This window comes from Alteromonas alvinellae (assembly GCF_902705805.1).
On record NZ_CACSIH010000110.1, the window covers coordinates 57,672 to 115,342 of the forward strand.

The following is a 57,671-nucleotide window of genomic DNA, read 5'->3' on the forward strand; positions in this document are numbered from 1 at the left end:
AGAGCATGTGCATAGATTGCACGTCAAATCTGGGTAACAGTAGCGTCTCAAAAGGCCAAGCGGCCCAGTATGGTACAACTACAACCCAATCATCATTTTGACACACGACTCGCTCTTGCTTCGCTACTTCTTGTTCGGCATAGTCCAACAGCATAGGCGTGCCGTTATCACCAAAGTATTGCTGTAGCTGCACGACTTTTTTCGCTGGGTCGGTAGGCACATGCTGCTGCGCCCATACTTGACCATGAGGGTGAGGATTTGAACACCCCATCATTGAGCCTTTGTTTTCAAAAACTTGTACCCAGCGATAGATTTCACCAAGTTCAGCGGTTTGTGCTTTCCACGTGTTGACTACGTCTACGCGTTCTTCATCGGAAAGCTCAGGTAACGTTTTGCTGTGATCAGGGGAAAAACAAATAACACGACTGCAGCCTTGCTCAGTTTCGAACTGAAACAGCCCCTTTTTCTCACTGGCTTGTTCTGTATCTTGCTTAAGGGCGGCAAAATCGTTTTGAAAAACAAACGTACCTTTGTAATCAGGGTTAACTTCACCATTCACGCGGGTGTTTGTTGGACATAAATAACACGTAGAGTCGTAAGATGGCTTTTGTTCGTTGTTTGGCTCTTCTGAGGCTCCCTGCCAAGGGCGCTTCGCTCTGTGAGGCGACACTAACACCCACTCACCCAACAAAGGGTTGTAACGGCGATGTGGATCGTTGGTAGGGTCGAAAGGGGTTCCCATAATCACTCTCTCTGAATTAGCCTGCTACGCTCTAATGCGCAACATCAAATAGGGTTAAACGTTTACCCTGACAATGATATAGCAAGCTTCTACGTTTATCAATTGCGTAACAAAGAAAATTAATTGTTAAATTGATAACAAATAATTTTCTTTTGTCACTACATAACGATTTCTATGCGCTGAACTTGTATCGCATACTTGCTTTGAAGGTTTCCCCGGGTTTTACGAAACAGTTTGGAAACTCGGGCTTATTGGGTGCATCCGGGAAATGCTGTGGTTCTAAGCACAAGGCACCAAGCTGATCGTCGGTTTTCAACCCGCCAGTATAAAACTGCAAACCCGGCAAGTTAGTAAATAACGACATAGCAATACCAGTATCAAGTGCCTTTACGGTTGCTTGTGGGGTATGCTCAGGCGTATCACGGAGTACATAGTTGTGGTCGTAGCCTCCCACCCTATCAAATAATGGATGGGAATTAGATTGCTCTGCCCTTTCTTTTATTGCTGTAGGTTTCGTGAAATCAAAGGGAGTATTCGCAACTTCGACCAGTTTTCCAGTTGGCAGCAAGGTGCTATCTGCGTCCGTGACTTTGTCAGCATCTATATGTAGCAATGTATTACCCACTTGCGGGTCGTTGCTCAACGTGAAGTAAGCATGCTGCGTGAAACTAAGCGGGGTTTCTTTGTCTGTGTTTGCGGTGATCACAAGAGATAACTCGTTGTTTTGATTAAGGGAATAGCATGCCTCTACATTAACAGTACCGGGAAAGCCACCTTCCCCATCGGGACTAGTTAAGGTAAATGTTACAGCCACAATATCTGTCGTCTCTTGGACGCTTGCCGCCCAAACCTTCTTATGAAACCCAGCTAGGCCGCCGTGTAGATTATGTTCACCGCCATTTTTATCTAAGGTGTACTCTGTTCCATTTAACGCAAATGAGCCATGTCCAATTCGGTTTGCGTAGCGTCCTACGATCGCACCGCGATAGCTCGGGTCATCTATATAGTCTTGTAGAGTCTCGAAAGTTTGGACACAACTTACCGATTCACCTTCTGCATTTGGGAAGTGAATTTCTTTAATAATTCCGCCGTAGTTAAGCAAGGTAACTGACATGCCGTTGTCGTTAGTTAACGTAAAGGCGTTTACGACTTCGCCTTCAACTTCACCAAATGCAGATACATTTATTTTCATAACAAAATTTTTACCTTAAGACGTGCTTAGTAAACTGACGCGTTCCAACCTACCACACGTTTTTTATACATTAATGAATAATGCAATCTTTCAGAATGTCTAGGAGGTTATACGTTTTCCATTCTTTTTTACAGCGGTTTGATTAACAATCATAGAAGGTAAAACCACTTAGGTAATCTAACGCTCTTCATCTCTCTAATGCATCTCAGCCCCGTGAAAGACACCACAAGCTAAGCGTTAGAATTTTATCTTTTTTTGTAAATATAATGTACGCTATGGCAATCAGGTCAATCGACACTCCACGCAATAAAACGAAGTTTGAAAGAAAATGGCAACAATAAAAGATATCGCCCAAGCCGCTGGCGTTTCATTAGCGACCGTATCAAGAGTTATTAATAATGGTCCTAAAGTGGGCAATGATACTCGCAAGCGTGTCAAAAAAATCATGGAAGAAATGGGTTATCGTCCCAACGCTAATGCGCGGGCACTTGTAACCAAACGTAGCGCATCTTTAGGCGTTGTCATTGCTGAGCTCCACGACCCATTTTTCGCTATGTTAGCCCACGGTGTGGAGTCCATTACCCGCAAAAATAACGTTCAAATTTTATTAAGTGCCGGCTCTATTGAAAAAGAGACTGAACTTCGCGCTATTGAAACATTGCTAGAGCATCGAGTAGAAGCCATGGTAGTGCACAGCAAAGCACTTGATGACGAGACCCTGATCGGTTTTGCAAACCAAGTTCCAGGCTTTGTATTAATTAACCGCTATATACCAGAAATAGCAAATCGTTGTGTGTGGCTTGATAACGTAACCGGTGGTCGCCTTATGGCGGAATATGCCATCAACCAAGGCCATGAACATGTCGCGGTGATAAGCAGTCAGTATCGCATAGACGATCCTAATCATCGCCTAGAAGGGATTAGAAACGCGGTTAACAATGCGAATTTAAGCTTGCCTGAAAGCATGATTGAATATGCTACGCCCGATCAGGAAGGTGGTGAACTGGCAATGCAAAACTTGCTTGCTACTGGTGCAAAATTCACTGCTGTTTTGGCTTATAACGATGCTATGGCATCTGGTGCTATGACCATGCTGCAGGATCATGGTATTTCAGTTCCAGAACAAGTTTCTGTGATGGGATACGATGATGTGCTGTTAGCAAAGTACTGTCGGCCCAAATTAACCACGCTGCGTTATCCCGTTGAAATGATGGCCGCGAAAGCGGCTGAGCTGGCGTTAAAGTATGCATCTGGGAGTAAACCAGAAGAAGGGTTAACCTTCAAATATACACCTACGGTAGTTAAACGAGATTCTGTAGTAAGGGTTTAACCTTCGCTTAATTTGCGATAGCTTTCATAGGACGCAAAATGAACCCCCGCCATTGGCGGGTATTTTATTTAGTCATTACTAAGCCAGTTTGGTGAGTGATTAATCGTAATTCGGTGTATTCTTGAGCGACCGTATTCTAAAAATTTCATGACACGAAACTATTGACAAAAATACACGCTTGATCATTTTGCTTAAGATTTTTATCCCCAATACAGAAAATTGCCTGATCCTGCACAGCTTTACGATCAAAAAAGATTAAGATCGAGCACAGTTGCTCTACAGCGCTTGATTTAACTGACATTTCGTGATCCGACCAGAAAGTCATGAAAAGATCGTGATCTGTTGTTCTATATGGCTATTAACAGACTTACCAACAAGGTTTTCCACTACTTATCCACAACGAGTAAGGTTTCTATTACTGAGTGAATCTTGCTAAAAATTGCTTGTACTGCTCAATAGCATAGTCGCTTTTAAGCGTAGCGTTATGGGTAGCACCAGGAATAACTGAAATGTATTTCTCGCTACTTGATGCATCTTCTAATAGCTGCTGACTAATCGGGTAAGGGGTTATTTTGTCTTCCTCACCCACCACCAGCCATAGTGGTCCTTCATAGTGACGCAAGATTGGGGCTATTTGCATACTATGAACTTCATCGTGAAGCTTCATGTTTGTGAATGAGTTAGAGAAGCCTGGCACCATGTTGGCAATTAAATCAGAGATGTTATTGAAAGCGCCGTCTAATACTAAAGCGTCTATCTTTCTATTTGCAGCCACATAGCTTGCGAAATAGCTGCCTATACCTCGGCCGTGAACGATAGTGGGAATTGAGGCGTCAAACGCACTTTCTACATAATCAAACTGGGTTAACGCGTCTTGTTTAATAGCGTTAATACTTAAGTCCTTCGCTTTATCACTGGCTCCTACTCCTTGATAATCGAGCCACAATATATTAGCGGGCAACTTACCCAGTCTATGAATAACGCTGTTGTTTTCGCTTACCGGCATACGGTTGTCTGCAAAGAAAACAATGTTAACAATAGGGTCAGGGTAAGAAACAGCAACGCCTCTCAAAGTTAACCCAGCTTCATTTTTAACTTCAACACGGGTTATGCCCGCTGAGGTTTTGTCTTTTTGAATTGCCGCGTGTAGCTTCGTAGTATCAAGGGGCTTTTGCTGAGTGTCTTGATAAAAAAAAGCCGAAGGGGACACGTTAATTGCACACCCAATAAGTGACACACTTGCAGCTACACTGATTACCGCGTTTTTTAAGCTCATCATTAAAGAACTGTCCGTGTTGAATGGTTATGGCGAAATTTTATTCAGATTATATAGGTGTAATGGTTGTGACGCTGAGCAAAAACTCGCTCAGCAAAATCAACAGTCCCACACCTATGCTAAACAAGCTGTAACAGTTTGCAACAGTTGTTCTGTTTCTTAGCGATACAAACTTTCTTATACTAAAGACAATATTACTTGCACAATTTATCTGCATAAAACAAAAATAATTTAATGAAAAGTAGAGCATTTTCCATGTCTTACGCTACATCACCAGCTCGACTTATTGTTGCCTGCTGTGCCCTACCCTTGCTTATTGCCTGCGAGTCTACGCCACCCGAGCTTGACTCATCATTAATTCCTGCATCGCAGAGAAAAGACTATCAGCTAACCATGTCTAAAGCGAAAGCTTGTCCTATAAACTTAGCTGAACTGAGCGATATACGTTCGAGCAAAGACCTATTAGTTGGGAACAGTAATGTAACGGAAGATACGCTCTATACGCTGTTACAACAAAGCTTAGAGGATATGAACGTTAGTCCAGATATTGAAGCAGCTAACAGCGTAAAAGTGATATTAAACCGAGCGTTTATAAAAAGCTTGGGAAGTAATATGGTTGCCACCGTTGTGCTTAAGGTAAGGTATAAGCCAGACTATGCGGATGAGTACTCACCTGCTACAACCTTTAGAGGGCAAAGCATGAATGTGAATGCCAATATCAGCGAAGAACAGAGCAATCAAATTGCCATTGATGCAATGAAAACGGCCATAGATGATGCCACCAAACGCATTAAGTCTTCACTACTGCATAATTGCAGCGATGCTCTCGGAGAAATAGAGGCGGTATAAGCCAAAGAAATTATAGAGTGAGCGCGATTGATTTAGCGTTAGCGCTAAGCTCGAAGGCTTACTCAGCGTAAGATTTAGTAGATAAGCCGCCCATTATCGACCATAAAGCACGCCATGCCGCCGTCAACCGCCGCTTTTCGGCCCATGTCGGTGTCTTCAAACACCACACAATGCTGTGGTGCTACACCCATTAATTCTGCCGCACGCACAAAGGTTTCAGGGTGAGGTTTACCTCGAGTTACGTCATCGGCTGTAACTAGCGCAGATAATTGGGCTAGCAAGCCGTGTTCATTTAACACCATTTGCGCGTGCTGCCTATCTGAGCCCGTACCTACTGCAATGGGCATAATTCCCTTATAGTGATTAAACACGTTAAGGGTATCTTGAATAAGCCTTGGCACATGATCTAGCCCTTCGAAAGCCTGTTTTTTATATGAAGCAACCTCTGCTGGATCGTGGTTTTTGCCATACTTGGCATTCATAAGATGTACGGTTTCAAAGGTAGGAACACCACCTAAACTGTATTGATAGTCTCGGTCAAAAGGGTAGCCAAACGCATCGCACGTAAGCTGCCACGCATCAATATGCGCGCCCATTGAATCGACCAAGGTGCCATCCATATCAAAAATAATGGCTTTGTAGCTGCTTAGGTCAATCATGGTCTTCGCTTCCTTTTCAAAAATAGTGTGATGCTAACCTTTCATGGTTGCAATGAGATAAGCAACTATGCAGACAATACGTCTCGCGCTTTTACCGCATCAAAATCACGATCAACTTTCAGGTATACCGCGTTATTTTGACTGTTTAATGTCACTTCCAACACACCAGGCACTAACAGCAGCTCGGCTTCAATGCTAGAAACATTTGAACTATCAAACTCTGCGTTCATCATCACGCGCTTTACCCGACTCACTTCTTTAACACCAAGAATAATAAAAAGCCAAAGCAGAGTGCTAGCAGCGCCGATGCCATAAGCTAGTTCTTGCGACCAAATATCGGTAACTAAGCCTGAAATTACACCACCCAAAAACGCGCCAAAGAACTGAAAGCTAGCGTAAAGACCCATGGCCGTTCCTTTTTGTCCCGCAGGCGCAATGCTCGACACCAATGCAGGGAAATTCGCTTCCAAATAATTAAAGCCGGTAAAGAAAAGCACCACGGCAGCGGTAACCCACCACCAGCTATGGTCCTCTAAACTCAGCGCCAAAAACGCGCCGCCCATTAATACAACGCCGGTTACAAGGAGCGATTTAGGCGTACGGCCTCTTGCTGCCCCCATCATAATAATTAGACCTACAATTGACGCGCCTAAAACGGGTAAGTAAACCGTCCAGTGACTATCTAGCGTCATATCAAAATTCAGTAGCGTTACGGGCAGTTGAACAAACAACAGCGTTATCATCATATGTAGAATCATCACGCTGATATTTAAACGCCATAACTGAGAAGAAAAGATTAAGCGCTTTAGCTGGTCTTTTTGTGGCAGTGTATCGCCACTGCTCAGCTGCACACCGTTTGGCACTACCCATTTAACCAGCGGCATGCAAAGAATGGCCAGAATACCAGTAATACCAAACACACCTGCAAGCCCGTAGCTGTTCGCAATAAGAGGTCCTAAAATAACGGCTAAATAGAATGAAAAGCCAATGGCTATGCCTATGATAGCTAACACTTTGGCTCGCTGACTTTCCCGGCTTACATCCGTAGCCAGCGCCATTATCGCTCCTGCAATTGCCCCAGCGCCTTGAAGAATACGCCCAACAATCATCATGGCCATACTGTCGGCGTTTGCTGCGACAAAGCTTCCTAATGCAAATACAGCAAGCCCTAGCAAAATAACGGGTTTACGCCCCCATTTGTCAGACATCATACCCATAGGAATTTGCAACGTAGCTTGGGTTAGGCCATATCCACCCACGGCAAGCCCTACCAACAGCGGCGAGTAATCTGGGTAGTCCATTGCGGCTACAGCCAACACGGGCATAACCATGAACAGCCCCATCATGCGTAATACGTAAACGGAGGCGAGTGCAAGCGCGGCGCGTAATTCCAAAGCGTTCAAAGCGTCTTTTTCCCTCAATAAATAAAATCAAAAAAACGTAAAAGCGCGCAGAGAACACTTGTTTCTGCAGCATCAAGAATAAGGTCGCGAAGTGTAGCATAAATTGCTCTTGCGCCCACTTACCTTAAATTCGATTAATACAATTGGCGTTTTCTCCCGCTCAATGGGTCGATTTAGCCTTTTTGCCTTAATAGGGGTTTAAAAGTGGGGATAAAATCACCACTTTGCAATGTCGATAAGCGAGATCTAATCGTAAGCTTATGTCCGTGAGGTGATCTGCTTACTCCGCTTACAGTATAACTTGAATGTCATATCACTTTACTTGACACCTATGGCATACTGATTCTTTTTCTCTCATTTAGGCTTCAATGGATAAAATCGAAATTCGCGGTGCTCGCACCCACAACTTGAAAAACATCGATTTAACACTGCCACGAGACAAACTGGTGGTGATAACCGGCCTTTCTGGCTCGGGTAAATCGTCTCTTGCATTCGACACGCTTTATGCAGAAGGCCAGCGTCGTTACGTTGAGTCTTTGTCTGCCTATGCTCGTCAGTTTCTATCTATGATGGAAAAACCAGATGTTGATCATATTGAGGGTTTATCACCAGCAATATCCATTGAGCAGAAATCAACATCGCATAACCCCCGTTCAACGGTGGGTACCATCACTGAAATATACGACTATCTGCGTTTAATGTTCGCGCGAGTGGGTACACCACGCTGTCCTGACCACGATGTGCCGCTAGATGCACAAACGGTCAGCCAAATGGTCGATAAAGTATTAGCGATGCCCGAGGGCAGCAAGCTAATGCTGCTAGCACCTATTGTTAAAGAGCGTAAAGGCGAGCACGTTAAGACACTGCAAAACCTATCTGCTCAAGGCTTTATTCGCGCGCGTATCGACGGCGAAGTGTGTGATCTATCCGATCCGCCGCCTCTCGATTTGCACAAGAAGCACACCATCGAAGTTGTGGTCGACCGCTTTAAAGTGCGCGATGACATGGCGCTGCGTTTAGCGGAATCGTTCGAGACGGCGCTGAGCCTTGCTGGCGGTAACGCGGTTGTGGCTGATATGGACGATAAAGACGCAGAAGAAATTGTGTTTTCTGCTAATTTCGCCTGCCCACACTGTGGTTACAGCATCAGTGAATTAGAGCCGCGCCTGTTTTCATTTAACAACCCAGCGGGCGCCTGCCCTACCTGTGACGGCTTAGGCACAAGACAGTTCTTTGACCCCGCACGCGTAGTCGGCAATACCGAATTGAGTCTGTCTGGCGGCGCTATTCGCGGATGGGACAAGCGCAGCTATTACTATTTTCAAATGCTACAGGCAGTAGCAGACCATTATAAATTTAGCCTTACCGCGCCATTTGAAGAGCTCGATAAAAAGCACCAAGACATTGTGCTTTACGGGTCTAAAGGCAAGTCGCTCTCGTTTAAGTACATAAACGAGCGTGGCGACGTGATGGAGCGTAAGCATCCATTTGAGGGCATTATCCCTAATATGGAGCGTCGATATCGCGAGACCGAGTCAAACTCGGTGCGAGAAGAGCTAGCAAAATATTTAAGCCAGCAGCACTGCAGTAGCTGTAACGGCACCCGTCTGCGTGTTGAAGCACGTAATGTATTTATACAAGACACCAACCTGCCAGCCATTGCTGACATGTCGATTGCTGACGCGTACGGCTTTTTCGAGACACTCAACCTTGAAGGCCAACGTGCTCAGATAGCTGAAAAGATTTTGAAAGAAATCATGGACCGCTTGCGCTTCTTGGTAAACGTAGGTCTTAACTATCTTTCTATGTCGCGCAGCGCCGATACCCTATCGGGCGGTGAAGCTCAGCGCATTCGACTGGCAAGTCAAATTGGCGCAGGCTTAGTGGGCGTTATGTACGTGCTGGATGAGCCCTCTATCGGTCTTCATCAACGGGATAACGAACGCTTACTTGGTACGCTTACGCATTTGCGCGACCTGGGTAACACAGTTTTAGTTGTAGAGCACGACGAAGATGCCATTCGCGAAGCCGATTACATTGTAGATATCGGCCCGGGGGCGGGTGTGCATGGTGGTGAGATTATCGCCGAAGGTTCGCTTGAAGATATCAAAAACAGTGAACACTCACTTACTGGAAAATACTTATCCGGTAGAGAGAAGATAGATATCCCCGCAACACGCACGCCGGTAAAAGACGACAAGTGGCTAGAGCTTTTAGGCGCTACCGGCAACAACTTGAAGTCTGTTGATTTGCGTATACCTACCGGTGTAATGACCTGTGTGACGGGTGTATCGGGCTCGGGCAAATCAACGCTGATTAATGACACCTTCTACAAAATTGCGCAGCGCGAGCTGAACAAGGCGACCACGTCTGAACCGGCACCGCATAAGTCGATGACCGGATTAGATCAGCTCGACAAAGTGGTCGATATAGATCAAAGCCCTATCGGCAGAACACCGCGCTCTAACCCAGCGACTTACGCTGGCATTTTCACTCCAATTCGTGAAATGTTCGCCGGTACACAAGAGTCGCGTTCACGGGGTTACAAGCCTGGCCGCTTTAGCTTTAACGTGAAAGGCGGTCGATGTGAGGCGTGTCAGGGTGACGGCGTAATTAAAGTGGAAATGCACTTTTTGCCAGACGTGTATGTGCCTTGTGACGTGTGTCAGGGCAAACGCTATAACCGTGAAACCCTTGAGATAAAGTACAAAGATAAGAACATTCACGAAGTGTTGGAAATGACGGTGGAAGATGCCCGTCAGTTCTTCGATGCTATTCCGGCTATTTCACGTAAATTGCAGACCCTCATGGACGTAGGCTTGTCATACATTCGACTAGGCCAAGCAGCCACTACGTTATCAGGTGGTGAAGCGCAGCGCGTGAAATTGGCGAAAGAGTTGTCAAAAAGAGACACTGGGCAAACACTCTATATCTTGGATGAGCCAACCACCGGGTTGCACTTCCACGATATTAAACAGTTATTAGCTGTCCTTCACAGACTGCGCGATCACGGTAATACCGTTGTGGTTATTGAGCATAACCTAGATGTGATTAAAACCGCAGACTGGATTGTTGACCTTGGACCCGAAGGTGGATCCGGAGGTGGCCAGATTATTGCAGAGGGAACACCTGAGCATGTGGCACAACAAGAAGTTTCACATACAGGTCGATTCCTGAAACCCATGCTCACACAAGCTTGAGCCGGTAACGAAGTAAATCCGTTAGCGTAAAGCGCACCCGTTTTTTATTTTGCTGCTGTGTAATTTACACAGCAGCTTGTAAGAAGTGCGCGTTGACGTTTATTTACACGTTTATCCATGCTGGTCAGAGCTTGTATTGGCAAATCATACGTTACGATGATTTTTGTGTATTTTTGCAGTAAGAATTGCTGGAGCGACAACTAATGAACCAAACGCCGCCATTAGCCTTAGTGAAAACATGGTATCACCTACTGTCATCATCAGAAGACAATGATGTGAAAGCACGCGCACAAGAAATGCTGTTAAAAGCCTTCGAGTCGCCTGAGGCCATCGCGATTTATCTAAAAGAACACAATATCCTTAAGCACTGATCAAAAGAGCCTTAGCGTAATATGGGTTACTACGCTAAGGCTTAGCATTTCTTATCTAAACAAAGTGCGCGATTTTACGCGTGTTTCGCCGCTTGAATAGCTAATCCTTCGCACACCGAGTTGAAAGCGTCATTCTCTAATCGAGGTAAACCGGTAAGTAGGTTTTCATATAGCGCATCAACCACGATTGGCGATAAACTCATACCACCTGTGATCATCACTACTTCTGGCTTTTCACTACTGTTTTCCAAGCATTCCACCACTAGCGCTTTCACTTTATCAAGCCAAGGTTTTAACGCCTTTTTGAGCGAGTCTTGCGAAATCTCCACGTCAAAATCATCTTCGATATAGTGCAGCGGCAAGGTGATGTTCTGCTTGCTCGACAGTAGCTCCTTGGCTAATCGAGCCGAGTTCACCACACGGGCAGACAACTTGTTCTCCTGAACAATAAGCAAGCGTTCTAGTTGGGCTGGCTCTTTAATCACAGACATGGTTTGAGAAATATCTAACCCGTAATCGTCAGAGAAAAAGCGAGTAAGAGCAGGAATGTTATCAACCGCACACATGTCAGAGAAGTACGTGGGAGGAACAGGAAGCCCGTTAATCATCTTAAGGCCCATTCCCATTTCTGGGGCAATAGCCTTAAGCACCAAGCTTTTATCGCAATCCATACCGCCTAAACGTCTGCCTGTTACCGACAGAACATCCTCTTTGCGATCAAGCTGATTGGAACGCTCAGGAGAAAGCTTAATACAGCAAATATCCGTGGTCCCCCCACCAATATCGACAATCAGCGTAGTGGTATCCCTTGGTAGGGTTTGCTCAATTTTATACGCCGCTGCGATAGGTTCATCTAAGAAGTTAACCCCTGAGAACCCAGCTTTCGTCGCCGCTTCAGTCATTATTTGAATGGCCTGCGCGTTCCCTTCTTCACCGCGGGTGCCGTGAAACTTAACAGGACGGCCAATAACTGCATTATTAACAGCCTTGCCTAGCTGTTGCTCTGCACACTGTTTAAAGTACGCCAACTGCTTAGCAATAATACCGATGAACGCTTGTTTTTGGTCGCCGTCTAGCGATGCGCCTAAAAAGTTCTTAGGTGAATAAATAAGACGGCCTTTGTCCGGCATTTTAAGAAAGCGCCTAAACCCTTCTTCACCAAACGCAAACTTGCCGTGCTCTACTAAGCGCAGCAAAGGTATTTCGTCTAGCGACATAGCATGCATCAATTGTGCAATAGCTTTGCGCTGCAAAGCAGGCTTGTTGTGCAAATCGCCGCGCAGCGAGTCGATACGGTCGCTGTACATCGCCTGTTCTTTTGGATCTTTCGCCGAGTAATAGCCGTCCTTCGCCTTATCTATTTGCTCACTGATAACGCGCTGTAACTGCGCCACTTTCGCCTCAACCATGGCATCAGGAGGCGGCGGCAGTTCATCTTCAAAATAGATGAACACCGACGAACGGATTTTATTGCCCTTCTTATCTAACGGGTCAAGTTTGATGTGCTGATGGGCCGTTCCATCAAAATACACAACCTCAGAATTTGATGTACCGTAGTCAATCCCAATCGCAGTCATAGTATGTTCGCTCAAAAAGTTAGAAGCGGATTGTAATGCAAAAGCTTTTTGAGGTCACACCCCCTGTAAGCTAATCAAAACACAACGATTTACCCTAAACACAATCGCTTTTATAAGGGCTACTGCAAACTCCCGCCTATAATGCTAAAGTGGAAATCAAACTTATAACAAAGCCTACAATAATTTATGAGTAATACAGCACCACTTATCACTTCTTTTGACGTGCGTTTTTGCGAAACCGATGCCTTACAACATGTTAGCAATACGGCGTTAGTTACGTGGTTTGAAGCCGCTAGAGAGCCTATTTTCAGAATGTTTACCCCTGAGCTAGACTTACAAAATTGGCCGCTAATTTTAGCCAGCTACAAAGTCGATTTTTTAGCTCAAATTTTTTATGGCAAACCTGTGACGGTTAAAACCTACATTAGCCGGCTAGGCAATAGTGCATTCGACGTGTTTCAAGAGTTATGGCAAGACGATAAGCTGTGCTCAACAGGCATTACCACCATGGTACATTTTGACTATAAAACACAGCGTTCTGCGCCTATTCCAGAGGATGTGAAGTCAGAACTACAGTCACACTTTAAAGAACTACCCACTAAGTAACAAAGCGCAGTACGAGGTCTCCATGAGCGATTTAATTGAAGTTATTGATGATGTGTTACCACCAGAGCTGTGCAAGCAACTCATGGAACGCTTTGAAAGCAGCCCTAATTTGTCTCAAGGCCGAACTGGCGGCGGCGTCGACTTAGACAAAAAGCGCAGCATGGATGTGTCGATAAGCCGCAACCCGGAATTTAAAGACTTATTTCAGCAAGTGATGCAGCACACTGGACAGCAGCTGGTCTCCTACATTGAAAAGTACTATTTTGCGCTTGTTGGGCCCATTGGCTTAACCGTACGCCACCCTAAAACCGGTGAGCCGGTAAAAGTAACCGGAGAGAATTTTGACGAAGTAGGCAAACCCAATTTGGCAAATTTGGTGAATTACCTGTTCCGCGTTGGCGATGTTAATGCACAGCGCTACACCGCGGGCAATGGTGGCTACCCGTACTGGCATTCAGAAGTCTACCCACAGCTTCAACATAACGATGCGCTACATCGCGTACTGCTGTTTATGTACTACTTAAACGATGTGGACGAAGGCGGCGAAACAGAATTTTATTATCAAAACCGTGCGGTTAAGCCCAAAGCTGGCAGAATGGTGATTGCGCCCGCTTATTTTACTCACACGCATCGCGGCCAAATTCCAAAAAGTAACGACAAGTACATTCTAACGTCGTGGCTTCTGTTTAACCGCGCTGAACAGATTTATACGCAGGGCTAGCTTAACGATAACTTCGTGATGATGTGCTCTAGCTCGCTGTACTCATTTTTGTCGATAGGTAAGAAGGGTGCAGGTAAGCTAGGCGTTTCACAATAGCCCAAAATTTCTGCCGCAGCTGCAACCACACGCAAGCCGCCGCCATTGCGCGCAAACATGCTCCATATTCCGCTTAACGCTTGTGACTGAGCCTGTGCATCCACAGCATTACCAGACTGAGCGGCGTCGATAATACGCATTACGGTTCGCGGGAATATTCCCCCTATAACAGAAAGCCAAAGGTCACAACCATCAACCATTCCTGCTGCGCCAAAACTATCACCACTCACGCCTATAGCAATCTGTGCAGGCATTATCTCTCGTAATGATGCTAATCTACGAGCGCCTTCGCTACTGCTTGCTTCAGAGGGTGGGATATCCTTGCTGGAACTATTATCCATTGCGCTTTTGGCAAACGGAGTACCGGGTATTTTAATCGCCCCGATATTCGGTAATTTTCCTATGCGGCGGTATAAATCATCGCTGAAGGTAAAATTAGTCACACGAGGATTTTCGTAAACGCAGATAGGCACAGATGCCTCGTGACTCACTGCCTCATAGAGGCCATACACTTCTTCTTCATTAAGCACTTGATAGGATACCGGTGCCAACAACACAGCATTAACACCTGCTTGCTGCACAGCTTCAACGTTTTTCAGCACGTCATAGGTTCTCAGCGCCCCAACGCCTGCCATAACAGGAATACCATTTGCGTGGTCGACGGCGAGCTTGGCTACATCGTACTTTTCCTCTCGCGTTAGATAAGGGTACAGCCCAGTAGAGCCTATCGCGCAAATTGAATCTACGTTCGCCGAAGCTAAATTATCAACAAGCCCATGAAACGCTTTGTAGTCGATAGTCTCTTGTTTAAATGGGGTAATGGGAAACGCTGATAGCCCTGTAAACACCTGATGTCCTTATTTTAAAACGTTTAATGCTTTCTAACGTTAACGCATTACCTATGCGTTGTCTCTATCCAGCTCGCCGTGACACTTGAGATAGTAGAGGTAACCTTCTTTAGCGTGGTTGTACATTAAAGGCTACCGCTAGAACCCCTCAACCGCCTCACCTTTTAAGCGGTAACCTACTGATGCGATATCGCCTTTCCAACCGTCAGTCGATAATTCGCCGGTTACCCAAATCGCGTCGTAAATATTATCTATGCGCACACCTTCTTCAAATTTTACGTACACTATTTGATTAGACGGCGGCGGTGGTACGTGAATACAGGCTCCGAAATATGGAACAAGTAAAAACTCGGTGGTTAGCTCTGCCGTACCTTCTAGCGGCACGACAAAACCCGGGATTTTCACCCGTTTACCATCAAAGGTATCGACAATCGGCGCGTCAGGCTGAAGCTGACTCATCTCACCATTGTGCTGAACAGCAGGCGGCGCGAGTTCGTTAAAGCCTTCAGGCACTAGGTCTTCCCAGTATACTTCAATGGGAGTCTTATCTGCCAAAGAGTTGAAGGACACAACCATCATTAGTACAGCAAATAATGAGGTTACGGTTTGTTTCAGGTTGTACATACGGGTCTCTTTCAGGTATCTGTTTAGCTTTCTGTTGTGATGCCTAATTTTAGTTATCAATATTCACTTTTAGACCACATACAAAAAGGGCTGGTATTACACCAGCCCTTTGTATCATCAATTTGAAGCAGCGTGAATTATTCTGCTTCGAAACGCGCGATGCTTGCGGTAATTTCTTCTTTTGCAGCTGCAGCGTCTGCCCAACCGTCAATCTTCACCCATTTGCCTTCTTCTAGATCTTTATAGTGCTCGAAGAAGTGCTCGATTTGCTTAAGAAGAAGCGGAGGTACGTCTGCAATTTCTTTAACGTCACGGTAAATAGTAGAAAGCTTGTCTACTGGTACCGCTAGTACTTTTGCATCTTTACCAGACTCGTCTGTCATGTTTAGTACGCCAACTGGACGACACTTGATTACAGAACCCGCAAGTAGTGGGAACGGAGTCATTACTAAAACGTCAACTGGGTCGCCATCTTCTGACAATGTGTTGTTCACGTAACCGTAGTTAGTTGGGTAGTGCATGCAAGTTGCCATAAAACGGTCAACAAATAGCGCGCCAGTGTCTTTGTCTACTTCGTACTTCACCGGGTCAGCGTGTGCTGGAATTTCGATGATTACGTTCACTTCATCTGGTACGTTTTTACCAGCAGAAATAGCACTCAAGCTCATTCTTAGGTCCTTTCAGTAATGGATTAAAAATTTTGGTCGTAAGTATACGGTGACAGCAGCAAAATAAAAACGCTTTACGACCCATGTCGTACTAATCTCTTTATTTTTCGTTAAATTTTGCTGCTTTTTAATAAACAAATGACCCTAAAGGGCCATTTTTTCATTACTTCGCGTTATCGTTGTAGCTTAAACACATTTCAACTTCGTCTTTAGAGCCGATAATACACGGTACGCGCTGATGAATTTCTTCAGGCATAACTTCTAGAATTCGGCCAGTACCGGTTTCTGCTTTACCACCAGCTTGCTCCATCAAAAATGCCATTGGGTTGGCTTCATAAAGCAAACGCAATTTGCCAGGCTTAGACGGGTCTCTGTTATCGAATGGATACATAAAGATACCGCCACGGCAAAGCAAACGATGAATATCACCCACCATTGCCGCTACCCAGCGCATATTAAAGTCTTTACCACGTGGACCTTCTTTACCTGCTAAAAGATCGGCAACATATGCCTGCATTGCCGGTTCCCAATGACGCTGGTTCGACGCATTGATAGAGAATTCTGAGGTTTGCTCGGGCACCTGAATATTCGGGTGAGTAAGCAGGAAACCACCGTGGGTTTTATCAAGCGTATAAATATGCGTACCGCGACCGGTAGTCAGCGCTAGCATTGTAGACGGGCCGTAAAGCACATAGCCTGCAGCTACCATCTGCGTTCCGGGCTGTAAGAAAGCAGATGGGTCGTCTGGTTTCATCCACTGCGGTGCATGGGTGATAGAGAAAATAGTACCGATTAGGCTATTAATTTCAGTGTTTGACGACCCATCAAGCGGGTCGAAGCTTACTAAGTAGTTACCATCTGGGTTACACGGCACAACGTCATCTTCTTCTTCAGACGAAATGGCTTTAACGTAGCCAGATTCCCTTAGCGTGTCTTTCAAAATGTGGTTAGAGATAACGTCGAGCTTTTTCTGTGTTTCGCCCTGTACGTTTTCTGAAAGGGTTGAACCGAGCACGCCAGCAAGTGCGCCTTGACTCACGCGGAAAGAAATTTCTTTACAGCCCGCTAGCAGTGTACGAATGAGCAGAATTAACTCAAGTGGTGCACCGTCTTGTTGCAATTGGGAATTTAAACGTTTCATTGAATGTAAGCCTTTTTTTGTGTGTAGGGTGTTGTGCTACCAGTCGCTCAGCTTTCCTTACCGGCGTTTGTCTGAAGCACACACAGGTTTTAAACCTGTGGTTAGATTGTAACCGTGTTCTTGGGTAAGTGGAACACGCCAGTAAAATGTCATACACACACCATACCAGTTTGCACATCATAGATTCTTAGGTGTTTAGCGTATTACAACGGCTTAAGGCATTTATTGAATGATTAAAATTGAATTATCTATAGGCCACGGGGTTCTGATACAGTACCCCAATAACATGATAATTCATTGAGAATGCGCTATGCATGTACATATTTTAGGCATTTGTGGAAGTTTTATGGGCGGCATTGCCGCTATTGCTAAATCACTCGGCCACAAAGTAACAGGGTCTGATAAAAACGTTTATCCCCCCATGAGCACCCAGCTTGAAGCATTAGGCATCGAGTTGACCGAAGGTTATTGCGAAAGCCAGTTTGATCCAGCGCCAGATATGGTAGTGGTTGGAAACGCGATGTCGCGCGGTAACCCCGCCGTGGAATACGTGTTAAACCGTAATTTGCCCTACACCAGCGGCCCACAGTGGCTGCTTGATAACTTACTAAAAGATCGTTGGGTCATTGGGTTATCAGGTACCCACGGTAAAACGACTACTAGCAGTATGGTCGCATGGATTTTAGAACACGCGGGTCTTAATCCCGGTTATTTGATTGGCGGCGTACCAGAGAATTTTGGCGTATCGGCTCGCGTGGGTGAAAGCCCCTTTTTTGTCATTGAAGCTGACGAATACGACAGCGCATTTTTCGATAAGCGTTCTAAGTTCGTACACTATCGTCCAAAAACCTTGGTAATTAACAACCTTGAGTTTGACCATGCAGATATTTTTGCTGACCTTGGGGCTATTCAAACTCAGTTTCACCACTTGGTGCGCATGGTACCTGAAAACGGGCTTATTCTTACGCCAAACAGTACGCCCGCAATTGAGGATATGCTCAAGAAAGGTTGCTGGTCTTCTCGCCAATCGTTGGGCAAAGAGTGGCATGCAGAACTGTTAAAGAAAGACGGCAGTGAATTCAATGTATTACATAACGGCGTTATCGTCGGAACCGTAGCATGGTCGCTCTTAGGCCAGCACAATGTAGACAATGCATTAATGGCCATAGCTGCCGCCCACCATGCAGGTGTTACCTTACCTGATGCCATAGAAGCGTTATCATTTTTTAAGAATGTTAAGCGGCGTATGGAAGTGAAAGGTGAAGTAAACAACATCACCCTTTATGACGACTTTGCACACCACCCTACTGCAATTGCGACTACACTTGATGGACTGCGCAAGAAAGTGGGTAATGCCCGTATTCTGGCTGTGCTAGAGCCGCGGTCAAACACGATGAAAATGGGCGTGCACAAAGACACGCTGGCAAACTCTTGGCAAAAAGCCGATGAAGTATACCTTTACGAACCTGAAGGCATGGACTGGTCGTTAGTTGAATCGGTAGCGCACAGTAACGCACCTGCCCACTGCTTCAAAGATGTAGAGAAGATCGTTCAAGGCGTTTGCAACGTAGCACAACCAGGCGATCATATTCTTGTAATGAGTAACGGCGGCTTTGAAGGTATTCATGGCCGTATACTCGATGCACTGAAAATGAAGTCCAAACTATAAGAAAGACAGCTTAAAACGAAGTAATACCCGATAAACAAGCTTTGCTATGCTTGTTATCTACAGAGGCTAAACCATGAAACACGACAAGCAAGTCACGCTTGCTATCACAGGTGCATCAGGTGCACCTTACGCGCTAACACTTTTGAAATCGCTGGTTAATGCAGATTTCCAAGTGTACGTACTTATCTCTTCAGCAGCAAAAGTAGTATTTGCCACTGAAGAGAATGTGAAAATCCCCGGGCGTCCCGAAGATGCAGCTGCGTTCTTTACCGAGCATTGCAATGCAAAACCTGACCAAATCAAGGTATTTGGAAAAGAAGAGTGGTTTTCACCGGTAGCGTCTGGCTCGGCTGCTCCGGCTAAAATGGTCGTATGCCCGTGTTCTACAGGTACACTTTCGGCCATTAGTATTGGCGCAAGCGACAACCTGATTGAGCGTGCAGCAGATGTCGTTTTAAAAGAGCGGGGCCAGCTGATTCTAGTTCCCCGTGAAATGCCACTTTCTTCTATTCATTTAGAAAATATGCTCAAGCTTTCGCAAATGGGTGCTACTATTATGCCTGCAGCGCCAGGTTTTTATCACAACCCCAAGACTATCGATGACTTGGTAGATTTTGTTGTGGCGCGCATATTAGATCACCTAGGTATTGAGCAGTCTCTTGTCGCAAGATGGGGCTATCAGTCTTCCAAACATTCTGAGGATTAACCATGTTCGCGTTTGCAAACAGGATTTGCGCAGTTGCGCTGAGCACACTATTTACATTGTGCATTTCATCACCTGCTTTCGGCTGGGGTCAGACCGGCCACCGAGTAACTGGCGCTATTGCCGAGCAATATCTTAGCCCACTTTCTCAGGCCGCAATTATGGATTTGCTGCCACATGGCTCTTTGGCTGAAGCCGCTACCCATGCTGATGAAATGCGCTCTAACCCCAGCGAATTTTGGCAGAAAACGGCCAGTCCTTGGCATTATGTCTCTGTACCTGAGGGCAAGACCTATAAAGACGTTGGCGCACCAAAACAAGGTGATGCGGTTACCGCGTTAAAGCAATTTACTGAAACCTTAAAAAGCGACACAGCCAGCATCGAGGAAAAACGACTAGCCCTTCAGTTTATCGTGCATATCATAGGTGATCTCCATCAACCACTTCACGCTGGAAACGGCACCGATCGTGGCGGAAACGATGTAAAAGTACGCTTCTTTTGGCAAGACTCTAACCTACATCGCGTGTGGGATTCGCAAATGTTAGACCAGCGCGACTTGTCATATTCTGAATGGACTGAATGGCTTACAAAGACCATAAACTCTAAAGATATTCGCAGCTGGGCAACCACCGACCCTATGGTATGGATTGAAGAAAGTACCGCAATTCGCGACACTATTTATCCAGATGACGCCAACAACATGAGCTACGATTATTTATACAATCACCTACCTACTGCCAAAAAGCGTTTGCAGATGGCGGGAATTCGTATCGCTATGTATTTGAACAAGGTGTTTGACGAGGCCAATAAATAGTTTTCGTCAACTCCGAGTTGCTCCAAGGCCGATTAATTCGCCTCACCTAGGTCTCTCTCAGAAATCGCGAAAGTATTGAAAACAAAAACGGAGGCATACGCCTCCGTTTTTTAATTCTTAAAGCAGATAGCTTCTGCTTGCTGTTCAACTTTAATCTAAGTCTAGTGGCTCGGGGGAAAGAATAACGCCCGTGCTATCAGCATATAGGTGGTCTTCGGGTAGAAACGTTACGCCACCAAAGTTAACGGGGACGTCTACCTCACCTATGCTTTCACACTCAGCATTCACAGGGATTGCTGCAACAGCCAACACGCCAATGTCCAATTCGGCAAGGCTATCGACTTCCCGAACACTGCCGTAAATCACAACGCCTTCCCAATCGTTATCAATAGCAATTTGAGCAGATGATGCATCAAATAAAGCACGACGGCTTGAACCACCACCATCTATCAGCAGCACTTTACCCGCACCAGGTTGAGCAAGTACACGGTCAACAAGACCTCTATCTTCAAAGCATTTAATAGTGGTAATTTCACCACCGAAAGAATAACGGCCACCAAAGCTTGCGAAAATTGGATCTACTACGTCTACGCTATCAGCAAACAAGTCGCATAATTCAGATGTGTTGTATTCCATTCTTTTTGCCTTACTAAAATTGAGAAGCGTTGAAGCTCTAAGCTCGTAAAACTTAGCATAGCATTAATTCTTATGATGCAAACGTTTGATTTACCGCGTTTCGTCAAATTTTTCGCATTTGTTTAAAATGCAAGACTTTCCTCTAACTATAGCCAACATGAGCACGTATTTTGCTTTATTCATTTAGCTGAATACTTTTACTAAAAAATTTGTTTAATAACCACTTTCCCCGTTTGAGCAAAGGGTGCATGACTAAAAAGAAACCACGTGAGTTGTCAAAAAAGTTTCTTTTTTCCGTCACCCACTGTTCACAGACACACTTTAGCCTGTGCAGTAATTAATCGATAGGGGACAAGGCAATGTTAATGAAATCCTTGACCAAGTACGACACTGACTTATTTTATCGCCTCTACAAACTGACGCAAAAAAGAGACTGCCGAAGTATTGTGTGGCTATCGAAAACAGGTGACGGCTATTTATACCTCGTCATTGGCATGTTGCTTTGGGCGTTTGAGCCTGAACACGGTGAGCTTTTCCTCTATACAGCGCTGATGGCATATGCGCTGGAATTACCCATTTATGTGCTGCTTAAGAAAATGTTCAAGCGCCCGCGCCCTTGCGATTTTCTAATGAATTTAACAGCACATGTCACGCCGTCGGATAAGTTTTCACTTCCCTCAGGCCATACTGCGGCCGCAACATTAATGGCTTGTATCGTCGCGCACTATTACCCGCCATTTACCTTACTTGCTTACAGTTGGGCAGCACTTATCGGGCTATCACGCGTATTATTAGGTGTACATTACCCTTCTGATGTGGTCGCAGGATCACTGCTAGGCGTAACAATCGCGACACTAAGTATTTCAATTCTGGGGTAGTATGAAATTATTGTATGGTGTGCAAGGCACCGGAAATGGGCATATTGCCCGAGCACGAATTATGGCCGCCGCACTAATGCAGCGAGATGACATTAGCGTTGACTTTATTTTCACCGGCCGCGCCCCTGAAAAATATTTTGATATGGAAGTGTTCGGAGAATACCGAACATACAAAGGACTTAGTTTCATTACGAAAAGTGGACGAGTAGACAAATGGTCTACGGTGAAAGAAGCCAACATTCGTCAGTTAAATAAAGATATAAAAGCATTCGATACTCGCGATTACGACTTGCTGGTTAACGACTTTGAACCGGTAACGGCGTGGGCAGCTAAAAAGCAAGGCTTACCGTCTATTTCTATCAGCCACCAAGCGGCGTTTGCTTATAACGTGCCGAAAAGCGGGAATACCATATTTGATACCTTGCTCATGAAAATGTTTGCGCCTACGGATCTACAGCTAGGCGTGCATTGGTATCATTTCAATCAGCCTATCATCCCGCCTTTCGTTGCTGAAAAGCCAATAACATCTTCAGGTAATGGCCATGTTTTGGTGTACCTACCGTTTGAAGAAATCGAAGATATTCAGCAAATGCTTGAGCCGCTAAGTGATCAAGTATTTGAGTGTTTTCATCCTAATATTGATGAAGCAAAGGAAACGGGCCACATTCATTGGCACCCTACGTCCAAAAAGCAGTTTCAAAAAGCACTTCAGCACGCCAGTGGAGTAATTGCTAATGGCGGCTTTGAGCTCTCGAGCGAAGCACTTCAGTTAGGCAAAAAACTACTCATTAAGCCCTTACATGGCCAGTTCGAGCAACTGTCCAACGTACTAACCCTGAATAAACTGGATTTATGCCAGACCCTTTTTCAACTCGACACCGATATTGTAGAAGAATGGCTTGAGGCGCCCGAGAACGAAGCGATAGCCTTTCCAGACAATCCAAACATACTCATCGACTGGCTCAAAAATAAAGACTTTTCTGACACCAAGAGCCTATGCGATACACTTTGGAAAAACGTTCAATACGGCGATAAAACACAAGAACGATTATTGGCTCTTGCAATTTAACACCGCAATGCGATGATAGCGGCATTTGTCGTATTCTTTGCGGGATCTTTCGTGCTTAAAAAGTCTGTTGTTTTCTTGCTAACACTCTCAGCATTGTGTGGCTGTGGGTACAAAGGGGCGCTCTACATTCCTGACGCGCCTGCACAAAACACATCTGCTGAACCAGCGTCTTCTAATGATGTAGAAGCTGAGGCTTCATCAAGCGCCAACACCCCATCCCCCGCAACTACTTCTGGAGAGCTGAACTAGTGGATTTTTTCGCCTACAGCCAAGGTCAGCTGCATGCTGAACAAGTAGCTGTTTCTGATATTGCTGCCCAGCACGGAACGCCGGTTTATATTTATTCACGCGCAACATTAGAGCGTCATTGGCATGCCTTTAACGACGCTATCGGTGAACACCCTCACCTTGTATGTTACGCGGTAAAAGCGAATTCGAACATCGGTGTATTAAGCGTTCTAGCCAAATTAGGTTCAGGCTTTGATATCGTTTCAGCAGGTGAACTGGCTCGCGTCATCGAAGCCGGTGGCGATGCAAGTAAGGTGGTATTCTCAGGCGTTGGCAAAAAGCACGATGAAATTCGTTATGCGCTAGAACAAGGCATCATGTGTTTCAACGTAGAATCAGAGCCAGAGCTTCATCGAATTAACCAGGTTGCGGGCGAAATGGGCGTGAAAGCCCCTATTTCACTGCGAATAAACCCTGATGTAGATGCCAAAACCCACCCTTATATTTCGACAGGGTTGAAGGCGAATAAATTCGGTATTGCCCGCGAACGAGCGCTTGTTACCTATGAATTAGCCGCTTCCCTGCCTAACCTAAATGTGGTTGGTATGGACTGCCATATTGGCTCACAGCTCACTGAAATCGGTCCGTTTGTAGATGCGCTAGAGCGTCTACTTCTGCTTATTGACGAACTAGCAGAGCGCAACATCATTATTGAGCACTTAGATGTAGGTGGTGGTCTTGGCGTGACTTATAACGACGAGCAACCGCCTCACCCTAAAGCCTATGCACAAGCCATGGCTGAGAAAATGGTAGGCCGTGAAAACCTTAAGTTAATCCTTGAACCTGGTCGAGCTATTGCAGCTAACGCAGGTATTTTGGTCACTGAAGTTGAATTTATAAAAGAAGGTGAAGAAAAGAGCTTTGCCATTGTCGATGCTGCAATGAACGATTTATTGCGCCCTGCGCTTTACTCAGCATGGCAAAAGATTATTCCCGTAAAGGAAGGAAGCACGGCAACGCCTCGCACCTATGACGTTGTGGGCCCTGTGTGTGAAACCGGTGACTTTATAGGAAAAGACCGCGAATTAGCCATTGAACCTACCGATTTACTTGCAGTTCGCAGTGCCGGTGCCTATGGTTTCGTTATGGCGTCAAACTACAATAGCCGCTGCCGTCCAGCCGAGATTATGGTAGACGGTGACAAAGCAATTGTGGTTCGCGAAAGAGAAAAACAAAAAGATCTCTGGCAAGGTGAGTACAAACTTCCGTAAACTAGAAACAAACTAACAAGATAGATGCGCGTTTAATGCAGGTTCAATTTTCTAAAATGCACGGGTTGGGTAACGATTTCATGGTTATTGATAACGTTACTCAAAACGTCTTTTTCTCTAAAGAAAAAATTCAGCAATTAGCTAACCGAAATTTCGGTATTGGCTTCGACCAGCTGTTGATGGTAGAACCACCGTACGACCCTGAACAAGACTTTCACTATCGCATCTTCAATGCTGACGGCTCAGAAGTGGAGCAATGCGGCAACGGCGCACGTTGCTTTGCACGATTTGTTAAGCAAAAAGGCCTTATTAATCGCAACAAAATAGTGGTAAGCACCAAAGCAGGTAAGATGGTGCTGTATTTAGAGAAAGACGGCCAAGTGACCGTTAATATGGGCAAACCAGAGTTTGAGCCTGCGAATATTCCACTTACAGCCAACAAGCAAGAGAACACCTATATTTTGCGTGTGGGCGAACGCACCTTGTTTATTGGATCAGCGTCAATGGGTAACCCCCATTGCGTAATGGAAGTTGACGACGTTGATACGGCCGATGTAGCCGAAATTGGCCCGCTTGTTGAAAAACACGAACGCTTTCCCGAGGGCGTAAACGTAGGCTTTATGCAAATTATCAACGAGTCACATATCAAACTTCGCGTATTTGAACGTGGTTCAGGTGAAACTTTAGCCTGCGGCAGCGGAGCATGTGCAGCAGTTGCAATTGGGCAAATACAGGGTAAATTAGGTAAAGACGTACGGGTAGACTTGCCCGGGGGCAGTTTACGTATACGCTGGCCAGGCCCAGATAACGTGTTAAAAATGACAGGGCCTGCCGAACACGTATATGACGGACATATAAATTTATGAGCGAAGTATCAGGGCAATCTAACGCCACGCAATTAATTGAGCCATTTAACGACAAAACGGAATTGTCGAGTGCTGATGTGCGCGCGTTCTTACTACAAAACCCTGAATTCTTTTCCGAGCATGCCGATCTTCTCGAAAAAATTAAGCTACCTCATGAACACAAAGGCAGTGTGTCGCTCGTTGAAATTCAAAGTGACCAGTTAAGACAAAAAGTTAGACAGCTTAACTTTAAGCTTAATCAGCTGGTTACCATCGCTAAGCAAAACGAAAAAATATATCGCGTTTATACCGACTTAAACGTGCAGTTACTACGTTGCGAAAGTGTTGCTGAAGTACAGTTTACGTTAGAAGATATATTACAAGAGCGTTTACAGTTGTCCTCTGCGGTGATCAAAAGCTTTAAAGGCCCCCATGCTATTCCTGAACTGCAACAACGTTTGTTCACGGAAAAGCGCTTTAAAAATACCAACTTTTTCTTTGGCCGTTTGTCACAGCACGAACGCCAGCTGCTTTTCGGAGAAAGCCCTGCGGAGTCTGTAGCGCTAATGCTGCTTGGTGACAACCGTGAACTCGGTATTTTAGGCATTAGCAGCAGTGATGCCAGCCACTTTACTCCAGACATGGATACTCTGTTGCTTCAGCAACTTCAGCAAGTGCTTAATATCATCTTGCCTGAAATGATGGGATATTAGGTGAAGTGTCTACGGACGCCTTAATCAGCGAACCCTGCCAGCAATGGCTAGATAAGTTTCTGCTTCATTTGCAGGTAGAGCGTGGTTTATCTCTACACACCATCAAAAATTATCAGCGCCAGCTAACCGAAGTGGCTAAGCTACTTGGGCTTTACGAGTGGTCCGGACTTACACCAAGTGATATAAAGCGAGTTATGGCTGATGCAAAAATGTCTGGCCACAGTCCACGCAGCATTGCGCTGAGACTTTCAGCATTACGAACCTTCTGTCAATACCTTATCGACCACCAGCAGCTATTTAGCAACCCTGTAGAGGGCATTCAAGCTCCTAAACAGGGAAAGCCGTTACCCAAGCAGCTTAGCGTAGATGAGATGCAGCAGCTGCTTAATGCTTCACCTCGAAGCAGTGACGACGATGAAGGCATGCAGTTAAGAGATGTAGCCATGTTTGAGCTACTTTATGGGTGCGGTCTACGTTTGAGTGAACTTACCGGGCTTAATTTATCCGACTGTTTAAAAGACGGTACGGTAAAGGTCATGGGTAAAGGGAGTAAACAGCGAATACTGCCACTAGGTCGACATGCGCAAAAAGCCCTTAATGCTTGGTTAAAAGTTCGGCCAGCTTACGCTTCCCCGTATGAAAGTGCGGTTTTTGTAAGTAAACGCAAAACCCGAATATCGAACAGGCAAGTCGCCAATCGCTTAGATAAAATGGCGCAAGAGCAGTCCCTATCGCAAAAAGTAAGCCCTCATAAACTGCGCCATTCTTTCGCTACTCACGTATTAGAATCAAGTGGTGATTTGCGTGCGGTTCAAGAACTGTTAGGTCACGCTAACTTGTCGACAACACAGGTTTATACCCATCTCGACTTCCAGCACCTCGCCAACGTATACGATGCGGCTCATCCGCGCGCGCGAAAAAAATAACGCTCACTTAAGGTTTTACCATGCAGTTTTTCCGGTCTATTAACAACGTCGAGGCGATGACCTTCGACCTTGACGACACCCTTTATAATAATGAACCTATTATTCGACGCGCAGAGCAAGCCCTTCAAGCGCATATTGCTAGGCATCATAAGGACGCTGCGGCACTGTCGTCACAAGATTGGCAGGCATTAAAGCGAGCAGCCATTAAAAAGGACTCGCGCTTAGCCTCTGACATGGGGCAGCTTCGCCGTGTAGTGCTTACCGCAGCACTTTCTAACACCACACCTGAAAAATTAACAACAGAGTTAAACAACGACCGTGAACTTAGTGATGCAGTAGAGGCGTGCTTTAACTGCTTTTACGACGCAAGAAGCGACTTTGAATTGGCTGACAATGTACACGCAGCCCTCAAGGCTGTAAGTAGTCAATTACCGCTTATCGGCATTACTAACGGTAATGTAAACGCAGAGAAAATAGGTATTGATGGGTACTTTGAAACCATTCTTCACGCCAGTACAACACGACCGATGAAACCAGCCCGCGATATGTTCGATGAAGCGGCTGCACGTTTACAAATTGCGCCGAAGCATATTCTTCACGTGGGCGATAACATTATAAAAGATGTCCAAGGTGCAATTAACGCTGGCTATCAAGCAGCATGGTTTGCCTGTAACAGACCAATGATACTAGCCAATGAGCCCGTCAGCGTACTTCCCCACGTCGCACTAGACAACCTCAACGAGTTAACCCACTTCCTATGAATAATGGGGTCAGAGTCGGGACTCTGACCCAAAGCTTTAGTTGTCTTCTAGTACGTTTTGGCGCATGGATTCACATGGGCTTTGACAAACCGGTCTCCCCACTACCTTGGCTGGTACACCCACCACGGTAACGTGGGCTGGTACGCTATTCAGTACAACGCTACCTGCGCCTACTTTTGAGCCCTCGCCGATTTCGATATTTCCTAGAATCTTGGCACCTGCGCCAATTAACACACCCTGGCGAATTTTAGGGTGGCGGTCGCCCGACTCATTACCGGTACCACCCAATGTAACGCTCTGCAAAATAGATACGTTGTCTTCAACTACTGCAGTTTCGCCCACTACAATGCCAGTTGCGTGGTCAAACATGACGCCTTTACCTATACGCGCAGCAGGGTGGATATCGACACCAAAGCTTGCCGAGTTGCGGCTTTGTAAGAATAAAGCAAGCTGATGACGACCGTGCACCCAGAGGTAATGCGCCATTCTATGCACCTGCACAGCATGGAAACCTTTGAAGTGCAGTAAAGGAGTAAGGTAGTCGTTCACTGCGGCATCCCGCGCCTTAATCGCCATTATGTCAGCAATAGCCGCTTCGCTGATGCCTGGCTCTAGCAAATAAGCTTCGTCGAACACCTCACGTATAGCAATCGCAGGCATAACGTCATCTGCCATTTTGTTTGACAGAATGAAGCTTAGCGACGATTCAAAATTATGATGAGCAAGAACACTGGCGTGCACATAGCTAGATAGCAATGGTTCGTTGTCAGCAACAATTTGCGCTTCTTGTTTGAGCGTCGACCAGAAATCGATGGGCGTAGAAAGTGCGGTCATAAGCATGTCCCGTTAGTGTGCTGTTTTTATGCCAATGTACGTCGTAAAAAAGTTGGGGCCGTGTGCTTTTTTCAGTTTGCCTAAAATGGCTTAACTCTTTTGCTAACACTCGCCTTGTTTGAAAGTGCGGAGGTAGCAACAGTAAAAGAACAGAAAGTTTACCTGAGTTTGGCGTGATGCAATACCGATGTAATACCTGCCAAGCGTATAATTCGATCAATTTATCGTATTAATTCGTTATAGCTAATAACTGTATCTTTCATACGTGCACTTATGAGCTTTTCTTTAACCACTCTAGGCTCCTTCACTATTCAATTTAGAGCAGTTAAATCGCTCTTATTTTACAAAAAAGGGCTAAAAACTGGACTGTATAAATTAACAGGCAGGTGGCATAATAGCGCGCTGCTGAATGTATAACACTATCAACTAACAGGTACCACACTATGGATGTATCTCGACTGCTAGACGAGCTAAACGACAAACAGCGTGAAGCAGTAGCAGCCCCACTATCTAACGCCCTAGTTTTGGCTGGCGCGGGCAGTGGTAAAACCCGCGTATTAGTGCATCGCATTGCGTGGTTAATGGAAGTCGAAAACATCGCCCCTTTTTCTATTTTGGCAGTAACCTTTACCAATAAAGCAGCCAAAGAAATGCGCGGCCGAATAGAGTCGTTGATGGGTCGCAGCCTGCACAATATGTGGATTGGTACCTTCCACGGGCTTGCGCATCGCTTGCTACGCGCGCACCATGCAGAAGCCAACTTGCCTGAGAATTTTCAGATAATTGATTCGGACGATCAGTATCGACTTATTCGCCGCATTCTGAAGGCCATGAACCTGGACGAAAAGCATTGGGCGCCTCGTCAAATTCAGTGGTACATAAATGGCAACAAAGACGAAGGCTTGCGCCCTCAGCACATTGAAACCCACGGCGATCATATTCAAAAGACCATGCGCGAAGTCTATGCGGCATATCAAGACGCTTGTGACCGTTCAGGCTTGGTAGATTTTGCTGAACTGTTGCTACGCGCACATGAATTATGGGCTAAAAACCCAGAAGTATTAGCCCACTATCAACGTCGTTTCCGTGCAGTGTTGGTTGACGAATTCCAAGATACCAACAATATCCAATATGCATGGCTTCGTATGCTGTGTAGTGGTGGTAATAATAACATTATGATTGTTGGCGACGACGATCAGTCTATTTACGGCTGGCGCGGCGCGAACGTAGATAATATTCAGCACTTTCTGAAAGACTTCAACGAGCCTACTACTATTCGCCTTGAGCAGAATTACCGCTCTACAGGAAACATTCTTAAAGCGGCGAACACGGTTATCGACAACAATACGGGTCGTTTAGGGAAAGAACTTTGGACAGAAGACGCGCAAGGCGAGCTTATTTCTGTATATGCGGGTTTCAACGAACTAGATGAAGCGCGCTTTATTGTTTCGAAAATCAAAGATTGGCTTAATCAAGGCAACGCCCTTACTGATACCGCTATTCTTTATCGAAACAACGCCCAGTCTCGAGTACTGGAAGAAGCCTTGCTACACGAAGGGCTGGCGTATCGCATATACGGCGGTCTGCGCTTCTTCGAGCGCCAAGAAATTAAAGACGCCCTTGGCTATATGCGCATGGTTAGCCACCCGCACGATGACGCTGCTTTTGAACGCGTGGTTAACACCCCAAGTCGCGGTATTGGTGAGAAAACCTTATCGCAAGTGCGCGACACCGCGCGAATGCACAACTGTTCAATGTGGCAGGCGTGTCAGTTGCTCATTAATGAAGGTGGCTTCAAAGGCCGCGCGCTAAACGCAATGCAAAGCTTTGTGTTGCTAATTACTGAGCTAGAACAATCCACGTTAGATGAGCCCCTTGACCAACAAGCCGATAAGGCTATTCGCCAGTCTGGTCTGTACGCCATGTACCAAGCAGAGCGCGGAGAAAAGGCCCAAGCACGTCTAGAAAACTTAGAAGAATTGGTTACTGCATGTAAAACTTTTATCGTGCCTGAAGAAGCCGAAGAAATGTCGCCTCTGGCAGCCTTTCTAGCTCATGCGTCGCTGGAAGCGGGTGAAACCCAGGCGGATAAAGACCAGGACGCCGTCCAGATGATGACCATACACACCGCCAAAGGCCTTGAATTTCCGCTGGTATTCTTAGCAGGTGTAGAAGAAGGCATGTTCCCTAGCCAAATGACTAACGACGAGCCAGGTCGAATGGAAGAGGAACGCAGACTTTGCTATGTTGGTATGACCAGAGCAATGCAAAAGTTGTATATTACTTATGCAGAAAGTCGTCGACTCTATGGCCAAGATAAGTATCATACTGCTTCTCGGTTTATTCGCGAAATGCCAGCAGACTGCGTTGAAGAGGTTAGGCTGAAATCGACTATTTCGCGGCCCGTGCACAACCGCTTTAGTCAGGCAACCTCGCACGCCAGTTTTGAAGAAACGGGCTTTAGTTTAGGTGAGCGAGTTGTACATCGTAAATTTGGCGAAGGGATCGTACTTAACTACGAAGGGAGTGGTGAGCACGGTCGAGTTCAAGTAAACTTCGACGAATTTGGCAGCAAATGGCTGGTACTTGCTTACGCAAAGCTGGAGAAAGCGTAACATTATTAATAGGCAAGGTAGCCTAAACCTAAGTTGAAATGTATGCAGCAACACGTGCTGATCATCGAAAATGGTGAAGGCAACCTTGAACTTATAGCGAAATTAGTACGCCGGGCAGGTCTTACCCCCGTTGGCGCGACGTCGCTGACAGAAGGCAAAGCACGGTTTTCGCAAAATATGCCGGAAACCTTTCTGTGTGCTATTGTTGCATACTCGCTTCCCGATGCACCAAAAGGCGAAGCCATCGACTTTACGGTTGAGTCTTTCATTCCCACCATTGCTACAACAGAAAGTTTAGATAGCGCTATTCGCGATAAAGTCCTAGAACGTGACGTTGTCGATTACATTCCCAAAGAAAATTCGCAGAACTACGACTACCTCAATCGTCTTATTAGCCGATTAGAAAAAAACAAGTCTACTGGTGTCGTCGTGGTAAGCACTAATCGGGTGTTGCGCTCAAAAACCGTTTCATTACTTCAGCGCCATAATTTTATTGCGTTTGAATGCTTAACGGCTACAGACGCTATGCAATGCTTGTCTGAACACAAAAACGTACGTCTTGTTATCACTGACAACACGTTGCCTGATATGACAGGCACGCACTTTGTCGCCAGTTTAAGAAAAGCCTTTTCGAAAGAGCAGCTGGCAATTATGGGCGTTGCTGGAGGCAAAGGCATGTTAATGTCTGCGTACTTTATTAAAAGTGGTGCAAATGACTTCTTGCGAGTGCCCTACTGTCATGAAGAGTTCTTGTGTCGCGTGATGCAGAACGTAGAATATATTGAGAGCGTTGAAGAAATTCGCCGTGTGGCCAACACCGACTATTTAACAGGTTTGCCTAACAGGCGCCACTTCTTCTACATGGTTACTGTACAACACCAAAACCTGTCTGAGGATCACGCTCTCGCCCTTATTGACCTAGACTTTTTCAAATCGATAAACGATACCCATGGCCATGACGCCGGTGACATTGTGCTAAAAGCCATGGCGGCCCTTATTGAGTTTTATTTTCCAGACGAAATTATTTCCCGCTTTGGTGGCGAAGAGTTTTGTATATACATGCCGTCAACACCACTAAAAGAAGCCTGTGAGCGTTTAGACGACTTCAGAAAAGTGGTGGAAGCGGAAATTATTCAGCTGCCTAAAAGCGACATTAAAGTGACCTGCAGTATTGGGGTAAGTGGCGCCCACACTCAGCGCGTAGATAAGCTACTAAGCCTTGCCGACAAGCAGCTTTACGCCGCCAAAAATAGTGGGCGTAACCAAGTGAAGTGCGAACCACCAGATGTTCCTCAGCAAGAGCAAGCTTCACTGCTTTAGCTTTTCACTCAATCAACCGCCGCTTAGCTGTCCGACGTTTAATTAAAGACTTGTGCGCAAAAGCCCCTACTCCACCGCTAGCTTTCGCGCTTTACGCTGACTGCGGTAATTAACTAGCGAGTCGGCACTAAACAAGATAAGCGCAAACCACACAAAGCCGAAGGTTACCAAGCGCGACTCTTCAAGCGGTTCGCCGTAAAGGTAAACCGCCAGAATGAACATAAGCGTAGGGCCAATGTACTGAAAAAAGCCCAGCGTTGAATACATAATGCGCCTTGCTGCAGCGGTAAAACAAAGTAGTGGCGCGGTAGTTACAATGCCAGCCGCTAAAATAAGGGTATTTAGCGTGGCGTCGTTATTAAATAAGTTACTGTACTCAGAGCCAAAGAAAACCCAGTAAATAATAGCGAATGGCGAGAGCATTAAAGTTTCAATGAATAGGCCGGGTAGCGAGTCTACAGCCACTTGCTTGCGCAATAAGCCATATACGCTAAAACTTCCCGCAAGCACCAGGGCAATCCACGGCACGTGGCCGTAAGAGAAAATAAGAATAGCCACGCCAATAACGGCAAGCCCAACGGCTACACGCTGTAAGTTACGCAACCTTTCACCTAAGAAAAGTCGCCCTAAAAATACGTTGATAAGAGGGTTGATGTAATAGCCAAGGCTTGCATCAAGAATATGGTCGTTATTAATTGCCCAAATAAACAAGAGCCAATTCGCCCCGAGTAACAACCCTGCAACGAATAAAATCTGCATAACGCGCTTATTGCGAAGGGCGGCGCCCACTTTGGGCCACTGCTTTAGCGCGGCTATAAGCCCAACCAACAGCACCACAGACCAAATTACCCTGTGCATTAGGATTTCAGTAGCCGGCAATACCATCAACTGTTTGAAATAAACAGGTGCAACACCCCACATGCTATATGCGGCAATTGCACAAATAACGCCGACTTGAGCGGCACTGGCTTGCTTAGACAAGACTGACTCCAACGAAATTCGGGGGAAGAAGGCGCGTATTGTTTATCAGGTTAAGTGAATACACAACCCTTAACGCTTTCCAATGCGGCAAAGGACGTGTAACAAGCGGCATAATTAATGAAACGTAATTAACAAAAAATGAAAAAGCCCCACTAAATGTGCTCATTCAATGGGGCCTAAGATGCGTTCGTCATGAAAAAACAGGACAATGTTTTTCGCGGGAATGGTGCTACAGCAGAAACAGTGTGCCCAAACCTAAGAATGCTACAAAGCCTACAATGTCGGTTACGGTAGTCAAAATGACCGACCCCGACAGCGCAGGGTCTATTTTCAGCTTGTCCAATATTACAGGCACAAATACGCCTGCAAGTGCGGCAGCTACAATGTTGAACAGTATGGCCAAACAGATAACCAACCCTAACATGGCATCGGTAAACCAGAAATAAGCAACAACGCCAATTACTAAGGCCCAAATCACGCCATTAACGCCGCCTACTTTAAGCTCTTTCACCATCAGCGCTCGTAAGTTGGCAGGCGTGACCTGCCCCAACGCCAAGCCGCGTACAATCAGGGTTAGCGTTTGACTACCTGCAATGCCTCCCATACTTGCCACTACCGGCATCAGTACCGCAAGGGCAACCACTTGTTGAAGGGTGCCTTCGAACAATCCAATAAACCACGAAGCTAAAAATGCGGTAAGCAAGTTGATGCCAAGCCAAAGGGCACGATTTTTCGCACTTTTCGCCACAGGCGAGAATAAATCTTCGTCCTCATCCATACCGGCCGAAGCCATCACTTGGCGTTCGTAAAACTCGTTGACCAACTCACTTGCAGAGGTCACATCTAATCGGCCGAGAAGCTTGTTGTTTTCGTCAACTACCGGCAGCGACGCAAGCCCAGAACGTTGAACAAGTAGCGACGCATTCATTGTGTCGTCAGCCCCTTGAATGGTCGTCACACTTTCTTCCGACAAGTCGAATAGCGACACGTGATCTTGCGCATTGAAGAGGTGGCTAATTTTAACCAGCGCGGAAAATTGACCTGAGCGGTTAACCAAAAAAATGCTGTCACAATGCTGAGGTATGTCACGTCTTAATAAGCGTAGCCCTTCGCGCACTTTCGCGTTCGAAGGTAACACTAACTGCTCGTGGTTAACCCAGTGCCCTATTTGGTTATCGGGGAATTGTGTCGCTTCTCTGAAGTACTTACGCTCTTTAGAATCAAGTGATTCATAGGCCATATCGACAAGCCGTTTTGGCAATGAATCGAGTAGTTCCAGTAAATCTTCTGCGTCAATATCAGCAAAAATAGACGCCCATTCGTCGTGCGGCGTATTGTCGATAAGAATTTCACGGGGGTCGCTACGCATCTCAACCAATACGTCGAGCTTACGGTCGCGAGGAATGCCTTCCCATACCGCCAAACGTTTTTCTACGGGCAACGATTCTAACAGTGATGCGATGTATACCTCGTCTTGTCCCGCAAGGGTGGCTAACAAGGTCGCCGGATCGTCACCCATACTTTCGGTAACAATCTCTTCAATTAAATCTGGTAATGGCTCTGCCATGCTACACCTCCCGTTAATACCGCTCACTTCCTTTACACAACGTCACAACAGGCATTGTGGGATGATGCAAACCTATTAAGACACTGCTATCCCAGCATATACGTACCCGTGCCAAAGGCTATATGATCGCCTTTTTCGTTGTGCAATTCCATTCTACAAACCACTAATTTACTGCCCTTGCGTATAATCGTGGCTGTCGCAACAAAGCGCTCGCCTCTTCCCGGCCTTAAGTAGTCAACGCGCATATCGACCGTGCCCATGGTGGGCAATCTAACTTGAAGGTCCGCAAGGTGTTCACGTGCGGTTTGTTTGATGGTTTCTACAATTGAAACTAAACCACCGATGGTGTCTAGCATAGTCGCTGTTACACCGCCGTGTAGGATTTTTTGCATTGGATTGCCGGTTAGCGCTGGTTGCCAATCAAGGTGCAGGGAGATCTGTGTATCCAGCCCCTCTCCTTCGGTAACAAATTCCAAGCCCAGCAACTGGTTAAACGGCATAGTATCACGAAAAAGCGCAATTACATGTTTAATCATTAGTTCGTGGTTTAGTGTTTTGCTGCCCTTAGCTTCGTCTTTATTAGTCGTTTTGTTATCCACTCGCTTTCCTTGATGAATTGATATTTGTAATGTGCTTATAAGCAACATTACTACCGAAAGTAAGTTTGACGGAAATTCATCCAACCAATGATGTTGAATCAAAATAAATTATAAGAGCTGCTGCCCCTCTGCTCAGGACTATCGCTGAATTTTAGTCTAGTTTTTTAAATTGCCCCGTGAAGACGTCGCCAAAAACGCGTAAAATCCAGCGCCATGACAACTGCAATAGCTCCATCAGAATTAGCGCCAGAAACGCAACGTGTAAAAACACCAGAAACCGTCTTAAAAGATGTATTTGGTTACGATGCTTTTCGCGACGGTCAAGGCGAAGTTATTCACCAAGTATGTGAAGGTAAAGACGCACTCGTTTTGCTTCCAACAGGTGGAGGCAAGTCGCTCTGCTATCAAATTCCTGCGTTAGTGCGCCAGGGCACCGCTATTGTTGTGTCACCGCTCATATCGCTTATGCAGGACCAAGTAGAACAGCTTAAAGCACTGGGCGTAAAAGCTGCTTATCTCAATTCAACGCTAGAAGCAGACGAACAAGCGCGCATAAATGACGCACTGCAAGCTGGCAAACTGGATTTGCTGTACGTGTCGCCTGAGCGTTTAATGCAGTACTATTTTCAGCAGTCGCTGGCACACGCCGACATTGCCTTATTTGCCATTGATGAAGCGCACTGCGTTTCCCATTGGGGGCACGATTTCAGGCAGGATTATCGCGCTCTGGGGCAAATAAAGTCTCGCTTCCCCTCTATTCCTGTTATTGGACTCACAGCGACTGCAGATTCGGCCACCCAAGCAGACATACTGACGCAGCTAAACCTTAACGACCCGCTGGTTTATAAAGGCAGCTTCGACAGACCCAATATTCGCTACCGCGTAATGAGCAAGTACAAAGCCTTTGACCAAGTTGTTGCTTACGTAAAACAGCAAGAAGGTAGCGGCATTATTTACTGTAACAGTCGCGCGAAAGTCGACGACCTGCACGCTAAATTATTCAGACAAGGCTTTCGCTGTGCGGCCTATCACGCAGGTATGGATAACGACGAGCGAGAGTTGGTACAGCGCCAGTTCCTTAACGACAAAATTGATATTGTGGTGGCCACCGTTGCCTTTGGCATGGGTATCAACAAATCGAACGTGCGTTATGTGGTTCACCACGACGTTCCGCGCAGTGTTGAAAGCTATTATCAGGAGACCGGCCGAGCGGGGCGAGACGGCCTAGAGTCTGAAGCTTTACTATTATTTGACGAAAAAGACGCAGCCCGTGTAAAACAGTGGATAGAGCAAGGGGAAATAGCCGAGCGCAACCAAATAGAGTTACAAAAATTTGCGGCTATGGAAGCTTTTTCAGAAGCGCAAACCTGTCGTAGACAAGTACTCCTGAACTACTTTTCGCAGTTCAGCGACAGCGCCTGTGGCAACTGCGACATTTGCCTAGACCCACCTAAGATGATCGACGGTTTGGTGATTGCACAAAAAGTACTGTCGTGTGTACTTCGGCTCTCACAGCAAGCCTCTAGCCAGTATGTCATTGATGTGTTGCGAGGCAAGCAGCTTAGGCGCCTTCAGGAAGCAGGCCACCACCAGCTTTCCACGTACGGCATAGGTAAAGATAAATCGGATAGCTACTGGCACAACATTATCAACCAGCTTGTTCATAAAGGCCTTATACGCGTTGATATTACCGCCCATGCCGCATTGCGCTTAACCGAGGCCGCTCGGCCTGTGCTAAAAGGTGAAGTAGCGGTTCAGCTTGCCGTTCCGCGGCTTGAATTTAAGCCCGACAAGAAAAAAGCAAAACAAGCGCCTGCAAACTACGACCGAACGTTGTTCACTCGTCTTAAGCACTTACGCAAAGTGTTGGCCGAAGAAAATGAAGTGCCGCCGTATGTGGTATTTAGTGACGCCACCTTAGTGGATATGGCGTGTAAACTCCCCACTACGCACAACACCTTGCTTGATGTAAGCGGCGTAGGCCAAACCAAACTCGAACGCTATGGTGATGCCTTCATTCAGCTTATTGATGATTACATAAATCGAGAGCACTGAGGGCTTGCAGGCCAACTAGATTCTGTTTTCCAGCTGGCCGCAGGGTTTGCACAAAGTAAAAGTGCACGCAGTAGAGATAAACACACTAGGCGTAAGCGTATTCTCCCCCTTTCTCAAGCGCCGCTTTGTAGGCTTCTCTGGCATGAACTCGTTTTACGTAACCTTGAATGGCAGTAAAGTCCTTCGCACGCCCGCTGGCCACCAACGACTCTAACGGAAATATCATTTGAACATCAGCGCCACTGGGTGCGTCACCCGCAAACCAGGTATTTTTCGATAAGTAAGATTCCACATAGCGTAAGCTCTGCGCTAAATTAGGGCCATAATAGGCATTTAAAATACCGTCTATCAGTTTGTTAGTAATTGGCTTAATAAAGAAAGGCTTCGAACCTTTTTGACGCGCTTTCTCCAGCACTAAGTTTGCCACTAGTGGCGGCATTAGCGAACCTTCAGCGAAATGCAGCCAAAACCAATACTGTTGAAGTGCCTCTGGGTCTTGAGGTACAGAAAATGCGTCTGTAGCGTGGTGGCGAACAAGGTATTCCACAATAGCACCAGACTCGGCAATGGCACCGTGCGGCGTAGTAAGCACCGGAGAGCGTCCCAGTGGATGAACAGCGCGCAATGAATCCGGCGCTAGGTTCGTTTTACTGTCTCGTTGATAGAATTCTATTTTGTACTCTACGCCTAGCTCTTCAAGAAGCCACAAAATTCGCTGCGAGCGAGAGTTATTTAAATGGTGAAGTGTTAGCATACCCCGTCCTTAATACGCTTAGATTAACGCTATTGTTTTTGTGTTGTACTATATACACTTTATAAAGCAAGCAGGTTTACAATAACCAGCGAATTGATAAGTTCTATGCAAAATCTCACTAAAGAAGACATTCAACAGCACGCCGTGGTTAACGAACAAAGCGTAGAAATCCGCGTTGCATTACCTTTAACGCCTCTTAAAACTCAGCAATGGGCAGAAAAATTTTGCGGCTTGTTTGATTTCAAGCTTTCAGAAACAGATTGGGGAGCCGACCGGTTTCAGGCAGTGATCACGGCAAACAAAGGTGATACAGATTTGCAATGTATGCTTTGTATAGAGTGGCTTTGCGAAGCAATATGGCTAGAGCCTATAGGTACACAGCAGTCACCATCCATTATTTTAAACTACTTGATTCAACAATAGTGTAAGCCTTGTCACTTTACGTTGGGTTTGGCTTTTCATTAAAACTAGTATTATTCTAAGGAAAATCCCCGAGGGACGAGAGGGCTAAGCGATATATATTTTGCCTTCAAAAAACACCGCCCTCTTACTATGCGGTTCAAGGAATTAACGAGTGGTAACAGCCCGGCTAATAAAGTACGTATCAGCTTTGCTCATCAGTTGGGTAATACTAAGCGTCAACGCTTCGGCTAGCAGTCAGCTTACTGTCAACGAATCCTTTGAGCGTGAAATTATTAATCACTACGCGCGTTTAACTATCGCGCCAAGCAGCGCCACATACTTTGATATTTTAAACGACAACATTGCCGTTCAAGCCCCGTCGTCAAACGGACGGGTATGGTACTCTACTGAACTTGTTCATACAGGCTACAGCCCAATACCACTGGAGCTTAATATTGACAGGCTGAACGTTGACGACTTACAAATATTTCTTCTTGATAGCAGCGAGCGCATTGTTAAGTCTTATCGATATCAGGCTGGTAAAGGTGATTATTCTTTAAGACAGCCCCTTCCCAATATTAGGCTAGCTTTCACCCTTCAGCCTTACCAAAACGCTCGCTTGTTGATCGCTGTAAAAGATGAGGGGCTTAAGTACTTTCCTATTACATTGTGGAAGAAAGACCTTCTAGTCCAGCACGACACCAACATGCTTACCTTACTCGGCGCGGTTTCCGGGATCATGGCGTTAATTGCTTGCTATTTTCTATTTTCTTATCTTTATCAACGTATCCCCACGCGCTTTTGGCTTACCATGTCGTCGCTCGTTCTTATCGCTCTGCTTTTTATAACCGTGGGAGGGGTAGCGATTTGGCCAAGCCTGACCAACGGTAGTGAACATTTTTATGCGGTTTGTTTTGGCATATTGTTATTGTGCATTGCAAAAGTAACGCACCACCTATTCGCCCGTATTCCCTTTATTTTGCGCGCGTTAAATTATTTTGTACCTTTAGTAGCAACCCTCTATTGCTTTACTGTAAATGCGTATACCACATCCATTACGCTACTGATATTAACCGCTGGAATGGGGCTATATCACGTCTTACTGGCCTTGGTGTTTAAGGACAAGGGCAGCCAAGCGGTAAGTATTACCTATATTCTTGCCTGGCTTTCCTTTTACGCATTCTACGCACTAGTGACGCAGAACTTATTCAATAATTTGGTTTATACCGTCGATGTTGCTATCGGTATGCTCTTCTTTCTTACACTCGGTTTTCTATGTTTTGGTTTTGCCGTCATAACTAAAGAAGAAGTTTTAAATCAACGCCAGCTTTCAACTCAGGCAGAAACGATTTCTAGCTTGAATCACTTCTATGATTTGTTCCGGCATTCAGCCGAAGGGCACTACACGTCTACATGGGATGGAAAGCTCATTTCAGTAAATCCCGCGATGTGTAAAGTTTTTGGCTACGACAATGAAGAAGAGATGCTTGCCGAAGCAGAGAACACAAAAGTGTTCTACGCCAGTGCTGAAGATAGACAAATTTTACTGGGTGAAATATCGCAGCAAGGCCACGTTACCGGCAAAGAAATACGAGGCAAGCGCCGCGACGGTAGTGAATTTTGGTTTTCTTTATCGTGTCAAATTCGAGAAAACGACGAAGGCAGCTTTTTGTACGGCTCAATTATAGATATCACAGAGAAAAAACAATCAGATTTAAGCCTTCAGTATTTAGCTACTCATGATTCACTCACGGGTGTTTTTAATCGACGTCAGTTTGAATTGGTGTTTAAAGAAAAAGTGCTCGAAGCGGACGATACACCAATATGCTTGCTGTTTTTAGATCTCGATAGGTTTAAGGTGGTTAACGATACCTGCGGCCACAAAGCCGGGGATGTACTTATTAAAGATATTGCCCGCCTTATTGAAAATACGTTGCTGCCAGAAGCACAATTAGCTCGCCTTGGGGGAGATGAGTTCGGCGTGATCTATTCAAATATCGATACCGATGCCGTTTACTTGAATGCCGTAAAGATCCTCAACGCTGTTCAAGCTTATCGATTTATGTGGGACAACCGCATTTTCAACTTAGGTGTGAGTATAGGGATGGTTGTTTGTGACGACGCCGATGTAAGCTCTGGTCAGTATTTAAGTATGGCGGATGCGGCGTGTTACTTTGCAAAAGAACAAGGTCGAAATCAAGTTCATAGATACAACAAGAATGATGAAAGTATGCAGCGCTATCAGCGCGAGCTCGATTGGGTATCTTCGATAAATAATGCGCTAGAAGAAGGCCGCTTCGAGCTTTTCTATCAATCGTTAAGGCCATTGAGCAAAACCGCCGATGGACACTATTATGAAGTATTACTAAGGCTGCGAGAGAAAGATGGGAAGCTTGTAGAGCCTGCCAATTTCTTGCCCACAGCTGAGCGATTTGAAATGAACGTGAGTGTGGATAAATGGGTAGTAACGAATACGTTCAAGTGGTTGTCTGAAAACCCTGAACACCTAGCAGAATTGAAACGATGCAGTATTAACCTTAACTGTCACTCGCTGGCAGATAGGGATTTCACTCTGTTTATTTTAAATGCATTTGAGACCTTTAACATTCCGTACAACAAGATTTGCTTTGAGGTTATCGAGTCGGTAGCCATTATCAAAATGGAAGACACCCTTGCCTTTATGCGAACGTTTAACCGCCTTGGGTGTTCTTTTGCCCTTGACGATTTTGGCAGCGGTTTCTCCTCGTACAGCTACCTGAAAAGCTTACCGGTGAGTCAGGTAAAAATTGACGGTATGTTTATTAAGGACATGCTTAACGATAGTGTGGACACCGCAATGGTCGCATCCATTAACGATGTAGCAAAAGCTATGGGCATGCAAACTGTAGGCGAATTTGTTGAAAATGAAGGTACGATGGCGCAACTCGGAAAAATGGGCGTTGATTTCGCTCAGGGCTTCGGTGTTGCTAAGCCTGCCCCTTTGCGAGAATTCCAACCTCTATAATAACCATATCTGATGCTTGTGTTACGAAAAAAGTGATAGCACAAGCGTCTACTCGCGTATAATAAAATGGTAGACTTGCAAAAATAGAAGTCACCCCCACTTATTGCCTACTGTCCAAAGTGTAGAAGTAACATGAGTAGCAAACAGCCTAAATACGAATATGTCAGTACTGCAAAATTACCCACTAGAATGGGTGATTTTAAAATACACGGCTTTGTTGAAGCCAGCGGCCAAGAGCACGTTGCCCTTTCCTACGGGGAGTGGAAAGCTGATGATGTAGTGCCTATTCGTATTCATTCAGAATGCTTAACCGGCGATTCTTTATTCAGCACCCGATGTGACTGTGGCTTTCAGTTGGAAAAAGCCATGCAGAACATTGTAGATAACGGGCACGGTGTTTTGCTTTATTTACGCCAAGAAGGCCGAGGTATTGGTCTTTTAAATAAAATTCGCGCCTACAACCTGCAAGACAGCGGTATGGACACCGTTGAAGCTAACGAGCACCTTGGCTTTGACGCCGACTTAAGAAGCTATGATATCTGCAAGCTAATGCTAGATACGCTTAATGTAAAGCACGTTGAGCTTATGACAAATAACCCGAAAAAACTGGCAGCATTAAAGGCACTCGGTATAGATGTGGTAGCGAGAAAGCCTATTGACCACGGCATCACTAAAGACAACAAACACTATCTCAAAACGAAGACAGAGAAGCTTGGCCACGCTTTCGACCCGCACGTTTTCAAATAGTTAGGCACAACGGCTTTGCCTATCATGCTTTAACGCTTTCCCCTTTTTAAAAAATGCCCACGTTTAATGTGGGCATTTTCTATTCAGCTTAGGTTAATTATACGTTGACCATAATGTATACAGACTTACCACATTGCGCGCGAAAGCAGCTGCTTGGCAGCACAGCAATTTATTACCAGTTCGCATAGAAAATTACCTTCTGAGTGGGCAATTCTCTATGCGGATTGGTATAAGGAGAATGTATGAAAAACATAGCCTTATCTGTAGTTTTAGCGCTAGCCAGTGCCTCTGCGCTGCCTGCGCTTGCTCAATCGAACACAAGCTTTAGTCAGGCTTCGTCTACAGCTCAGCAATATTCTGACGCAGACTTAGACAGTGTACTTGCGCCCATTGCACTATATCCAGACACGCTTCTTACACACATTTTGATTGCTTCTACCTATCCCTTAGATGTGGTTGCGGCCGATCGCTGGCGTCAAAGTAATAAGCATTTAGCACCGCAGCAGGTAGAGAGTGTATTAGACGGCGTTAGCTGGGACCCTAGTGTAAAAGCGCTCGCGTCTTTCACTGAACTACTTAACACCATGGCCAATGATCTTGAGTGGTTACAGCAGCTTGGCGACAATGTGCTTGTTGACCAAAGCCGTGTATTAGACCGTGTACAGGTACTAAGACAGCACGCGCACAACACGGGTAACCTAGTAACCAACGACTATATTGAAGTTGAGACAGAACGTGAACGCAGCCGAGAGATCATTTACATTGAGCCTCGTCGGCGAGAAGTAGTGTATGTACCGTATTACGACCCCCATGTGGTATATGGCAACTGGTGGCACGCGACTTCCCCTGTACGCTGGCGTCATCACGTAAGCTATCACCAACATAGCAATGTATATTGGTCTCCCAGTGTACACCTTTCTACTTTTTTCTTTTTCGGTAGTGTGCACTGGCATAACCGTCACGTAGTCATTCACCGTGAGCCCGTGCGCCGTTATTACCACGGTAGCCCACGAAAACGTGTTGTAAGTCGTGACTATCGCCGTTGGGAGCACAATACAGTACATCGCCGGGCACGTTATTCTGAACGCGTAGTGAGCAGTGCGCCTTCGCGATACGAACATGCCGGTGTTACCCGGGCTAAACATTTATCAAATAAGCACGTTAAAACGGTTAATACGCCGACGCATCATAACGATAAACGTTTTACTAAGCCTTTAGCGCGATCTGTTGAGAAGCCCTTAGCGCGTACTAATGAAAAGCCCTTAGCGCGCGCTAGTGAAAAAACCTTAGCGAGGTCTATCGATAGCAAACCGGTCAAACGGACTATCGAGCCTAAACAAGTAACACCACTAAGAAAAAGTCGCTCTCAGAAGAAGCAAGATTCAGCCAATCGCAAGCAATCAATAGAACATGCGCTGAAACGCAATCAAGCGGTGGCCAGAAGTGAAAAGCCAACGAGGGACAACGCATTAAAGCAACTAAAGCGTGTTAAGCCTGATCGAGTGACGCCCTCTCCACAGCCAAAAAGGTATGTGAATAGTGGTGAAACACTGCCGCGCTCAACGAAGCAAAGCGTCAATCGCCAGCGAGTTGAAAGAACAAGTCCTCAGCATCGCTCGATTGCTCGAGAGACGAATAAACCAAAACGTATTGAACGAGCCAGTAGCAACAGACCTGTTAAACACGCTCAACGGGAAAGATCACAAAGGCAAATCTCCCGAGTAGAACGCAGCGTTTCAAAAGGTAATAGCTATAGGGACTAGGCTTTAAGCAAACGTGGAAAAAAATGACACTTTTAACAGGCTTGCCGACATTAGGTCGCAAGCCTTTTTATCATCACCAGTATTAATAACCTGATTATTGTGTGGCTTCGTGAGCTTTTACCAAAGCTTCAACAAAGCGAACAGGAGACTGCGTATCAAGGTTGAAGTAAAGTGAAGGCTCAATAAGCTCAAGCTCCATTATTGCCCAGTTGTTATTCTGCCTTACTAAATCGACCCGCGCATAAAGCGCCTCGTATGGCATAGCTGACAGCGCCTTTGTCGCGATGTCTAACTGTTCTTTATCTACGACAACGGAATGTAAACTACCTCCATGCTCTTCTTGTACGCGGAAATCGCCTTTTTGCGGTACCTTTTTGATGGCATGGCTATATTCCCCACCGAAATAAAATAACGAGTATTCTCCTTCTTCAACAACGCTTTCTAAAAACGGCTGAATCATGAAGTCACGTTGATTAAAAACGTTACAGAGCACCTGCTGCTGATTATGCCAATCGACGACCGACAGCTTAAAGGTATCGTCAGCGTTGGCACTGAGTGTGGGTTTAATTACCAAGGTGTCACAGCTAAAGTGTGTAAATGCTTGCTCTATAACATTGTTATTAAAATCTTTCCCCCATATTGTTTTAACAATGGGTATGCCTTTACACTGCAAGTCTTTAAGGTAGTGCTTTTCTATATTCCACTGAATAAGAGCCAGGGGGTTGAGCAAAATAGCGCTCGACGCGTCGATCTGATCTAAACACTTCATAAAAGCTCTCGGGTGCTGCTGATAATCCCAAGTGCTTCGTACGATCACATAGTCAAATCTATCCCACTTTTCTGACTGGCTATGCCAGGATATGGTCTCTACAGACCAGCCTCGCTCATTAAAATATGGAACCAACAGCTCGTCGTAAACAAAAAAGTCTTCAAGGTGAACGGTGGAAAGAAAGGCGATAGCAGGCATGTTTGTCTCCTTCAGTTTATTCGGGCCACTTGCACTTTAAACTTTTTTATAACAGTGACTTCTATACAAAAGTTAAATGGCCCAAAAACCGTTATTTCCGTAAACTGTGGCGAACATAGCATACCTCTAATTTTTAACCTACACTTAACCCCAAATACTTGTTGGAGATTGGCATGCAGTACCCTTGGCTCCTTGAAGGTCACAAAATTTTTCGCGTTGTGATTGTTGTACAACTACTCATTGCTGTAGCGATTGGTGTGTTTACGGGTGAACTTTTACCTGCGTTTATATTTGGTGTTCCTATTGCAGCTTTGCCGCTTATACTCAGCCTTCAAAATCCCTACTCAGCTATAAGCCGCCATGCTATGGCTATCGGCGTTCAGTTGCTAACAGCCCTCCACATCCATCAATCTTTCGGTTTAATTGAAGTCCACTTCGAGATTTTTGTTCTTCTTGCCTTTCTTTCTTATTTCAGAGACTGGAAAGTGGTTGCAACAGGAACTGCTGTTGTTGCCGTTCATCATATCTCTTTCTTCTTTCTGCAGTCTGGCGGTGCACCGCTAATGATCTTTGAAGAAGGTCATGTAACCTTCCCTATCTTGCTCATGCATGCTGCTTTTGCATTAAGCGAGGGTGGCGTGTTGATGTACATGGCTAAGCAAAGTAATCAAGAGGGCGCGGGGGCAGCCGAACTGCGCTTGGCCATTGAAACAATGCAAAAAAACGATGGTAAGCTCGATTTATCTGTTGACCTAAATCTCGGAAACAAAATAGTCAGGCCTTTCGCTGAACTTATCGATCAAGTGAAATCGCTGATTGAGCTTGCTTCCAATTTAACAGACGAAGTTGTAAAGGGCTGCGGTAAAATGGAATTGGCAGCCAATAACATGTTCGAAATTAGCAGAAATACAGACCAAGAAATTGCTATGGTCTCGGCGTCGTCAGAAGAAATCGCACAAACCATGCAGCTTTCAACAGAGCAAACTACTCTTGCTAGCGACAAAGCATCGGCAGCGCAAAATGCTTCCCAATCTACCCGCGATTCTATTTCTCAATCCAGTAAAACAATAGATTCGTTGCGCAACACACTAAATGCTGCAGCGCAGACTAACTCTGCGCTTAACGAACAGTGTTCACATATTTCTGATGCCATGCGCTCTATCACTGCTGTGGCTGAACAAACTAATTTGCTTGCACTGAATGCTGCTATTGAATCAGCCCGCGCTGGCGAACACGGTCGTGGTTTCGCCGTGGTTGCCGACGAAGTGCGCACTCTGGCCATTCGTTCAAAAGAAAGTGCAGACCAAATTACTAGTATTACTGAACAATTAGTGGCGCAAACCGCCAGTTCAGTTGAACAAATGCAAACGTGTATCCAATTAGTGGATGAAGCGGTCATTTCAAGTGAAAGCGCCACCTCGGCCATGTCAGAAATCATGCAGCAAATCCGCGAGGCCAGCGAGAGCATGACCGAAATAGCCACCTCTGCCGTAGAGCAAGAAACCGCGTCTGCTTCCATAGCGCAGAGCACCGCTCGTTTGAGTGAATTTACTTCCGAAGAACTCGCTACAGCTGAATCGCTCGCGGATGAAGTTGAAGTATTGTCACAAATTTCTCAGCGCATGCGCAGCGCAATTGAACGTTTTAAACTTTAAGCGCAGTAATTAAAGCAAAAATGAAAGGCATTACGCCTTATGCACAAAAAGACTAGCTGGCTATTACTAGCATTATGGGCGGTGGGCTTACTCTCTGCCCTGCTCTTGTATGGTCAGCGCCAACTCTCACAGTTCGACCCTAACGGCGAATTGCTGCACCGCACCACGGCGCCAGACTTTGATGCAACGCTTGTTGAGTTCTTAAAAAATCAGAACATCAAGGCGGGGTCAGTCATCCATGTGGGAACGCAGTCTCGCTGCTATTGCGATACGCTAACTACACCACACCAAACTCAGTTGCTAGCAAAGCTCGGGAATGACTATCACCAAGTTAGGTTAAACGTGGAGGATGTGCCCGAGCTAGCGGCTTTAATTGAGGCCGTGCCAGCGCTTATCGTGTTAGATAAACAAGCGCAACTTCGCTATCTAGGCCCTTATGCAACAGGCTATGGTTGTTTTACCGGCAAAAACCTTGTCGAACAAGTGGTGAGCTACACCACTCAGCTTCCCTATAACGGTGCCGTTATCAATGCAGACGCATCAGGTTGCTTCTGCTAAAACGCTGGCACAAATTTTGTTGGTTTCTTTGTATATCGCAATATTACTAATAATCGAGCTTGAAATGCGCATATTTTGCGCACTCTGTGTTCTTTAGTGAAAGCTTTACAAGGAGTCCACAATGTCAAAGCGCGCCGTTCTTTATCGCATGGTTACCCCGGACCATATTTGCCCCTTTGGGCTCAAATCAAAAGACCTACTAGAGAGAAAAGGCTATAAAATTGAGGATCATCACTTATCCAACCGAAGTGAAACCGACGCCTTTAAAGAAAAGCACAACGTGAAAACTACCCCGCAAACGTTTATCGATGATGAGCGCATTGGTGGTTATGACGACCTCAGAGAGTATTTCGATTTGAAACAGGAAAGCGAATTCGGGTCACGCTATACACCTATTATTGTGATTTTTTCTTTAGCTGCGCTTATGGTACTTGCGCTTATGTTAAAAGGCGGTCTACCAGCAGGGCTAGAGCCTTTTATATTGAATTTCATTGGAGTGGCGATGGTAATACTTGCCCTTCAAAAGCTGCAAGACTTAGTGGCTTTCTCAAACCAGTTTATTACCTATGACTTATTAGCAATGAAGCAGGTACGATACGCGTATATTTATCCTTTCGCAGAGGCGTTTGCCGGGCTTGGTATGCTTGCAGGGTTCCCTGCACTATTGGTCTCACCCGTTTCCATTTTTATCGGCGCCATTGGTGCGGTTTCAGTTATCAAGGCGGTTTATATCGATAAGCGCGAGCTTAAATGTGCCTGTGTGGGCGGTAACTCAGACCTCCCCCTTGGCTTTATATCACTGACAGAAAACCTAGCCATGTTAGGGGCCGGACTTTACATGTTGTCTGCATGGCTAGCCTAGTCTGAAAGATTGCTGAGGCTAGATAACCCGTCGTCCTATTGTGCTTCTTCGATAGGACGACTCATGCCTTTTAGGTGGGACACTACGCTGCGGCCTAACGCACTTAAATCATAGCCGCCTTCTAGCATACTTACGATACGACCTTTGCAACATGTATCAGCAACGACGCGAAGCTGTTGACTTACCCAGAAATAGTCATCTTCTACTAGGCGTAGGTGAGCCATTGGGTCTTCAGCGTGAGCATCAAAGCCTGCAGAGATAAAAATCAGTTCAGGCTGAAAGTTACGCAATGCATCAAACCAATGCTGCACTTTTTCTCTAAAAACGTCTCCTGTTGTGCCGGCTTCCAGCGGTACCGAGAGAATATTACTTGCCGACACCGGCGAGCCACTGTGCGGATAAAAAGGGTGCTGAAAACTGCTACACAGCATAATGCGCTGGTCGCCAGCAACAATTTGCTCGGTTCCATTTCCGTGGTGCACATCAAAATCGACAATGGCTACCCGTTTCAGCTCATAGTTTTGAAGCGCGTAGCGAGCAGCTATAACAATGTTATTAAAAATACAAAATCCCATAGCACTATCGTATGTCGCGTGGTGTCCTGGTGGCCTAGTGGCACAAAAGGCTTGCCGGTCATTGCCATCCATTACCCAATCGACAGCATTACACCCTGCACCAGCCGACTCAAGCGCAGCGTTTAGGCTGTGGCGCATTAAGCCAGTATCTTCATCTAACCATGCCACGTTATCTTTGTTTTCTGAATACAGCGTTTTTTCGTGGTCGTTAAATATAGATTGAGCCGCATGCTCAAACACACTTTTTACATAATATGGGTCGTGCGCTAGTTTCAGGTAGGATTCGGCAATAGGCGTAGCGTCAGCATGTTCACACACCATATCTAATCCTGAAGAAAGCAGTTGGTCGTCAATCGCAAACAAACGGTCTGGCGACTCGGGATGGTCTTTGCCTAAATCGTGTTTAGTGCCGTGCTTGCCACGAAATATTTTAATTGTCATGCAGTGATGCCACGTCTAGTACTAACTCTATATCACTGGGGTCGCCAGTAAATTTTCGTTTAAATTTGGCTTGTTCGAAAATAGCGATCATGGGGCTATTATCGCCACGCACGTAAGCCATCATTTTCGCAATGCCTCTTATTTTTGCTACCGTGATAAGCTCGTTTAACAAGCGGCTTGCCATGCCTTTTCCTTGCTGGGTTTCCCGAGTGACAAAAGCAGCTTCACAGGTATTGTCGTTTGGGTTGTAGTAGAAGCGACCCACCGCGTGAATGGTAATGCGCGAGCCTTCTTGTCTTACTATGCATAACGCTGCATCAGAGCTTTGATCCACCGACACCAAGTTACATGACTTTTCACGCGACATTTGTTTCGGGTCGTAGTTGTAACGCAGCCTTAACGTTTCTTTAGTATGGGAATAGAAAAATTCTTGCAGCCGCCTTTCATCTGCAGGATTAAGCGGGCGCATGTAAAATGTTTCACCCTGTATATTGAGCTTTTTAAGCTGAATAGCCCCTAGTTCCGGAATATCTGTGGGGTACTTTTCTTGATAATGGGGCACCCAGTAATGCTGACGCACTTCTTCTAATAATGCGGCACGGAATTTAGGGTGGGCCACGCGAATAAGCTCTAACGCACGCTCTCGAATGCTTTTTCCTTTAAGCGATGCTATGCCGTATTCGGTAACTACATACTGTACATTACCGCGTGACGTTACCACGCCTGCGCCTTCGCTTATACGCGGTGTAATACGTGAAATAGTTTCGTTTTTTGCGGTAGAAGGAAGCGCAATAATGGCTTTACCGCCTTTACTAATGGACGCGCCAGTTACGAAGTCAACTTGACCGCCTATGCCGCTGTAAAAGTCATAGCCCAGTGAGTCAGCTACCACCTGCCCGGTTAAATCCACTTCTAGGGCGCTATTTATGGCAACCATATTGTCGTTTTTAGCGATATTAGTAGGTTTGTTGACATAGCTACTCGGGTAAAACTCAATGTGTGGGTTACTATCAATTAAATCGTATAGGTTGCGTGTACCAATGGCAAAGCTGGTAACAATTTTACCGGGGTGAAAAGTTTTCTTTTTATTCGTAATAGCGCCAGACTCTAACAGTTCAATAATACTGTCAGTGAGCATTTCACTATGAATTCCTAAATCTTTGTGGTTACACAGGTATTTAAGGGTGGCACTGGGTATTTTACCAATACCGAACTGCAATGTAGCCCCATCGTCCACCAGCATAGATACATACTGACCAATTCGTTCTGCCACCGAATCAATGGGCGGCGGCGTCACTTCAACCAACGGCTCTTCGGCTTCTATGCACGCCGTGATTTCACTGATATGAATATAGGAATGTCCAGCAGTTCTTGGCACTTGAGGGTTAATTTGAGCAATAACTTTTTTGCTTTGCCTGATGGCAGACATGGCAATATCTACCGCAGGGCCTAGCGAGCAGTAGCCGAATTCATCGGGAGGGCTTACATTAACCAGAGCGGCATCAAGCGCCAGTGTACCATCGCTAAACAAGCTTGAAATTTCAGAGAGAAAAACAGGGGTGTAGTCGGCGCGGCCTTCGTCAACGGCTTTTCGCATGGCCTCACCACCAATGAAAAACGTGTTGGCTTTAAAAAGGTTCTTATACTCGTCTTTTACCCATCGGGTGTCGCCTAAGGCCAACATATGCACCAGTTCAATATCGCTGAACCCTTCGCTATTATCAATAAGGTGCTGTACCAATGCGTGCGGTACTGCCGCATTTCCCCCGACAAAGACACGACAACCCGACTTTATTAGCGACGACCATTGCGGCGCTTGAGGTAAGTTAAATGCCATTTCCTTCTGCCCCGTGTTAAGCAATGCCCCATCATGCCATAAATATAGGTAATTTTATGTATTAACCCCCACCTGAATATAAGCGATTAGTCTTACCTTACAAAACAAACCAGTAGTAACAAAAAAGCCTACTCATTAAATAAGTAGGCTTTAAACATTGGCGATCTTTTTGACGCAACAAATATTACGCCGGTAGCACCGTTTCAAAAGGTCAGCTCCCTGTGTGTAACACTATTCACTAGTAGCGAAACTTCTCCAGCCAATTTCTGAAAAAGGGTGAAATTACTGATTTACTATTAGCTAAGCGATGACCATCGTTAAGCAATAGCAACTGAGCTTTTTGGTGACGTGCATACTTAAGGCTGTTTTCAATAGGTACGATGTCATCATTCCAACCATGCACCAAGCTCACATAACCATCGTACGGGAAGCGTTGAATCTTGTAGTTGGGCAAGTAAAGCGCAGGCGCCATCAAAAACACGCCTCTGGCTGAAATCTGACTGGCGGCAGCAAGTGATACATAACCGCCCATGCTCGAGCCTACTAACACAACGTCATTACACTTTTCAGCGATGGTTTCTTTTAATCGCTCTAGGCGGGCTTCGGGACAGTCGAGATCTTGATAATCGATACTCTCAACACCAAAGCCCATATCGTTTGCTACATTCGAAAGCGTGGTTATCTTACTGCCCCATGGCCCGCTTTCTTTACCGTGAGAAAAAACAACGGTGGTCATTACCAATATCCCTCTGTAAAAAATGAAAAGTTTTTCCCCACTCTAGCGTACTTACTCGTTATTTGTCTTCCTTATGAAATAGTTTTCTACCATAACGTAGAACATAGGAACGAAGAATATCGCTAGAAAAGTCGCTGCAAACATGCCGCCCATTACCGCAATACCAATAGCGTTTTGGCTTGCTGCACCTGCACCACTGGCTAATGCTAATGGCGTAACCCCTAAGATAAACGCCATTGACGTCATCAAAATTGGGCGAAAGCGCTGAGATGCCGCATTAGAAACAGCGGTCATCAGGTCTTCACCGTTTTCGTACTGCTCTTTAGCAAACTCTACGATAAGAATGGCGTTTTTCGCCGCTAAGCCTACGGTAGTTAAAAATGCGACCTGTAAATACACATCGTTGGGCAGGTTAAATATGAAGGCCGCGGTTACCGAACCTAAAATACCTAAAGGCACAACAAGCATTACCGCAAAGGGTACCGACCAGCTTTCGTACAACGCCGCTAAACACAGAAAGACAACCAAAATAGAAATGGCATAAAGCATAGGAGCCTGAGAACCCGCCTCTTGTTCCTCATAAGATAAGCCTGACCACTCAATGGCAAAACCAGGAGGCAGCTGTTCAACCAGCTTCTGCATTTCAGCCATGGCTTCACCTGACGATACGCCTTTTGCCGCGCTCCCCTGAATGTTAACCGAAGACAAGCCATTAAAACGCTCTAGCTTGGGCGAGCCGTACACCCACTCTGTTGTTGAGAATGTACTGAAAGCTACCATTTCTCCGTCGCTGTTGCGCACAAACCACTTATCTAGGTCTTCAGGCGTCATACGATGGGGAAGATCTGCCTGCATATACACACGCTTAATTCGGCCTTTATCAATAAAGTCATTCACGTAGCTTGAGCCCCAGGCGATTTGCAGTGCGTTATTGATCTCACTTAAATTCAAGCCAAGTGCCGATGCTTTTTCGCTATCAATGTTGATTTTAAACTGGGGCACATCGCTTAAACCGTTAGGGCGGACACCTGCCAGTTTCGGGTTCTGAGCAGCCATACCTAACAGCTGATTGCGCGCATTCATCAGTGCCTCATGGCCATTTCCACCACGGTCCACCAGCTGCATGTCGAAGCCCGTTGCGTTACCTAATTCCATAATAGGTGGCGGCACAATTGGAAACGCTGACGCATCTTCAATCTGGCTAAATGCGCCAAACGCTCTACCCATTACAGCAAAGGCCGAGTTGTTTTCGTCACGCACACTCCAGTCATTGAAGTTTAAGAATGCCATACCGGCATTTTGCGCTTGCCCCGCGAAGCTAAAGCCCACTACCGCAAACATTCCGTTTACCGCTTCTTGTTCTTGCTCAAGAATGTAATCTTCAACCTGCTTAATGGATTCTAGGGTACGCCCTGCTGTCGCGCCCGGAGGTGTGCTTACCAACACCATCATTCGACCTTGGTCTTCATCTGGCAGAAAGGCTCCAGGAAGCTGGCTAAAGATAAATACCATTCCACCCACCAGTAAGCCGTATACAACGAAGTAGCGCTTAAAACGCTTTGCCATGTGGTTAGTTGTTTTCTGATAGCGGTCGCGTCCTTTGTTAAAGGTGCGATTAAACCATCCAAAGAAACCTTTATTCTTGTCGTGTTCCTCTGAGTGCTGCTTCAATAAAGTGGCACATAATGAAGGCGAAAGCACAATAGCAACCAGCACTGAGAATGCCATAGCTGAAACAATAGTTACTGAGAACTGTCGGTAAATAGCTCCGGCTGAACCGCTGAAGAAAGCCATAGGAATAAATACCGTTGATAGTACCGCGGCAATCCCCACAAGTGCACCGGTGATTTGCGACATAGACTTCTTCGTCGCTTCGGCAGGCGGCAAGCCTTCTTCTTCCATGATGCGTTCAACGTTTTCTACAACAACAATAGCGTCATCAACAAGAAGACCGATAGCCAACACCATAGCAAACATGGTCAATACATTGATACTAAAACCAAAGGCCAGTAACACCGAGAAAGTCCCAAGTAGAACAACAGGTACAGCAATGGTGGGAATAAGCGTTGCGCGCCAGTTTTGAAGGAACAGCAGCATCACCAAGAACACTAGTACAACCGCTTCGATAAGCGTGTGAACCACTGACTCGATAGAAAGCTCAATAAAAGGCGAACTGTCTACTGGGTAAACCACTTTCACCGTATCAGGTAGGTTTGAACGCAGCTCTTCAACTCGGGCTTTTACCGCTTTGATGGTGTCTAGCGCATTCGCACCTGAAGCAAGGCTTATCGCCATTCCTGATGCAGGCTTGCGATCATAACGGACAATAACGTCATAACTTTGCGCACCAAGCTCAACTCGTGCAACATCACGCACGCGAACTTGTGAACCGTCTGTGTTCACACGAAGCACGATATTCTCAAAATCTTCTACGGTTTGAAGGCGGCTCTGCGCTTGAATCGTGGCGTTTATTTGTTGATTTTCGATGGCAGGTAAACCGCCCAACTGCCCCGCTGACACGTCGGTATTCTGCACTTGTACTGCACCCTGCACGTCTGTAGGCGTCAAGTTATAGCTGTACAGCTTATCTGGGTCTAGCCAAATTCGCATTGAACGCTGTGCACCGAATACTCTTACGTTACCCACACCGTTAACCCGAGAAATAGGGTCACGGAATTGGGAAACGAGCAGATCGCTTAAGTCGTACTGCGTCATTGAGTCGTCTTCAGAGTAAAAGCCTACCGCCAATGCAAACGCGCTGTTTGCCTTAGTCACGGTTACCCCTTGTTGCTGCACTTGTGTGGGCAACAGTGGTAATGCCCCCTGCACCTTGTTCTGAGTTTGCACCTGTGCAATATCGGGGTCAGCACCAGGCTCAAAAGTGAGCGTGATCGACATGCTGCTGTTAGAGCTGCTTGCAGAGAAGTAACGAAGGTTATCAATGCCTGTTAGGCTTTGCTCAATAACTTGTGTTACCGAGTTTTCGACAGTCTCTGCAGATGCACCTGGATACGTTGCTGAGATAGTCACCGATGGTGGCGCTACCTTTGGGTATTGTTCAATGGGGAGTGAGGTAATTGCCAACACACCCGCCATCATTGTAATAATCGCCAGCACCCATGCAAACACGGGCCTGTCTATAAAAAAACGAGCCATATTACTTAAATTCCTTGTTTGCTATCGTGAGCCACGTGATGAAGGTTGCCATTCTGATGGGTTAACTCTGGCGCCAGGCTTTACCTTCTGATAGCCAGTCACAATGACTTTTTCGCCTTCGTTCACGCCATTTAGCACAACGTACTGGTCACGGTATATCTTGCCGATTTCTAAGGTTCGGCCCTCTACCTCATTGTTTTGGTTCACTACATATACAGAGAGCGAACCATCTGGCTGACGTGTAGTAGCTCGCTGGGGAACAAGAAGCGCATTCTCACGTCCTGTAATAACGTGGCCTTTTACAAACAAACCAGGAAGCAACACGCCATCAGGGTTAGGCATTTCAGCGCGCAACGTTACCGAGCCTGTACTTTCATCAACCGTTACTTCAGAAAATTTAACGCTACCTTTTTGTTCGTAGCGCTTGCCAGTGACTTCATCTACGGTCAACTCAACATCCATTGAGCCTTGCTTACGCATAGACTGACGAAGAGTAATGATAGATGCGCCAGATTCCTGCATGTCGATATAAACAGGGTCCAATTGAGTAATAGTGGCTAACTGCTGTGCTTGATTTGTGGTAACCAGCGTGCCTTCGGTAACATATGAGCGGCTAATTCGACCGCCTATGGGCGCGTAAACCTTGGTGTAGCCCATATTAACTTTAGCAACATCAACTGCCGCTTCAGCCACACTTATCGCTGCTTGCGCTTGCTCTTTTTGCGCAATAACATCGTCATATTCTTGTTTGCTCACCGCATTTTGTGCCACAAGGTCATCGTAACGTCGCGCTTTGGCTTCCAATGTTTTTAGATTTGCTTGAACACTCTTAAGGTCAGCTTTGGCACTGTTCAGCTGTGCTAGGTAGCGCGCTTCATCTATTTGATATAGCTGCTGCCCTTTTTCCACATATGCGCCTTCTTCAAACAAACGTTCAGTGATAACACCATCCACCTGAGGTCGCACTTGCGACTGGCGCGACGGACTGACGCGGCCTGGCAACACCATTTCATGCACTACAGGTTGTTGTTTCAGCGTAACTACCGATACTGATGGAGCAGGCATGCCTTGCTGAGCACCTTGCTGTGCTTGCTCGCCTTCGTTCGAACACCCAATAACACCCAAAAGGGTTATTAATGCTGCTGTAACATAAAAAATGCGGCTCATAAAATTTCTATTTCCCAATAACTTTCATACAGAGCACAGCCATGGTTCTGTATCGTTAAATTAAACGTTAGTTGTGCTTCCAATGCGCCGAGTTACCCCAATCCCTACGTTCGGGCAAGAAGAGGATAATCGGAAAAGACATGGCATAGCTAAGCGATCATTAATACGAATCTACGCGCTTATAGGTCATATTGTGCGCATTTAACGATAATAATAAAAGCCAATGAAGGCGAAGTTACCGATGTTGTCGGTCAGTTACCGATGCCTATGTACATTATGCGAATAATACGAAGCTAATAGGCAACACATATTCTATTTAGACGAATAGTAACGGCTAAGAACTTGATAAGCGTGGATAACTGACTGTGCTTCTTGTTGCGTTCCACCTTTATCTGGGTGAGCGGATTGCAGTCTGCGTTTGTAAACATGTTTTAGCTGCACAAGTGTGACGGGCTCGCCTTCGGACAGCCCAAGTACAGTGTGAGAAGTGCTGATATCTTCTTGGTCATGCCTGCTATTACAGCCACCCGACATCCTTTGCCAAAATGCATTTAGCAATGTGTCTACGGTTTTACGGTCAGTTTCTTCAAAATTACCCCAATCTAGATAATACTCAGCAAGCGCATCATGGTTTTGTAACGCCGTCACCGCTTGTTCATCATTACTATGAGCTGGGACACTCTCATCAAAATTATTGAGTTTTATGCCTAGTGCATGAATCTCTAACACACCTTCATTTTGCTCTATCCAATACTGCTTTAACTGATACAGTGCATGAAACAGAATAAAATGCGTTTTAAAAAGCATTAGCGGGTCGCGCAGCGCATCTTCATCGAACAGCTTATAAGGCGCTTTTTTTAATAGCTCAATAAGCGCATACTCAGAAATACCGTTAATAAACAGCGCTTTTTGCGTCGATAAAACATCAACAAGAAGTTCAGCTTGCAATGCGTGTATATTTCTGGCGTCCGGTTGTGTATTCAAACCTAGTACCTATTAATTAACGTCGGTAGAAGAAGATAAACCAAGCGGTCAAATATGTCGCGTGCGGGCGTAGGTGAATTTTGTTTATCGAAAGTAAACCAAATTACCTCTTTCACTGTTCAAGTAGGTTGGTCAAACTAAAATAACAACCTTGGAGTTCCCTTGAAAGCACTCATTGCCCTTACCAGTATTGTTGGTTTTTTAATGGTGGTTTTACCTGGACCGCTATATCAGTACGCCGGTGTTAGTTTAGGTACTGCATTTACCTCACTTCG

Annotated in this window: 51 protein-coding genes (2 of these 51 cut by a window edge); 28 read left to right on the forward strand and 23 right to left on the reverse strand. The window is 45.7% G+C overall.

Features of this window, described 5'->3' with window-relative positions:
• Positions 1-742: the 5' portion of a UDP-glucose--hexose-1-phosphate uridylyltransferase gene (locus ACX5KA_RS07315; protein WP_283649048.1), read on the reverse strand. Its footprint begins 314 nt before the window's first position; only the first 742 of its 1,056 coding nucleotides appear in the window; its start codon is at positions 740-742; its stop codon lies beyond the left edge, outside the window.
• A 172-nt stretch (positions 743-914) separates the two neighbouring features.
• Complete coding sequence (locus tag ACX5KA_RS07320; protein ID WP_202941634.1) at positions 915-1,934, reverse strand: aldose epimerase family protein; 1,020 nt, start codon at positions 1,932-1,934, stop codon at positions 915-917.
• A gap of 328 nt (positions 1,935-2,262) precedes the next feature.
• Between ACX5KA_RS07320 and ACX5KA_RS07325 the strand changes: the two genes are divergently transcribed.
• Positions 2,263-3,264: a LacI family DNA-binding transcriptional regulator gene (locus ACX5KA_RS07325; protein ID WP_039217407.1), complete on the forward strand. Its 1,002-nt coding sequence runs from the start codon at positions 2,263-2,265 to the stop codon at positions 3,262-3,264.
• A 415-nt stretch (positions 3,265-3,679) separates the two neighbouring features.
• On the opposite strand, the gene ACX5KA_RS07330 is transcribed toward ACX5KA_RS07325, so the two are convergent.
• Positions 3,680-4,543, reverse strand: coding sequence for an alpha/beta hydrolase family protein (locus ACX5KA_RS07330; RefSeq protein WP_202941633.1), 864 nt, complete (start codon positions 4,541-4,543; stop codon positions 3,680-3,682).
• Between the two features lie 252 nt (positions 4,544-4,795).
• Between ACX5KA_RS07330 and ACX5KA_RS07335 the strand changes: the two genes are divergently transcribed.
• Positions 4,796-5,389 carry a hypothetical protein gene (locus ACX5KA_RS07335; protein WP_458730780.1) on the forward strand — a complete coding sequence of 198 codons (594 nt, stop codon included), beginning with the start codon at positions 4,796-4,798 and terminating at the stop codon, positions 5,387-5,389.
• 74 nt (positions 5,390-5,463) lie between these two features.
• Here the strand turns inward: ACX5KA_RS07335 and ACX5KA_RS07340 are convergent, their stop codons facing one another.
• Together ACX5KA_RS07340 and ACX5KA_RS07345 are read right to left on the reverse strand one after the other, a co-directional pair.
• Complete coding sequence (locus ACX5KA_RS07340; protein WP_039220922.1) at positions 5,464-6,048, reverse strand: HAD family hydrolase; 585 nt, start codon at positions 6,046-6,048, stop codon at positions 5,464-5,466.
• Between the two features lie 65 nt (positions 6,049-6,113).
• Positions 6,114-7,451, reverse strand: a complete 1,338-nt coding sequence (locus ACX5KA_RS07345; protein ID WP_458730781.1) for an MFS transporter — start codon at positions 7,449-7,451, stop codon at positions 6,114-6,116.
• Between the two features lie 368 nt (positions 7,452-7,819).
• On the opposite strand from ACX5KA_RS07345, the gene uvrA reads away from it, so the two are divergent.
• Together uvrA and ACX5KA_RS07355 are read left to right on the forward strand one after the other, a co-directional pair.
• Positions 7,820-10,651, forward strand: coding sequence for an excinuclease ABC subunit UvrA (gene uvrA / locus ACX5KA_RS07350; protein ID WP_049587075.1), 2,832 nt, complete (start codon positions 7,820-7,822; stop codon positions 10,649-10,651).
• A gap of 203 nt (positions 10,652-10,854) precedes the next feature.
• Positions 10,855-11,022, forward strand: coding sequence for a hypothetical protein (locus ACX5KA_RS07355; protein WP_012516741.1), 168 nt, complete (start codon positions 10,855-10,857; stop codon positions 11,020-11,022).
• 74 nt (positions 11,023-11,096) lie between these two features.
• Here the strand turns inward: ACX5KA_RS07355 and ACX5KA_RS07360 are convergent, their stop codons facing one another.
• Positions 11,097-12,599, reverse strand: a complete 1,503-nt coding sequence (locus tag ACX5KA_RS07360) for an Hsp70 family protein (protein WP_039226858.1) — start codon at positions 12,597-12,599, stop codon at positions 11,097-11,099.
• A 186-nt stretch (positions 12,600-12,785) separates the two neighbouring features.
• Between ACX5KA_RS07360 and ACX5KA_RS07365 the strand changes: the two genes are divergently transcribed.
• Entirely contained in the window at positions 12,786-13,205 is a 420-nt protein-coding gene (locus ACX5KA_RS07365; protein WP_458730782.1) for an acyl-CoA thioesterase, read from the forward strand.
• Positions 13,206-13,227: 22 nt separating this feature from the next.
• Complete coding sequence (locus ACX5KA_RS07370) at positions 13,228-13,926, forward strand: 2OG-Fe(II) oxygenase (protein ID WP_039220945.1); 699 nt, start codon at positions 13,228-13,230, stop codon at positions 13,924-13,926.
• On the opposite strand, the gene ACX5KA_RS07375 is transcribed toward ACX5KA_RS07370, so the two are convergent.
• The 4 genes from ACX5KA_RS07375 to ACX5KA_RS07390 form a co-directional block, all read right to left on the reverse strand.
• Positions 13,923-14,870, reverse strand: a complete 948-nt coding sequence (locus ACX5KA_RS07375; RefSeq protein ID WP_458730783.1) for a dihydrodipicolinate synthase family protein — start codon at positions 14,868-14,870, stop codon at positions 13,923-13,925. The two genes, ACX5KA_RS07370 and ACX5KA_RS07375, sit on opposite strands and share 4 nt — an antisense overlap.
• A gap of 138 nt (positions 14,871-15,008) precedes the next feature.
• Complete coding sequence (locus ACX5KA_RS07380) at positions 15,009-15,494, reverse strand: DUF3299 domain-containing protein (RefSeq protein WP_458730784.1); 486 nt, start codon at positions 15,492-15,494, stop codon at positions 15,009-15,011.
• 137 nt (positions 15,495-15,631) lie between these two features.
• Positions 15,632-16,162 (reverse strand): inorganic diphosphatase, encoded by a 531-nt coding sequence (ppa, locus tag ACX5KA_RS07385; RefSeq protein ID WP_014947861.1) that lies wholly within the window; start codon positions 16,160-16,162, stop codon positions 15,632-15,634.
• A gap of 163 nt (positions 16,163-16,325) precedes the next feature.
• The gene (locus tag ACX5KA_RS07390; RefSeq protein ID WP_039220955.1) at positions 16,326-17,303 is read right to left on the reverse strand and encodes a class 1 fructose-bisphosphatase; all 978 of its coding nucleotides are present in this window, start codon (positions 17,301-17,303) and stop codon (positions 16,326-16,328) included.
• A 310-nt stretch (positions 17,304-17,613) separates the two neighbouring features.
• Here ACX5KA_RS07390 and mpl point away from each other — a divergent pair, with 310 nt between their 5' ends.
• The 3 genes from mpl (at position 17,614) to ACX5KA_RS07405 (ending at position 20,490) form a co-directional block, all read left to right on the forward strand.
• Positions 17,614-18,972, forward strand: a complete 1,359-nt coding sequence (gene mpl / locus ACX5KA_RS07395) for a UDP-N-acetylmuramate:L-alanyl-gamma-D-glutamyl-meso-diaminopimelate ligase (protein ID WP_282764734.1) — start codon at positions 17,614-17,616, stop codon at positions 18,970-18,972.
• Between the two features lie 73 nt (positions 18,973-19,045).
• The gene (locus tag ACX5KA_RS07400; protein WP_278346524.1) at positions 19,046-19,678 is read left to right on the forward strand and encodes a flavin prenyltransferase UbiX; all 633 of its coding nucleotides are present in this window, start codon (positions 19,046-19,048) and stop codon (positions 19,676-19,678) included.
• Positions 19,679-19,680: 2 nt separating this feature from the next.
• Positions 19,681-20,490 carry a S1/P1 nuclease gene (locus ACX5KA_RS07405; RefSeq protein WP_039220962.1) on the forward strand — a complete coding sequence of 270 codons (810 nt, stop codon included), beginning with the start codon at positions 19,681-19,683 and terminating at the stop codon, positions 20,488-20,490.
• A 150-nt stretch (positions 20,491-20,640) separates the two neighbouring features.
• On the opposite strand, the gene rraA is transcribed toward ACX5KA_RS07405, so the two are convergent.
• Positions 20,641-21,126 carry a ribonuclease E activity regulator RraA gene (gene rraA / locus ACX5KA_RS07410; RefSeq protein ID WP_039220963.1) on the reverse strand — a complete coding sequence of 162 codons (486 nt, stop codon included), beginning with the start codon at positions 21,124-21,126 and terminating at the stop codon, positions 20,641-20,643.
• A 365-nt stretch (positions 21,127-21,491) separates the two neighbouring features.
• Here rraA and ACX5KA_RS07415 point away from each other — a divergent pair, with 365 nt between their 5' ends.
• Genes ACX5KA_RS07415 through ACX5KA_RS07450 form a run of 8 tightly spaced genes read left to right on the forward strand, consistent with a single transcriptional unit; the run spans position 21,492 to position 27,817 of the window.
• On the forward strand, positions 21,492-22,004 hold the full coding sequence (locus ACX5KA_RS07415; protein ID WP_039220965.1) for a phosphatase PAP2 family protein: 513 nt from the start codon (positions 21,492-21,494) through the stop codon (positions 22,002-22,004).
• Position 22,005: 1 nt separating this feature from the next.
• Positions 22,006-23,073 carry an MJ1255/VC2487 family glycosyltransferase gene (locus ACX5KA_RS07420; protein WP_458730785.1) on the forward strand — a complete coding sequence of 356 codons (1,068 nt, stop codon included), beginning with the start codon at positions 22,006-22,008 and terminating at the stop codon, positions 23,071-23,073.
• 51 nt (positions 23,074-23,124) lie between these two features.
• Entirely contained in the window at positions 23,125-23,322 is a 198-nt protein-coding gene (lptM, locus tag ACX5KA_RS07425) for an LPS translocon maturation chaperone LptM (RefSeq protein ID WP_240485791.1), read from the forward strand.
• The gene (gene lysA / locus ACX5KA_RS07430; RefSeq protein ID WP_039220974.1) at positions 23,322-24,572 is read left to right on the forward strand and encodes a diaminopimelate decarboxylase; all 1,251 of its coding nucleotides are present in this window, start codon (positions 23,322-23,324) and stop codon (positions 24,570-24,572) included. Before lptM ends, lysA begins: the two co-directional genes overlap by 1 nt.
• Positions 24,573-24,607: 35 nt before the next feature.
• Entirely contained in the window at positions 24,608-25,438 is an 831-nt protein-coding gene (gene dapF, locus ACX5KA_RS07435; RefSeq protein ID WP_039220976.1) for a diaminopimelate epimerase, read from the forward strand.
• The gene (locus ACX5KA_RS07440; RefSeq protein WP_039220979.1) at positions 25,435-26,130 is read left to right on the forward strand and encodes a DUF484 family protein; all 696 of its coding nucleotides are present in this window, start codon (positions 25,435-25,437) and stop codon (positions 26,128-26,130) included. The genes dapF and ACX5KA_RS07440 overlap by 4 nt, the downstream gene beginning before the upstream one ends.
• Positions 26,131-26,135: 5 nt before the next feature.
• Entirely contained in the window at positions 26,136-27,056 is a 921-nt protein-coding gene (xerC, locus tag ACX5KA_RS07445) for a tyrosine recombinase XerC (protein ID WP_039220981.1), read from the forward strand.
• A gap of 20 nt (positions 27,057-27,076) precedes the next feature.
• Complete coding sequence (locus tag ACX5KA_RS07450) at positions 27,077-27,817, forward strand: HAD-IA family hydrolase (protein WP_458730786.1); 741 nt, start codon at positions 27,077-27,079, stop codon at positions 27,815-27,817.
• Positions 27,818-27,853: 36 nt separating this feature from the next.
• Here ACX5KA_RS07450 and cysE read toward each other — a convergent pair whose 3' ends face one another.
• Positions 27,854-28,651 (reverse strand): serine O-acetyltransferase, encoded by a 798-nt coding sequence (cysE, locus tag ACX5KA_RS07455; RefSeq protein ID WP_039220986.1) that lies wholly within the window; start codon positions 28,649-28,651, stop codon positions 27,854-27,856.
• A gap of 443 nt (positions 28,652-29,094) precedes the next feature.
• Here cysE and uvrD point away from each other — a divergent pair, with 443 nt between their 5' ends.
• Together uvrD and ACX5KA_RS07465 are read left to right on the forward strand one after the other, a co-directional pair.
• Entirely contained in the window at positions 29,095-31,266 is a 2,172-nt protein-coding gene (gene uvrD, locus ACX5KA_RS07460; RefSeq protein ID WP_014977964.1) for a DNA helicase II, read from the forward strand.
• A gap of 42 nt (positions 31,267-31,308) precedes the next feature.
• Positions 31,309-32,586 carry a GGDEF domain-containing response regulator gene (locus tag ACX5KA_RS07465; protein ID WP_039220989.1) on the forward strand — a complete coding sequence of 426 codons (1,278 nt, stop codon included), beginning with the start codon at positions 31,309-31,311 and terminating at the stop codon, positions 32,584-32,586.
• A gap of 66 nt (positions 32,587-32,652) precedes the next feature.
• On the opposite strand, the gene rarD is transcribed toward ACX5KA_RS07465, so the two are convergent.
• From rarD to ACX5KA_RS07480, 3 genes are all read right to left on the reverse strand, one after another.
• Positions 32,653-33,567, reverse strand: a complete 915-nt coding sequence (rarD, locus tag ACX5KA_RS07470) for an EamA family transporter RarD (protein ID WP_039220991.1) — start codon at positions 33,565-33,567, stop codon at positions 32,653-32,655.
• Positions 33,568-33,796: 229 nt separating this feature from the next.
• Positions 33,797-35,134, reverse strand: a complete 1,338-nt coding sequence (locus tag ACX5KA_RS07475; RefSeq protein WP_014977961.1) for a magnesium transporter — start codon at positions 35,132-35,134, stop codon at positions 33,797-33,799.
• An 86-nt stretch (positions 35,135-35,220) separates the two neighbouring features.
• Positions 35,221-35,733 carry a thioesterase family protein gene (locus tag ACX5KA_RS07480; RefSeq protein WP_084081866.1) on the reverse strand — a complete coding sequence of 171 codons (513 nt, stop codon included), beginning with the start codon at positions 35,731-35,733 and terminating at the stop codon, positions 35,221-35,223.
• Positions 35,734-35,946: 213 nt separating this feature from the next.
• Between ACX5KA_RS07480 and recQ the strand changes: the two genes are divergently transcribed.
• Positions 35,947-37,788 carry a DNA helicase RecQ gene (recQ, locus tag ACX5KA_RS07485; RefSeq protein ID WP_039220993.1) on the forward strand — a complete coding sequence of 614 codons (1,842 nt, stop codon included), beginning with the start codon at positions 35,947-35,949 and terminating at the stop codon, positions 37,786-37,788.
• An 85-nt stretch (positions 37,789-37,873) separates the two neighbouring features.
• On the opposite strand, the gene ACX5KA_RS07490 is transcribed toward recQ, so the two are convergent.
• Positions 37,874-38,542 carry a glutathione S-transferase gene (locus ACX5KA_RS07490; RefSeq protein ID WP_014975342.1) on the reverse strand — a complete coding sequence of 223 codons (669 nt, stop codon included), beginning with the start codon at positions 38,540-38,542 and terminating at the stop codon, positions 37,874-37,876.
• 105 nt (positions 38,543-38,647) lie between these two features.
• Between ACX5KA_RS07490 and ACX5KA_RS07495 the strand changes: the two genes are divergently transcribed.
• The 4 genes from ACX5KA_RS07495 (at position 38,648) to ACX5KA_RS07510 (ending at position 44,458) form a co-directional block, all read left to right on the forward strand.
• Positions 38,648-38,965 (forward strand): DUF3630 family protein, encoded by a 318-nt coding sequence (locus ACX5KA_RS07495; protein WP_039220995.1) that lies wholly within the window; start codon positions 38,648-38,650, stop codon positions 38,963-38,965.
• A gap of 151 nt (positions 38,966-39,116) precedes the next feature.
• The gene (locus ACX5KA_RS07500) at positions 39,117-41,948 is read left to right on the forward strand and encodes an EAL domain-containing protein (protein WP_458730787.1); all 2,832 of its coding nucleotides are present in this window, start codon (positions 39,117-39,119) and stop codon (positions 41,946-41,948) included.
• A gap of 132 nt (positions 41,949-42,080) precedes the next feature.
• Complete coding sequence (ribA, locus tag ACX5KA_RS07505) at positions 42,081-42,695, forward strand: GTP cyclohydrolase II (protein ID WP_039220999.1); 615 nt, start codon at positions 42,081-42,083, stop codon at positions 42,693-42,695.
• 242 nt (positions 42,696-42,937) lie between these two features.
• The gene (locus ACX5KA_RS07510; protein WP_458730788.1) at positions 42,938-44,458 is read left to right on the forward strand and encodes a DUF3300 domain-containing protein; all 1,521 of its coding nucleotides are present in this window, start codon (positions 42,938-42,940) and stop codon (positions 44,456-44,458) included.
• Positions 44,459-44,552: 94 nt separating this feature from the next.
• Here the strand turns inward: ACX5KA_RS07510 and ACX5KA_RS07515 are convergent, their stop codons facing one another.
• Positions 44,553-45,425, reverse strand: a complete 873-nt coding sequence (locus ACX5KA_RS07515; RefSeq protein ID WP_458730789.1) for an ATP-grasp domain-containing protein — start codon at positions 45,423-45,425, stop codon at positions 44,553-44,555.
• A 173-nt stretch (positions 45,426-45,598) separates the two neighbouring features.
• On the opposite strand from ACX5KA_RS07515, the gene ACX5KA_RS07520 reads away from it, so the two are divergent.
• The 3 genes from ACX5KA_RS07520 to ACX5KA_RS07530 all read left to right on the forward strand — a co-directional run bounded on the left by ACX5KA_RS07520 (position 45,599) and on the right by ACX5KA_RS07530 (position 48,500).
• The gene (locus tag ACX5KA_RS07520) at positions 45,599-47,080 is read left to right on the forward strand and encodes a methyl-accepting chemotaxis protein (RefSeq protein WP_458730790.1); all 1,482 of its coding nucleotides are present in this window, start codon (positions 45,599-45,601) and stop codon (positions 47,078-47,080) included.
• A 39-nt stretch (positions 47,081-47,119) separates the two neighbouring features.
• Positions 47,120-47,638, forward strand: a complete 519-nt coding sequence (locus ACX5KA_RS07525; protein ID WP_039221008.1) for a DUF6436 domain-containing protein — start codon at positions 47,120-47,122, stop codon at positions 47,636-47,638.
• 121 nt (positions 47,639-47,759) lie between these two features.
• Positions 47,760-48,500 carry a MauE/DoxX family redox-associated membrane protein gene (locus tag ACX5KA_RS07530; RefSeq protein WP_458730791.1) on the forward strand — a complete coding sequence of 247 codons (741 nt, stop codon included), beginning with the start codon at positions 47,760-47,762 and terminating at the stop codon, positions 48,498-48,500.
• A 35-nt stretch (positions 48,501-48,535) separates the two neighbouring features.
• On the opposite strand, the gene ACX5KA_RS07535 is transcribed toward ACX5KA_RS07530, so the two are convergent.
• The 6 genes from ACX5KA_RS07535 to ACX5KA_RS07560 all read right to left on the reverse strand — a co-directional run bounded on the left by ACX5KA_RS07535 (position 48,536) and on the right by ACX5KA_RS07560 (position 57,396).
• Entirely contained in the window at positions 48,536-49,516 is a 981-nt protein-coding gene (locus tag ACX5KA_RS07535; protein ID WP_458730792.1) for a histone deacetylase family protein, read from the reverse strand.
• Complete coding sequence (locus ACX5KA_RS07540; RefSeq protein WP_458730793.1) at positions 49,506-51,353, reverse strand: GNAT family N-acetyltransferase; 1,848 nt, start codon at positions 51,351-51,353, stop codon at positions 49,506-49,508. Before ACX5KA_RS07540 ends, ACX5KA_RS07535 begins: the two co-directional genes overlap by 11 nt.
• 238 nt (positions 51,354-51,591) lie before the next feature.
• Positions 51,592-52,089, reverse strand: coding sequence for a YqiA/YcfP family alpha/beta fold hydrolase (locus tag ACX5KA_RS07545; protein WP_039221014.1), 498 nt, complete (start codon positions 52,087-52,089; stop codon positions 51,592-51,594).
• Positions 52,090-52,140: 51 nt separating this feature from the next.
• Positions 52,141-55,245 (reverse strand): efflux RND transporter permease subunit, encoded by a 3,105-nt coding sequence (locus ACX5KA_RS07550; RefSeq protein WP_458730794.1) that lies wholly within the window; start codon positions 55,243-55,245, stop codon positions 52,141-52,143.
• Between the two features lie 21 nt (positions 55,246-55,266).
• Entirely contained in the window at positions 55,267-56,412 is a 1,146-nt protein-coding gene (locus ACX5KA_RS07555; protein WP_458730795.1) for an efflux RND transporter periplasmic adaptor subunit, read from the reverse strand.
• A 312-nt stretch (positions 56,413-56,724) separates the two neighbouring features.
• On the reverse strand, positions 56,725-57,396 hold the full coding sequence (locus ACX5KA_RS07560; RefSeq protein WP_039221022.1) for a DNA-J related domain-containing protein: 672 nt from the start codon (positions 57,394-57,396) through the stop codon (positions 56,725-56,727).
• Positions 57,397-57,558: 162 nt separating this feature from the next.
• On the opposite strand from ACX5KA_RS07560, the gene ACX5KA_RS07565 reads away from it, so the two are divergent.
• On the forward strand, positions 57,559-57,671 hold the 5' end (the start) of the coding sequence (locus tag ACX5KA_RS07565) for a DUF1499 domain-containing protein (RefSeq protein ID WP_458730796.1). Its footprint extends 604 nt past the window's final position; 113 of the gene's 717 nt are visible here — the first part of the coding sequence; the start codon lies at positions 57,559-57,561; the stop codon falls past the right edge of the window.

Excerpts from the sequence above, each read along its gene's own strand:
- ACX5KA_RS07320 (WP_202941634.1), bottom strand. The coding sequence starts at position 1,934 with ATGAAAATAAATGTATCTGCATTTGGTGAAGTTGAAGGCGAAGTCGTA.
- ACX5KA_RS07325 (WP_039217407.1), top strand. The coding sequence starts at position 2,263 with ATGGCAACAATAAAAGATATCGCCCAAGCCGCTGGCGTTTCATTAGCG.
- ACX5KA_RS07330 (WP_202941633.1), bottom strand. The coding sequence starts at position 4,543 with ATGATGAGCTTAAAAAACGCGGTAATCAGTGTAGCTGCAAGTGTGTCA.
- ACX5KA_RS07335 (WP_458730780.1), top strand. The coding sequence starts at position 4,796 with ATGTCTTACGCTACATCACCAGCTCGACTTATTGTTGCCTGCTGTGCC.
- ACX5KA_RS07340 (WP_039220922.1), bottom strand. The coding sequence starts at position 6,048 with ATGATTGACCTAAGCAGCTACAAAGCCATTATTTTTGATATGGATGGC.
- uvrA (WP_049587075.1), top strand. The coding sequence starts at position 7,820 with ATGGATAAAATCGAAATTCGCGGTGCTCGCACCCACAACTTGAAAAAC.
- ACX5KA_RS07355 (WP_012516741.1), top strand. The coding sequence starts at position 10,855 with ATGAACCAAACGCCGCCATTAGCCTTAGTGAAAACATGGTATCACCTA.
- ACX5KA_RS07360 (WP_039226858.1), bottom strand. The coding sequence starts at position 12,599 with ATGACTGCGATTGGGATTGACTACGGTACATCAAATTCTGAGGTTGTG.
- ACX5KA_RS07365 (WP_458730782.1), top strand. The coding sequence starts at position 12,786 with ATGAGTAATACAGCACCACTTATCACTTCTTTTGACGTGCGTTTTTGC.
- ACX5KA_RS07370 (WP_039220945.1), top strand. The coding sequence starts at position 13,228 with ATGAGCGATTTAATTGAAGTTATTGATGATGTGTTACCACCAGAGCTG.
- ACX5KA_RS07380 (WP_458730784.1), bottom strand. The coding sequence starts at position 15,494 with ATGTACAACCTGAAACAAACCGTAACCTCATTATTTGCTGTACTAATG.
- ppa (WP_014947861.1), bottom strand. The coding sequence starts at position 16,162 with ATGAGCTTGAGTGCTATTTCTGCTGGTAAAAACGTACCAGATGAAGTG.
- ACX5KA_RS07390 (WP_039220955.1), bottom strand. The coding sequence starts at position 17,303 with ATGAAACGTTTAAATTCCCAATTGCAACAAGACGGTGCACCACTTGAG.
- mpl (WP_282764734.1), top strand. The coding sequence starts at position 17,614 with ATGCATGTACATATTTTAGGCATTTGTGGAAGTTTTATGGGCGGCATT.
- ACX5KA_RS07400 (WP_278346524.1), top strand. The coding sequence starts at position 19,046 with ATGAAACACGACAAGCAAGTCACGCTTGCTATCACAGGTGCATCAGGT.
- ACX5KA_RS07405 (WP_039220962.1), top strand. The coding sequence starts at position 19,681 with ATGTTCGCGTTTGCAAACAGGATTTGCGCAGTTGCGCTGAGCACACTA.
- rraA (WP_039220963.1), bottom strand. The coding sequence starts at position 21,126 with ATGGAATACAACACATCTGAATTATGCGACTTGTTTGCTGATAGCGTA.
- ACX5KA_RS07415 (WP_039220965.1), top strand. The coding sequence starts at position 21,492 with ATGAAATCCTTGACCAAGTACGACACTGACTTATTTTATCGCCTCTAC.
- ACX5KA_RS07420 (WP_458730785.1), top strand. The coding sequence starts at position 22,006 with ATGAAATTATTGTATGGTGTGCAAGGCACCGGAAATGGGCATATTGCC.
- dapF (WP_039220976.1), top strand. The coding sequence starts at position 24,608 with ATGCAGGTTCAATTTTCTAAAATGCACGGGTTGGGTAACGATTTCATG.
- ACX5KA_RS07440 (WP_039220979.1), top strand. The coding sequence starts at position 25,435 with ATGAGCGAAGTATCAGGGCAATCTAACGCCACGCAATTAATTGAGCCA.
- ACX5KA_RS07450 (WP_458730786.1), top strand. The coding sequence starts at position 27,077 with ATGCAGTTTTTCCGGTCTATTAACAACGTCGAGGCGATGACCTTCGAC.
- cysE (WP_039220986.1), bottom strand. The coding sequence starts at position 28,651 with ATGACCGCACTTTCTACGCCCATCGATTTCTGGTCGACGCTCAAACAA.
- uvrD (WP_014977964.1), top strand. The coding sequence starts at position 29,095 with ATGGATGTATCTCGACTGCTAGACGAGCTAAACGACAAACAGCGTGAA.
- ACX5KA_RS07465 (WP_039220989.1), top strand. The coding sequence starts at position 31,309 with ATGCAGCAACACGTGCTGATCATCGAAAATGGTGAAGGCAACCTTGAA.
- ACX5KA_RS07475 (WP_014977961.1), bottom strand. The coding sequence starts at position 35,134 with ATGGCAGAGCCATTACCAGATTTAATTGAAGAGATTGTTACCGAAAGT.
- recQ (WP_039220993.1), top strand. The coding sequence starts at position 35,947 with ATGACAACTGCAATAGCTCCATCAGAATTAGCGCCAGAAACGCAACGT.
- ACX5KA_RS07490 (WP_014975342.1), bottom strand. The coding sequence starts at position 38,542 with ATGCTAACACTTCACCATTTAAATAACTCTCGCTCGCAGCGAATTTTG.
- ACX5KA_RS07495 (WP_039220995.1), top strand. The coding sequence starts at position 38,648 with ATGCAAAATCTCACTAAAGAAGACATTCAACAGCACGCCGTGGTTAAC.
- ribA (WP_039220999.1), top strand. The coding sequence starts at position 42,081 with ATGAGTAGCAAACAGCCTAAATACGAATATGTCAGTACTGCAAAATTA.
- ACX5KA_RS07510 (WP_458730788.1), top strand. The coding sequence starts at position 42,938 with ATGAAAAACATAGCCTTATCTGTAGTTTTAGCGCTAGCCAGTGCCTCT.
- ACX5KA_RS07515 (WP_458730789.1), bottom strand. The coding sequence starts at position 45,425 with ATGCCTGCTATCGCCTTTCTTTCCACCGTTCACCTTGAAGACTTTTTT.
- ACX5KA_RS07520 (WP_458730790.1), top strand. The coding sequence starts at position 45,599 with ATGCAGTACCCTTGGCTCCTTGAAGGTCACAAAATTTTTCGCGTTGTG.
- ACX5KA_RS07525 (WP_039221008.1), top strand. The coding sequence starts at position 47,120 with ATGCACAAAAAGACTAGCTGGCTATTACTAGCATTATGGGCGGTGGGC.
- ACX5KA_RS07530 (WP_458730791.1), top strand. The coding sequence starts at position 47,760 with ATGTCAAAGCGCGCCGTTCTTTATCGCATGGTTACCCCGGACCATATT.
- ACX5KA_RS07535 (WP_458730792.1), bottom strand. The coding sequence starts at position 49,516 with ATGACAATTAAAATATTTCGTGGCAAGCACGGCACTAAACACGATTTA.
- ACX5KA_RS07540 (WP_458730793.1), bottom strand. The coding sequence starts at position 51,353 with ATGGCATTTAACTTACCTCAAGCGCCGCAATGGTCGTCGCTAATAAAG.
- ACX5KA_RS07545 (WP_039221014.1), bottom strand. The coding sequence starts at position 52,089 with ATGACCACCGTTGTTTTTTCTCACGGTAAAGAAAGCGGGCCATGGGGC.
- ACX5KA_RS07550 (WP_458730794.1), bottom strand. The coding sequence starts at position 55,245 with ATGGCTCGTTTTTTTATAGACAGGCCCGTGTTTGCATGGGTGCTGGCG.
- ACX5KA_RS07555 (WP_458730795.1), bottom strand. The coding sequence starts at position 56,412 with ATGAGCCGCATTTTTTATGTTACAGCAGCATTAATAACCCTTTTGGGT.